Source organism: Nodosilinea sp. FACHB-131 (genome assembly GCF_014695395.1).
GTDB lineage: Bacteria > Cyanobacteriota > Cyanobacteriia > Phormidesmidales > Phormidesmidaceae > Nodosilinea.
Window position 1 is genome coordinate 279,677 of the sequence record NZ_JACJOF010000007.1, and the last position, 55,029, is coordinate 334,705.

Annotated in this window: 58 protein-coding genes (2 of these 58 only partly in view); 29 read left to right on the forward strand and 29 right to left on the reverse strand. The window is 57.2% G+C overall.

Features of this window, described 5'->3' with window-relative positions; translation table 11 throughout:
- The 4 genes from H6F75_RS04405 to aroF form a co-directional block, all read right to left on the reverse strand.
- Positions 1–361, reverse strand: the 5' end (the start) of a protein-coding gene (locus H6F75_RS04405; RefSeq protein WP_190749567.1) for an NAD(P)/FAD-dependent oxidoreductase. Its footprint begins 887 nt before the window's first position; 361 of the gene's 1,248 nt are visible here — the first part of the coding sequence; the start codon lies at positions 359–361; its stop codon lies off the left edge, out of view.
- A gap of 17 nt (positions 362–378) precedes the next feature.
- A complete protein-coding gene (locus tag H6F75_RS04410; protein WP_190749569.1) occupies positions 379–1,038 on the reverse strand; it encodes a MotA/TolQ/ExbB proton channel family protein in 660 nt (219 codons plus the stop codon).
- Positions 1,039–1,153: 115 nt separating this feature from the next.
- Positions 1,154–1,891 carry a DUF2993 domain-containing protein gene (locus H6F75_RS04415; RefSeq protein WP_242019663.1) on the reverse strand — a complete coding sequence of 246 codons (738 nt, stop codon included), beginning with the start codon at positions 1,889–1,891 and terminating at the stop codon, positions 1,154–1,156.
- 162 nt (positions 1,892–2,053) lie between these two features.
- Positions 2,054–2,947, reverse strand: coding sequence for a 3-deoxy-7-phosphoheptulonate synthase (aroF, locus tag H6F75_RS04420; protein ID WP_190749571.1), 894 nt, complete (start codon positions 2,945–2,947; stop codon positions 2,054–2,056).
- A 562-nt stretch (positions 2,948–3,509) separates the two neighbouring features.
- Here aroF and H6F75_RS04425 point away from each other — a divergent pair.
- Entirely contained in the window at positions 3,510–3,668 is a 159-nt protein-coding gene (locus tag H6F75_RS04425) for a family 2 glycosyl transferase (RefSeq protein ID WP_190749573.1), read from the forward strand.
- A gap of 47 nt (positions 3,669–3,715) precedes the next feature.
- Here H6F75_RS04425 and frr read toward each other — a convergent pair whose 3' ends face one another.
- The gene (gene frr, locus H6F75_RS04430; protein WP_190749575.1) at positions 3,716–4,276 is read right to left on the reverse strand and encodes a ribosome recycling factor; all 561 of its coding nucleotides are present in this window, start codon (positions 4,274–4,276) and stop codon (positions 3,716–3,718) included.
- Positions 4,266–4,994, reverse strand: a complete 729-nt coding sequence (gene pyrH / locus H6F75_RS04435; protein ID WP_073608808.1) for a UMP kinase — start codon at positions 4,992–4,994, stop codon at positions 4,266–4,268. The genes frr and pyrH overlap by 11 nt, the downstream gene beginning before the upstream one ends.
- 58 nt (positions 4,995–5,052) lie before the next feature.
- On the opposite strand from pyrH, the gene H6F75_RS04440 reads away from it, so the two are divergent.
- Entirely contained in the window at positions 5,053–5,727 is a 675-nt protein-coding gene (locus tag H6F75_RS04440) for a diacylglycerol/polyprenol kinase family protein (protein WP_190749577.1), read from the forward strand.
- Positions 5,728–5,894: 167 nt separating this feature from the next.
- Positions 5,895–6,380, forward strand: a complete 486-nt coding sequence (locus tag H6F75_RS04445) for a hypothetical protein (protein WP_347710605.1) — start codon at positions 5,895–5,897, stop codon at positions 6,378–6,380.
- Positions 6,381–6,531: 151 nt separating this feature from the next.
- On the opposite strand, the gene pip is transcribed toward H6F75_RS04445, so the two are convergent.
- Positions 6,532–7,479, reverse strand: a complete 948-nt coding sequence (pip, locus tag H6F75_RS04450; RefSeq protein WP_190749579.1) for a prolyl aminopeptidase — start codon at positions 7,477–7,479, stop codon at positions 6,532–6,534.
- Between the two features lie 572 nt (positions 7,480–8,051).
- Here pip and H6F75_RS04455 point away from each other — a divergent pair.
- From H6F75_RS04455 to H6F75_RS04470, 4 genes are all read left to right on the forward strand, one after another.
- Entirely contained in the window at positions 8,052–8,969 is a 918-nt protein-coding gene (locus H6F75_RS04455; RefSeq protein WP_206754669.1) for a hypothetical protein, read from the forward strand.
- Positions 8,970–9,052: 83 nt separating this feature from the next.
- Positions 9,053–10,609: an NAD(P)H-hydrate dehydratase gene (locus tag H6F75_RS04460; RefSeq protein WP_190749583.1), complete on the forward strand. Its 1,557-nt coding sequence runs from the start codon at positions 9,053–9,055 to the stop codon at positions 10,607–10,609.
- A gap of 5 nt (positions 10,610–10,614) precedes the next feature.
- A complete protein-coding gene (locus H6F75_RS04465; RefSeq protein ID WP_347710606.1) occupies positions 10,615–11,247 on the forward strand; it encodes a rhomboid family intramembrane serine protease in 633 nt (210 codons plus the stop codon).
- A 59-nt stretch (positions 11,248–11,306) separates the two neighbouring features.
- Positions 11,307–11,510 carry a hypothetical protein gene (locus H6F75_RS04470; RefSeq protein ID WP_190749585.1) on the forward strand — a complete coding sequence of 68 codons (204 nt, stop codon included), beginning with the start codon at positions 11,307–11,309 and terminating at the stop codon, positions 11,508–11,510.
- A gap of 55 nt (positions 11,511–11,565) precedes the next feature.
- Here H6F75_RS04470 and trpD read toward each other — a convergent pair whose 3' ends face one another.
- Entirely contained in the window at positions 11,566–12,624 is a 1,059-nt protein-coding gene (trpD, locus tag H6F75_RS04475) for an anthranilate phosphoribosyltransferase (RefSeq protein WP_190749730.1), read from the reverse strand.
- Positions 12,625–12,977: 353 nt separating this feature from the next.
- Here trpD and H6F75_RS04480 point away from each other — a divergent pair, with 353 nt between their 5' ends.
- Positions 12,978–13,385, forward strand: coding sequence for a nuclear transport factor 2 family protein (locus tag H6F75_RS04480; RefSeq protein WP_190749587.1), 408 nt, complete (start codon positions 12,978–12,980; stop codon positions 13,383–13,385).
- 9 nt (positions 13,386–13,394) lie between these two features.
- Here H6F75_RS04480 and H6F75_RS04485 read toward each other — a convergent pair whose 3' ends face one another.
- The 4 genes from H6F75_RS04485 to H6F75_RS04500 all read right to left on the reverse strand — a co-directional run bounded on the left by H6F75_RS04485 (position 13,395) and on the right by H6F75_RS04500 (position 16,404).
- Positions 13,395–13,841, reverse strand: coding sequence for a hypothetical protein (locus H6F75_RS04485; RefSeq protein WP_190749589.1), 447 nt, complete (start codon positions 13,839–13,841; stop codon positions 13,395–13,397).
- Between the two features lie 203 nt (positions 13,842–14,044).
- Positions 14,045–15,748, reverse strand: a complete 1,704-nt coding sequence (locus H6F75_RS04490) for a glycoside hydrolase family 3 N-terminal domain-containing protein (RefSeq protein WP_347710607.1) — start codon at positions 15,746–15,748, stop codon at positions 14,045–14,047.
- Positions 15,745–16,182 carry a 30S ribosome-binding factor RbfA gene (gene rbfA / locus H6F75_RS04495; protein WP_190749591.1) on the reverse strand — a complete coding sequence of 146 codons (438 nt, stop codon included), beginning with the start codon at positions 16,180–16,182 and terminating at the stop codon, positions 15,745–15,747. Before rbfA ends, H6F75_RS04490 begins: the two co-directional genes overlap by 4 nt.
- Positions 16,183–16,206: 24 nt before the next feature.
- Complete coding sequence (locus H6F75_RS04500) at positions 16,207–16,404, reverse strand: DUF751 family protein (RefSeq protein ID WP_190749593.1); 198 nt, start codon at positions 16,402–16,404, stop codon at positions 16,207–16,209.
- A gap of 188 nt (positions 16,405–16,592) precedes the next feature.
- Here H6F75_RS04500 and H6F75_RS04505 point away from each other — a divergent pair, with 188 nt between their 5' ends.
- Positions 16,593–17,432 carry a Dam family site-specific DNA-(adenine-N6)-methyltransferase gene (locus H6F75_RS04505; protein ID WP_190749595.1) on the forward strand — a complete coding sequence of 280 codons (840 nt, stop codon included), beginning with the start codon at positions 16,593–16,595 and terminating at the stop codon, positions 17,430–17,432.
- A gap of 80 nt (positions 17,433–17,512) precedes the next feature.
- Entirely contained in the window at positions 17,513–18,244 is a 732-nt protein-coding gene (locus tag H6F75_RS04510; protein ID WP_190749597.1) for an EcsC family protein, read from the forward strand.
- A gap of 102 nt (positions 18,245–18,346) precedes the next feature.
- On the opposite strand, the gene H6F75_RS04515 is transcribed toward H6F75_RS04510, so the two are convergent.
- Positions 18,347–18,823, reverse strand: coding sequence for a CRR6 family NdhI maturation factor (locus tag H6F75_RS04515; protein WP_190749599.1), 477 nt, complete (start codon positions 18,821–18,823; stop codon positions 18,347–18,349).
- A gap of 501 nt (positions 18,824–19,324) precedes the next feature.
- Here H6F75_RS04515 and H6F75_RS04520 point away from each other — a divergent pair.
- Positions 19,325–19,954: a sigma-70 family RNA polymerase sigma factor gene (locus H6F75_RS04520; protein ID WP_190749601.1), complete on the forward strand. Its 630-nt coding sequence runs from the start codon at positions 19,325–19,327 to the stop codon at positions 19,952–19,954.
- 245 nt (positions 19,955–20,199) lie between these two features.
- Positions 20,200–21,132, forward strand: a complete 933-nt coding sequence (locus H6F75_RS04525) for an MBL fold metallo-hydrolase (RefSeq protein WP_190749603.1) — start codon at positions 20,200–20,202, stop codon at positions 21,130–21,132.
- Here H6F75_RS04525 and H6F75_RS04530 read toward each other — a convergent pair.
- The 5 genes from H6F75_RS04530 to H6F75_RS04550 all read right to left on the reverse strand — a co-directional run bounded on the left by H6F75_RS04530 (position 21,129) and on the right by H6F75_RS04550 (position 24,797).
- On the reverse strand, positions 21,129–21,809 hold the full coding sequence (locus H6F75_RS04530; protein ID WP_190749605.1) for an SH3 domain-containing protein: 681 nt from the start codon (positions 21,807–21,809) through the stop codon (positions 21,129–21,131). The genes H6F75_RS04525 and H6F75_RS04530 overlap by 4 nt on opposite strands.
- A gap of 111 nt (positions 21,810–21,920) precedes the next feature.
- Positions 21,921–23,030 carry an ABC transporter ATP-binding protein gene (locus H6F75_RS04535; RefSeq protein WP_190749607.1) on the reverse strand — a complete coding sequence of 370 codons (1,110 nt, stop codon included), beginning with the start codon at positions 23,028–23,030 and terminating at the stop codon, positions 21,921–21,923.
- Between the two features lie 170 nt (positions 23,031–23,200).
- A complete protein-coding gene (locus H6F75_RS04540; protein WP_190749609.1) occupies positions 23,201–23,773 on the reverse strand; it encodes a hypothetical protein in 573 nt (190 codons plus the stop codon).
- A 77-nt stretch (positions 23,774–23,850) separates the two neighbouring features.
- Positions 23,851–24,288 (reverse strand): DUF4079 domain-containing protein, encoded by a 438-nt coding sequence (locus H6F75_RS04545; RefSeq protein WP_190749611.1) that lies wholly within the window; start codon positions 24,286–24,288, stop codon positions 23,851–23,853.
- Positions 24,289–24,431: 143 nt separating this feature from the next.
- Positions 24,432–24,797 carry a DUF1830 domain-containing protein gene (locus H6F75_RS04550; protein WP_190749614.1) on the reverse strand — a complete coding sequence of 122 codons (366 nt, stop codon included), beginning with the start codon at positions 24,795–24,797 and terminating at the stop codon, positions 24,432–24,434.
- A gap of 429 nt (positions 24,798–25,226) precedes the next feature.
- Between H6F75_RS04550 and H6F75_RS04555 the strand changes: the two genes are divergently transcribed.
- The 5 genes from H6F75_RS04555 to H6F75_RS04575 all read left to right on the forward strand — a co-directional run bounded on the left by H6F75_RS04555 (position 25,227) and on the right by H6F75_RS04575 (position 30,217).
- Positions 25,227–26,822: a photosystem II high light acclimation radical SAM protein gene (locus H6F75_RS04555; protein WP_190749616.1), complete on the forward strand. Its 1,596-nt coding sequence runs from the start codon at positions 25,227–25,229 to the stop codon at positions 26,820–26,822.
- Between the two features lie 39 nt (positions 26,823–26,861).
- On the forward strand, positions 26,862–28,253 hold the full coding sequence (locus tag H6F75_RS04560; protein ID WP_190749618.1) for a DICT sensory domain-containing protein: 1,392 nt from the start codon (positions 26,862–26,864) through the stop codon (positions 28,251–28,253).
- Between the two features lie 23 nt (positions 28,254–28,276).
- On the forward strand, positions 28,277–28,909 hold the full coding sequence (locus tag H6F75_RS04565) for a pentapeptide repeat-containing protein (protein WP_190749734.1): 633 nt from the start codon (positions 28,277–28,279) through the stop codon (positions 28,907–28,909).
- 210 nt (positions 28,910–29,119) lie between these two features.
- Positions 29,120–29,782 carry an arsenical resistance protein ArsH gene (gene arsH, locus H6F75_RS04570; RefSeq protein ID WP_190749620.1) on the forward strand — a complete coding sequence of 221 codons (663 nt, stop codon included), beginning with the start codon at positions 29,120–29,122 and terminating at the stop codon, positions 29,780–29,782.
- Positions 29,783–29,806: 24 nt separating this feature from the next.
- Positions 29,807–30,217 carry a hypothetical protein gene (locus tag H6F75_RS04575; RefSeq protein ID WP_190749622.1) on the forward strand — a complete coding sequence of 137 codons (411 nt, stop codon included), beginning with the start codon at positions 29,807–29,809 and terminating at the stop codon, positions 30,215–30,217.
- Between the two features lie 6 nt (positions 30,218–30,223).
- Here the strand turns inward: H6F75_RS04575 and H6F75_RS04580 are convergent, their stop codons facing one another.
- Positions 30,224–30,889, reverse strand: a complete 666-nt coding sequence (locus H6F75_RS04580) for a Pr6Pr family membrane protein (protein ID WP_190749624.1) — start codon at positions 30,887–30,889, stop codon at positions 30,224–30,226.
- Between the two features lie 347 nt (positions 30,890–31,236).
- On the opposite strand from H6F75_RS04580, the gene H6F75_RS04585 reads away from it, so the two are divergent.
- The 3 genes from H6F75_RS04585 to H6F75_RS04595 are packed head-to-tail and all read left to right on the forward strand — an operon-like array spanning position 31,237 to position 34,441.
- Positions 31,237–32,955 (forward strand): DUF3352 domain-containing protein, encoded by a 1,719-nt coding sequence (locus H6F75_RS04585; protein WP_190749626.1) that lies wholly within the window; start codon positions 31,237–31,239, stop codon positions 32,953–32,955.
- 10 nt (positions 32,956–32,965) lie between these two features.
- The gene (locus tag H6F75_RS04590) at positions 32,966–34,054 is read left to right on the forward strand and encodes a glycerate kinase (RefSeq protein WP_190749628.1); all 1,089 of its coding nucleotides are present in this window, start codon (positions 32,966–32,968) and stop codon (positions 34,052–34,054) included.
- Positions 34,055–34,114: 60 nt separating this feature from the next.
- Positions 34,115–34,441, forward strand: coding sequence for an STAS domain-containing protein (locus H6F75_RS04595; protein WP_190749630.1), 327 nt, complete (start codon positions 34,115–34,117; stop codon positions 34,439–34,441).
- 119 nt (positions 34,442–34,560) lie between these two features.
- On the opposite strand, the gene H6F75_RS04600 is transcribed toward H6F75_RS04595, so the two are convergent.
- On the reverse strand, positions 34,561–35,694 hold the full coding sequence (locus tag H6F75_RS04600; RefSeq protein ID WP_190749632.1) for a SpoIIE family protein phosphatase: 1,134 nt from the start codon (positions 35,692–35,694) through the stop codon (positions 34,561–34,563).
- A gap of 414 nt (positions 35,695–36,108) precedes the next feature.
- Here H6F75_RS04600 and H6F75_RS04605 point away from each other — a divergent pair, with 414 nt between their 5' ends.
- Both H6F75_RS04605 and H6F75_RS04610 read left to right on the forward strand, forming a co-directional pair.
- Entirely contained in the window at positions 36,109–36,558 is a 450-nt protein-coding gene (locus H6F75_RS04605; RefSeq protein WP_190749735.1) for a cupin domain-containing protein, read from the forward strand.
- 120 nt (positions 36,559–36,678) lie between these two features.
- A complete protein-coding gene (locus H6F75_RS04610; RefSeq protein ID WP_347710608.1) occupies positions 36,679–38,331 on the forward strand; it encodes a CocE/NonD family hydrolase in 1,653 nt (550 codons plus the stop codon).
- 486 nt (positions 38,332–38,817) lie between these two features.
- Here H6F75_RS04610 and H6F75_RS04615 read toward each other — a convergent pair whose 3' ends face one another.
- Positions 38,818–40,041, reverse strand: a complete 1,224-nt coding sequence (locus H6F75_RS04615) for a YbaY family lipoprotein (RefSeq protein ID WP_190749634.1) — start codon at positions 40,039–40,041, stop codon at positions 38,818–38,820.
- A gap of 403 nt (positions 40,042–40,444) precedes the next feature.
- On the opposite strand from H6F75_RS04615, the gene H6F75_RS04620 reads away from it, so the two are divergent.
- Positions 40,445–41,593, forward strand: a complete 1,149-nt coding sequence (locus tag H6F75_RS04620) for a DUF1517 domain-containing protein (protein WP_190749636.1) — start codon at positions 40,445–40,447, stop codon at positions 41,591–41,593.
- Between the two features lie 28 nt (positions 41,594–41,621).
- On the opposite strand, the gene H6F75_RS04625 is transcribed toward H6F75_RS04620, so the two are convergent.
- From H6F75_RS04625 to H6F75_RS04640, 4 genes are read right to left on the reverse strand one after another with little or no spacing between them, the layout of a single operon-like run.
- Complete coding sequence (locus H6F75_RS04625) at positions 41,622–42,110, reverse strand: DUF3368 domain-containing protein (protein WP_190749638.1); 489 nt, start codon at positions 42,108–42,110, stop codon at positions 41,622–41,624.
- The gene (locus tag H6F75_RS04630; RefSeq protein WP_190749640.1) at positions 42,107–42,358 is read right to left on the reverse strand and encodes a UPF0175 family protein; all 252 of its coding nucleotides are present in this window, start codon (positions 42,356–42,358) and stop codon (positions 42,107–42,109) included. The genes H6F75_RS04625 and H6F75_RS04630 overlap by 4 nt, the downstream gene beginning before the upstream one ends.
- Before the next feature lie 29 nt (positions 42,359–42,387).
- A complete protein-coding gene (locus H6F75_RS04635; RefSeq protein WP_190749642.1) occupies positions 42,388–45,900 on the reverse strand; it encodes a HEAT repeat domain-containing protein in 3,513 nt (1,170 codons plus the stop codon).
- Positions 45,875–46,132: a hypothetical protein gene (locus tag H6F75_RS04640; RefSeq protein WP_190749644.1), complete on the reverse strand. Its 258-nt coding sequence runs from the start codon at positions 46,130–46,132 to the stop codon at positions 45,875–45,877. Before H6F75_RS04640 ends, H6F75_RS04635 begins: the two co-directional genes overlap by 26 nt.
- 278 nt (positions 46,133–46,410) lie before the next feature.
- Here H6F75_RS04640 and H6F75_RS04645 point away from each other — a divergent pair, with 278 nt between their 5' ends.
- On the forward strand, positions 46,411–46,887 hold the full coding sequence (locus tag H6F75_RS04645; protein WP_190749646.1) for an Hsp20/alpha crystallin family protein: 477 nt from the start codon (positions 46,411–46,413) through the stop codon (positions 46,885–46,887).
- 177 nt (positions 46,888–47,064) lie between these two features.
- On the opposite strand, the gene H6F75_RS04650 is transcribed toward H6F75_RS04645, so the two are convergent.
- The 4 genes from H6F75_RS04650 to H6F75_RS04665 form a co-directional block, all read right to left on the reverse strand.
- On the reverse strand, positions 47,065–47,286 hold the full coding sequence (locus H6F75_RS04650; protein ID WP_190749648.1) for a DUF2283 domain-containing protein: 222 nt from the start codon (positions 47,284–47,286) through the stop codon (positions 47,065–47,067).
- Positions 47,287–47,363: 77 nt separating this feature from the next.
- Complete coding sequence (locus H6F75_RS04655; protein ID WP_199303753.1) at positions 47,364–49,595, reverse strand: glycosyltransferase; 2,232 nt, start codon at positions 49,593–49,595, stop codon at positions 47,364–47,366.
- A gap of 323 nt (positions 49,596–49,918) precedes the next feature.
- A complete protein-coding gene (locus H6F75_RS04660; protein WP_190749652.1) occupies positions 49,919–51,640 on the reverse strand; it encodes a hypothetical protein in 1,722 nt (573 codons plus the stop codon).
- A 30-nt stretch (positions 51,641–51,670) separates the two neighbouring features.
- Complete coding sequence (locus H6F75_RS04665; protein WP_190749654.1) at positions 51,671–52,030, reverse strand: rhodanese-like domain-containing protein; 360 nt, start codon at positions 52,028–52,030, stop codon at positions 51,671–51,673.
- Between the two features lie 185 nt (positions 52,031–52,215).
- Here H6F75_RS04665 and H6F75_RS04670 point away from each other — a divergent pair, with 185 nt between their 5' ends.
- From H6F75_RS04670 to H6F75_RS04690, 5 genes are all read left to right on the forward strand, one after another.
- Positions 52,216–52,917, forward strand: coding sequence for an aspartate/glutamate racemase family protein (locus tag H6F75_RS04670; RefSeq protein ID WP_190749739.1), 702 nt, complete (start codon positions 52,216–52,218; stop codon positions 52,915–52,917).
- A 318-nt stretch (positions 52,918–53,235) separates the two neighbouring features.
- On the forward strand, positions 53,236–53,481 hold the full coding sequence (psaC, locus tag H6F75_RS04675) for a photosystem I iron-sulfur center protein PsaC (protein ID WP_006515950.1): 246 nt from the start codon (positions 53,236–53,238) through the stop codon (positions 53,479–53,481).
- A 209-nt stretch (positions 53,482–53,690) separates the two neighbouring features.
- Positions 53,691–54,158, forward strand: a complete 468-nt coding sequence (locus tag H6F75_RS04680) for a MarR family transcriptional regulator (RefSeq protein ID WP_190749656.1) — start codon at positions 53,691–53,693, stop codon at positions 54,156–54,158.
- 139 nt (positions 54,159–54,297) lie between these two features.
- Complete coding sequence (locus H6F75_RS04685; protein WP_190749659.1) at positions 54,298–54,813, forward strand: hypothetical protein; 516 nt, start codon at positions 54,298–54,300, stop codon at positions 54,811–54,813.
- Between the two features lie 94 nt (positions 54,814–54,907).
- Positions 54,908–55,029, forward strand: partial view of a M23 family metallopeptidase gene (locus tag H6F75_RS04690; protein ID WP_190749661.1) — the 5' portion only. Its footprint extends 1,084 nt past the window's final position; the window shows 122 of its 1,206 coding nt (coding positions 1–122); the start codon lies at positions 54,908–54,910; its stop codon lies beyond the right edge, outside the window.

Here is a 55,029-nt window from a genome sequence, read left to right on the forward strand (position 1 = left end):
CGATGGTGCCCGAGTCGTCGGTGGTCGGAAACATGCGGCCATCGGTCTCGGTTTTGAGCCGCACTCCCCGCTGCTCAAACCAGGCCACCGTGTCCTGGGGCTGAAAGCGGCTAAAGGGACCGCGCAGGGCATTGCTGCCGCGTGGATAGTGGTTGACTAGCACCGCCGGCTCAAAGCAGGCGTGGGTAACGTTGCAGCGCCCGCCGCCAGAGATTCTGACCTTGGCCAGGGGTTCGCGCCCCGCCTCAAAGATGTGAATCGACTGGTCAGGGTTGGCTTCGGCGCAGGCGATCGCCCCAAACAACCCCGCTGCCCCCGCTCCCACCACAATCACTGAAGCCCGCTGGGGCGAGCCTGTCATTCCAGAGCCACCACCCCTCACGGCAGGCTCCCCGGTAGGTAGACATTGGAGCTAATCAACCCCTGGCGTTGGGCACGGCGATAGAGAATCTCCAGCTTGCCTCCGGCCTCTAAAATGAACGATCGCTGACGACGATACAAACCTTGAAACAGGTTTGCTAGTAGTAGCGCTACTAGGGCAACTACTAGACCCGAGGCGGTAGAAACCAGAGCTTCGCTGACCCCAGCGGTGACGCCTGTGGCAGCAGGGCCACTGGTTTCACCCAAGCGGAGGTTCGAAAACGTTTGCATTAGTCCCAGCACGGTACCTAGCAGTCCCAATAGCGGAGCAACCCCCGCCACCGTTTCAAACAGAGTCTGAAACCGCTTGAGCACTGGCAACTCAGCCTGGGCAGCGCTCTCTAGGGCGAGGCGAAATTCTTCGGGGGTGGCGTCGCCCAGGGTGAGGGCGGATAAAAAGATGCGGGCAATGGGTAGCTGCTGGTGCTGCTTGAGCTTGGCGATCGCCCGCTGGGGGTTTTGGCTAAAGGTGCTGAGGGCCTGAGGCACCAGACCTCGCTGCTGACGGCCAATTTGTAGCCAAAACCAGCCTCGCTCCACGGCAAGGGTGAGGGTCAGCAACGAACACAGCAGCAGCGGCCACATGACCACGCCCCCCGCCGTAAACCAGTTACCCATAGCGCCGATGTCCTAACCCAAGAACCCAACTATGATACTGGCCAACCGGGGTTTCAGGTTCAAGGTGCAGGGTATAGGGTCACCCCTCGAACCGTAAACCTAAAACCCTGAACCTTTACATCGTGCCGGGGAAATGCTCAATCTGGGCGTAGCCGCTAAATACTAGCTGTTTGCCCTGAGTTTCCAAGCGGTTGACCCGCAGCAGCACTCCGTCGAGGTTAAAACGCTCTAGATCGACCATGCGGTTAAGCACTTCCGCAAAGCCTTTGGTTAGGGTCTCTGAGATGGATGTCAGCGCTTCGGGAACGCCCTCGGGCAAAAATTCTGCGTTAGCGAAAATAATTCGCCGCCGCTTTTCGACCGTGACCTGGGCCGACATTTGAATGGGCACATCCTTGTGGTTAGGCAAGTCGGTCTTGGCCGTAATTTTGACGGCCTGGTCAGGCAGCAGCGTGATGTTGATATCTCGAAAGGTGACGGGGTCGCCTCCCGAGAGGGAGGTAACCGCTTCATCGGTGACCCCTTCGAGGTGCTGACGCACCAACTCGGCCTCAAAGGAGCGGTTGATGGCGTCTTCGTTTAAAGTCACTTGGGCTACCGCCTGGGTGGGCTGGCGCAGGCGAATTTTGCCGCTGATGGCTGAACCGACGTCGATAGACACCGTGTCGGTCTCAAACATCATCTCGGCCGCCTCAAATTCTTTGCGAATGACAAGGCCGCGCCCTTCCATCCGAAAGCTGTCGATGGTGCCCTGGAGAAGCTTGCTAGAGGGAGAGCAGCGCACCGACACTTCCACAGCATCGCTGCGGCTAAACAGGTGACGCAGCGACTGGGTAGCCACAGAGTTAATCATCCTTTCGCCAAAGTCATTGGATCCTTTGGACTGAAACCCGGTAAAGCCACCAAACATAGAGGTTATTACCAACCTAATTCCCCTTATGTTGTAACAAAATATGAAGCCCATTGACAGAGGACTTTGCTAATGGCACCCATTGTGAATGCTGATGAGCCCGCTTTAAGCGGCTAGCACTGGGCTTTCTAGAGTCCAGTCGGGCTCCTTCAAGGTGGTGCCAATGACCCCTGGTTTAGCCAAGCGTCTCCCCAGAGCTGCCGCAATGGGGTCAAGGCTGCGGGCCAGTGAAACCATCTCCTCTAGGGTAAGGGCTTGGCGTGCGTCTGACACCGACTCGTCGGGTAAAGGGTGACACTCGACGATCAGCCCGTCAGCTCCAGCGGCGATCGCCGCCCGCGCCAGAGCGGGTACTAGCTCCCGCTTGCCGGCAGCATGGCTGGGATCCACCATCACCGGCAGGTGGGTGAGTTGCTTTAATGCTACCACCGCCCCCAGGTCCAGCACGTTGCGGGTGTAGGTATCAAAGCTGCGAATGCCCCGTTCGCAGAGAATCACGTTGGGGTTGCCGTGGCTGAGAATGTATTCTGCCGCCATCACAAATTCTTCGATCGTGGCGGCTAGCCCCCGCTTGAGCAGCACCGGCTTGTCGATGCGGCCGAGAGCCTTGAGCAGGTCAAAGTTTTGCATGTTGCGGCTGCCCACCTGCAACACATCCACCTGGGCCACCATGGATGGAATTTGCTCCATCGCCATCACCTCGGAGATCACCGGCATCTGAAACCGCTGCCGGATGTCGTCCAGAATGCGCAGACCGGCTTCTCCCATGCCCTGGAAGGCGTAGGGCGACGTGCGCGGCTTGAAGACCCCGCCCCGCAGCGCTTGAACGGAGGTTGGGGCCAGATGACGGGCCACCTGCTCCATCTGCTCGGCGCTTTCGACGGCGCAGGGGCCGCCCACAATCAGCAGGGTGTCGCCGCCGATGGCGACGGTATCGGTGAGAGCCACCACCGAGCGGTGCTCAAGGCTCGATTTGCGGGTCAAAGTAGCGTCTTTCATGGTGAAAAAAGGGGATAAAGAACGGGGCGATCGCAACAGAAAACAAAAAACCCGAAGCTGGGGGCTCCGGGTCAGGTAAGGGGCATAGGAGGACCTATCACCACAAGCTTGACCCGGTGGTGTAAAAAAATCCGTAGTGCCAATTGGTGGTGAAAGTTTGCATAGCTGCTAAAGCGACAAGGGCTAACGAATCAAACAAAAAACAAAACCGCAGAGGGTAAGCTCCGCGGTTCACAAGGTTAGCAACACAAACGGTGCTCACGACCTGTGAACCGACGGCTGCCACCAAAAATAAAATGCTCTTACGGATGCGGTCATGGTTGCGGGCGAACTGAAACGTATCTGCAATCTAACAGGGCTGTCAGGGAGCGTCAACCGGGGGCGAGGAAATTCAGATGTACCAAGCCCAAAATGCACCGAGGGTTTAAGTTCGTGGATTTCCCGGAGTACATCCTGAAGCGATAAATCTAGGATAAAGTCACTTGGCCTGTACAAAGTCATCGTAAAGCCAGGCCCGCTATCGCCACCACCGCTGCCTTAGACTGCCATTGGGGAAATCACCATGATTTGGGAACTTTGCGTTCGCTACGCTAACGGCCGAGAAACTGTTTTGGACGTGTTTCAAAGCCTAGAAATTGCCCAAAACCGAGTTGATAAGCTCTACGCCGAGGGCTACCCAATGCACTTTGCCTACTTTGTTAGACCGAAATGCGCGACGTAGAAATGCTTCGTAGAGACGCGATCGGTCACGTCTCTACTCTTGAAATCTCACACGGTCATAATGTCTTTCTCTTTGGCGGCTAGGGCTTCGTCGAGCTGAGCGATATATTTATCGGTAAGCTTTTGAATCTCGTCCTGGGCATCGCGCGACTCGTCTTCGGAGATGTCGCTGGCCTTTTCTAGCTTTTTGACCGCGTCGATGCCGTTGCGGCGCTGGTTGCGAATGGAGACGCGCCCTTCTTCAGCCACTTTGCCCGCTGTCTTGACAAACTCCTTGCGGCGCTCGCTGGTCAACGGCGGAATGTTGAGGCGAATCACCCGGCCGTCGTTGTTGGGGGTGAGGCCCACGTCAGACATCGAAATCGCTTTTTCGATGGTGGTCAGGCTGCTGGCGTCGTAGGGCTGAATCATCAGCGTGGTGGAGTCGGGGATGGAGATGTTGGCCATCTGCTTGAGGGGAGTCTGGGCACCGTAGTAGTCGATCTCGATGCGATCGAGCAGCGAGGCGTTGGCGCGCCCCGTGCGAATAGTGTTGAAATTGTTCTGGGTCGCCCTGATAGACTTCTGCATCTGGTCTTCGGTCTCGAGCAAAATATCGTCAACTGACATCACAAGACTCTCCTACAATCGTGCCGATAGATTCGCCCATTAGCGCCCGCTTGATGTTTCCAGGCACCGACAGGTCAAATACCATGATAGGGATGTTGTTGTCCTTACAGAGGGCGATCGCGGTGCTGTCCATCACTTTTAGATCGTTCTGCAGCACATACCCGTAGGTGAGGGTGCGAAAGCGCTTGGCGTTAGGATTAATTTTAGGATCAGAATCGTAGACGCCGTCAACCTTGGTTGCTTTGAACACCACTTCGGCGTTGATCTCCGCCGCCCGCAGTGCGGCAGTAGTGTCGGTAGTAAAGAAGGGATTGCCGGAGCCTGCCCCAAAAATAACCACCCGGTTTTTCTCCAGGTGGCGAATGGCGCGACGGCGAATGTAGGGCTCGGCGACCTCCTGCATGGCGATCGCCGTCTGGACTCGGGTTGGCACCCCCATGCGCTCTAGCGAGTCTTGCAGGGTCATGGCGTTCATCACCGTGGCGATCATGCCGATATAGTCGGCGGTTGCCCGATCCATCCCGGCGGCCGAGCCTTTAATACCGCGAAAGATGTTGCCAGCACCCACTACCACAGCGATCTCAATTTCTTCTTTAATCACCTCGGCGATCTCAGCCGCGATGGTTTCTACTACGTTAGGATCGATGCCGTAGTCCATGTCGCCCATAAGGGCTTCGCCGCTAAGTTTTAGCAGCACTCGCTTATAAGGTTTATCCATAGGAAGTTGGTGTAGTAAGGTCTAGAAGTCCCACACCACTATACTTGCTTCCCCTGCCATGATGGCTACTGCGCTTGTGCAAATTGGACTGGTAGCCGCCTGGCTAGCAGTAGTTGGGGGAGTGGCCGAAGGGGTGCGTCGCACCGGTCACTTTGCCACCGAAATTACTCGAAAAATCGTCCATATTGGGGCAGGTCACGTGATTTTGCTGGCCTGGTGGCTGCATACTCCTGCTTGGATGGGTATAGCGGCCTCAGTTGTGTTTAGCGGCGTAGCACTGCTGTCGTACCGGCTGCCGATTTTGCCGGGAGTTGACGGTGTAGGACGCAACAGTTTGGGTACTTTTTTTTACGCTGTCAGCATTGGCGTACTGACAGCGGTTTTCTGGCCTTTGGGTCTACCCCAGTACGCTGCCCTCGGCATTCTGGTGATGACCTGGGGCGATGGCTTGGCCGCTCTAGTGGGGCAAAACTTTGGCCGTCATCCCTACAGGGTTTTGGGTAGCCAGAAGAGCTGGGAGGGCAGTTTGACTATGGCCCTGGCTAGCTTTTTGGTGGTTTTGCTGGTGCTGGGGCTGACGGTGGGGTTTACCGGAGCCGTCTGGGGAACAGCTGGGGTGGTGGCGATCGCTGCCACCCTGCTAGAAACGCTCTCGCTCTATGGCCTCGATAACCTCACGGTGCCGCTGGGAAGTGCGGCCCTGGCCTATGGATTGATGGGTTGGATGGGGTAGGAGAAGTGGGCGGATAAGCTGGTGGTGAAAAGGCCGGCAAGCAGGCAAAGGATAAACTTCGTCAGCAGTATGCCTCTACAACAGGTGTGCTAATCGCGGGTTTTTTGTACTATCAAATAGTACAAGTTGGGCTATCGCCCCGGCCCGCCCAGGAGTGGATAAACCTTGTGAATGCCGCCTCTTCCTCTCCCCTAGACCTCACCGATCGCGTGTTGGCCATGGCCAAAACTGGGGTCTACCGCCAGTCGGTGTTTGAGGCTCTAGGGCCAATCGCCACCCGGCGGCAAATTCGCGATGCGATCGCTCAGGCCAAGCAGTTTGGTCTCTACACCGTCTCCGCCCTGCGGGATGACGAGCTAGGTACCTACTACCAGGTCGAAGCGGCCAACTACGAATCATTCCAGGCCGCCTCGAAGACCCTAGCGGCCCGAGCGCCCTCAGACGATTTAGCCAGCCAAGTCGTAGCTACCCACGATGCCCTACGGGCCATGCTGACCACCGTAGCGAGCAGCACTCTGGGTTTAGCGGTTCTGGGTGGATGGTGCTTGCTCGACGGACAAACCCAACTGGGACGGGGGCTGTGGCTAGGGGCCATAGTCGCCGGCGGGCTGTGGAGCGTGCAGCGGTGGATTGCTCGGCGGGTGTTGGGGTAGTGGGGTAGAGGGTAGGCGGGTGGATGGGTAGGCGGTTGGATGGGTAAAGTTCAAAATTCAAAGTGCAAAATTTTGAATTCTCAATTTTGAATTTTGCATTTATCTACTCAGCATCTACATTTTCTTATCTCCCCATCACCCCCATCTCCCCTCACCGTCTTGCAAACTCATCCGTCGCTTCAATCAGCGCATTGGCAATGCCTGGCTCCATGGCTGAGTGGCCAGCCTCTTGCACCATGACAAACCGAGCTTCGGGCCAGGCCCGGTGCAGTTCCCAGGCGGTGGTGGCGGGGCACACCACATCGTAGCGACCCTGCACAATGACGCCGGGAATGTGGCGAATGCGGTGTACCTGGCTGAGGATGTGGTCGTCGGTTTCGAAAAAGCCGCGATTGATGAAGTAGTGACACTCGATGCGGGCGAAGGCGACGGCAAATTCGTCTTCGCTGAAGTGGTGCAGCAGGCCGGGGTCTTGCACGAGTTTGCTGGTGCTGGCTTCCCACACGGCCCAGGCGCGGGCGGCGGTCAGTTGTGCTTCAAGGTTGTCGCTAGTGAGGCGGCGGTAGTAGGCCTTAACTAGATCATCGCGCTCGGCCTCGGGGATGGGGGCGAGATACTGCTCCCAGGCATCGGGATAGAGGAAGCTGGCTCCTTCCTGGTAAAACCAGCTGATCTCGCGCTGGCGCAGGGTAAAAATGCCGCGCAAAATGAGCCCCTGGCAGCGATCGGGGTGGGTCTGGGCGTAGGCCAGGGCTAGGGTGCTGCCCCAGCTGCCGCCGAACACGGTCCACTGGTCAATACCAAGATGAACGCGAATTTTCTCGATGTCGCTAACCAAAGCCCAGGTGGTGTTGTCTTCTAGATCAGCGTGGGGCAAACTTTTGCCACAGCCCCGCTGGTCAAACAGCACAACGCGCCAGCGATCGGGATCAAAAAACTGCCGGTAGGTAGGGTTGCTGCCACCCCCAGGCCCGCCGTGCAAAAATATCACCGGTTTGCCCTTAGGGTTGCCGACTTGCTCTACGTAAAGCCGATGCCGTTCTGATACCGCTAGGTATTCGGCATGGTAGGGCTCAATGGGGGAATAGAGTTGGCGCATGGCAATGGTGTGAATGCGTTCCGCAGACGGAATGAGCCCACACTATAGCCCAGCGATCCTAGCTCTGGTTAAAGCGGTTTGAAGACTTACTTCCTTCTCGATCGCAGATACACGGCTAAGGACAGAGGCCTGAGTCTGACCGGGGACAGTGGTCAGATCAGAATTTTTGCTATGGCCATCCCCAGGAATTATCGACGACTCCTGGGGTGGGTCTTTACCACGTGCCATTCCCCCGTGTGTGGATCGCGCTGGGTTGTAAACGGATTGCTTTTGAGGGGTTTGCCGCAGGGCTTAGCCATAGCGCTTACTGTTGCAGGTTGCATCTATGGTAAGAAATATCACAACTTCCACGGGTGACTCACAGGCCTCTGCTCCGGTGACGTTGCAGCCTGTAACCGGTGACCTGCATCACAGAAGTGGTGGACAGTCTGCGCTAGCTAAAAGATTGGGATAGAACGATGCGGTTTTTAAAATCTGCGCTAACATCCTCAAGGCATATAGAGGACGGGCAAAAAGTCGTTGATGCTTGACCGTCTACCGGTTCACCATACGAGTAATGGGCAGGAGTCGTGATGGCAATGCAGAACAGTTGGTTGGGTTTATGGAGTAGCTGCGGGCGCGGGCTGCCTCTAAAAGTGGCAGCGGCGATCGCGATCGCTGCCGCTGCGGTAATCAGTACAGCGTCCCAGGGCATGGCCCAGGGCTATGAAGTCGTGCCGCCGCTACCCGCTGGGGCAGTGCCCGTGCCTGGGGCGGCTATGCCCCAGCAGGTGCCCCCTAGCAGTGGCCAGCAGTATTTAATCTACGTTGGCGACACCAGCGACGCCACGCTAAGCCAGGTGCGTCTGGTGGAGCCAACGGCCTTTCGCACCTCGTTTCAGGGGCGATCGGTGATTCAGGCGGGGCGGTTTAACATGACCGGCAATGCCCAGCAGCGCATTACCGACTTGGGAGCTTTAGGGGTCAGGGCTGAGATGGCTCAGGTGGCGGCGGCTGTACCCTACTATTCTCAAACGGCTTCGCTACCCAACAACGTTTATGCGTCCAACGGTGATTTGCCGCCCCTGCCCGACGCGGCATTTTCCCAGGCTGCGGTGACGGCTGTGCCTGTGCCAGCCCTACCGCCGGGTGTTGCTGCGGTGCCCCCGACTGCGGGGAATGTGGAGTTTGGCCAAGAGCTCAACTATGGTGTGCCGGCCGCACCTCCCGCTGGGGAAATCATGGCGCCACCGACATCGGCTCCGCCGATGACTGAATCGGCTAGCGCTCCTTACTACGTGGTGATTCCCACCGACGCTTCAAGCTTAGGCGCTGTGAGCAGTCAGGTGATTCAGCTTGGCACTCCGCCCGATCGCGTACAGCAGCGCACAGAACCTCGGGGTCCCCACGTCGCTGTTGGCCCCTTTGCCGATCGCGGGTTGGCGAACCGGTGGAATAATTTCTATCGCGAATCTGGCCTTGGCAACAGCCGGGTTTTCTTTGAGCGATAGATACCGCTGGGCACTAAAACAATAGGATCAATGGGCGATGGATTGTATTGAGAGTCCATCGCCTATTGTTTGTTTGTAAGCCCATGAGCTGTGAATTTCGCGATCGCATCGTCACCGCTGAGCAAATGCGGGCCATTGAAGGCCGCCTGTTTGACGCCGGCATGCCGGTGGCCGCGCTGATGGAAAAGGTGGCGGGCCGCATTGTTGCTTGGGTGGTGGCTCAGTTTCCGCTCCAGCGCTATGCCCAAATTGCTGTGGTGGCGGGGCCAGGGCACAACGGCGGCGACGCGCTGGTGGTGGCGCGCGAACTGGCTGCTCAGGGCTATCGGGTGCAGGTGTGCAGTCCGGCCGAGCGCCTAAAGCCGCTGACTGCTGACCACCTGCGGTTTATAGAGTATTTGGGCATTCCAGTTGTGAAGGCGATCGCAGAGCTGGCCCCCTGCGATCTGCTGATCGATGGACTGTTTGGTTTTGGCTTAGAGCGCCCGGTCGACGGGGCCATGGCTGACGCGGTGGCGGCAATCAACGCGGCCAATTGCCCAGTGGTCAGTATTGACCTGCCCTCGGGATTGAACACCGATACGGGTAAGGCGCTGGGGATAGCCGTGCAGGCTACTTACACCCTCTGCCTGGGCCTGTGGAAGCGGGCGTTTTGCCAGGAGGGAGCGCTCGCCTACCTGGGGCAACCCCATCTCATTGACTTTGATATTCCCCCAGCGGCGATCGCAGCCGTACTCGCAGCGCTGCCTGACGTGCGACGGGTAACTCTGCCCGCAATTCGACAGCGATTACCGCTACCGCGCCAGCCCAACACCCACAAGTACCGGGTAGGGCATTTGCTGCTGGTAGCGGGGTCGCGGTCCTACGCCGGGGCGGCGTTGCTGACGGCTTTGGGAGCCAGAGCTAGTGGGGTAGGCATGCTCACCCTAGCAGTGCCGGAGTCGCTGCGATTGATGGTGGTGGCTCAAATTCCTGAAGCGCTGGTGGTGGGCTGTCCAGAAACGGCGACGGGGGCGATCGCCCGACTGCCGGATACTCTAGACCTGAGCCGCTACAGCGCGATCGCTTGCGGACCAGGGCTGAGCCGCCAGGCTACCGAGCCAGTGCAGGCGGTTTTGCAGAGTTCGACGCCCCTATTGCTCGATGCCGACGGCCTCAATCTCCTGGCGGATCTAAGCGCTATAGACGCTCTGGTAAAACGGCAGTCACCCACAGTGCTGACGCCCCACTGGGGCGAGTTTAAGCGGCTGTTCCCTGAACTGCTGAAGAATTCTGAGGACGGCGGCGCGGCGGCGCAGCAGGCCGCTGCCCAGAGTGGAGCGGTGGTGCTGCTAAAGGGTGCCTGTACGGCGATCGCCCACCCCGACGGCACCCTTTGGTACGTGCCCGAAAGCACCCCAGCCCTGGCGCGTGGGGGCAGCGGCGATGTGTTGACCGGCTTAATTGGTGGTCTGCTGGCCCAGGCTATGGCCGCAGATGCCGATAGTTCCTTAAATGCCGCCTTGGATGCAGCGCTGGTAGGAGCCTGGTGGCACGGCCAGGGGGCTCGCGCTGCCGCCCGCGAGCGCACCGAGCTGGGGGTCGATGGCACCCAGTTAGTCCAATACTTGAACCCGGTGCTGGCCCAGGTGCTAGCCTGAAGGGCGTGAGTTTAGTTGCGGCTGCGATCGCCTTGTTTTCCTTCGACTCAATCGTCTTGCCCGATGGCTTTCGCCAGGGAATCTCTTTGCTGGCCTACCTGTTGGTGCTGATGTGGGCACTGGCCGTAGTGGATTTTGTCACCGGGCGGCGGGTATTGAACAAACTCAGCATTGCACCCCGCAGTCTAGACGGGCTGCCGGGTATTGCGGTCGCTCCGCTACTCCACGGCGACTTTGGCCACCTGGCCGCTAACTCTGGCCCGCTGGTCATTTTAGGCACTGTGATCTTGCTCCAGGGGCTAGAGGTGCTGGGGCTAGTCACAGTGTTTTGCTGGGTGTTTAGCGGCGTGGGCATTTGGCTGTTGGGTCGCCCCGGCACCCGACACTTGGGGGCCAGCGGCGTGGTGTTTGGCTACCTTGGCTATCTGCTGCTGCGGGGCTATTTTGAGCGCAGCCCAGGGGCGATCGCCGCGGCTGTGGTCGTCGGCTTGCTCTATGGCAGCGCCCTGTGGGGCCTGCTGCCGCTTCAGCGCGGCAAGTCGTGGGTGGGCCACGGCATGGGCTTTTTAGCGGGTGCGATCGTCGCCCGCAAACTCGACATCATGTTGGAATGGGTACGGTACAACTCGGGCTTTTAGCTTCTGCCCTAAAAGCTGGCTCCGCCCTCTTCGTTCTTCCCTTTTCTCTCTTTCGCCCCATGGCCGACTCCCCCTCCCACTTCACCCCCGACGAGCTAGAGCGCTGGCGCTTTGGCCTGGCCCAGGCGAATTTGAACAACATTCTCTGCCACTGCCGTGACTGCGACGAGACCTGGATGGCCTCCGACGACGAAAACATTGCCTGCGCTTGCGGCAGCCGCCGGGTCGAGCACATCCCCTGCTGGCAATTTCCTGACGGCTAATGTTTCTGTTGAGTGAGAGGAGTCGAAGCCAACAGAAATCTGGAGCACAGCAGCCTTAAGCCAAGAACGTTACCAGGGCTTGCAGCTTATCCCAGGCGGTCCCGCTGGCAAGAATGTCTTTCGCCAGAGCAATGCCCTCGGTAACAGAAACTTCTAAAGATTCGCCTTTCACCTTTTCGCCCACTTTGAGCGCCAGGGCCGCATTCAGAGCCACCACATCCTGCTGAGCCTGGGTGCCTTTACCTTGAAGCACGGCGGTCAGAATGGCGGTATTCTCTTCAACCTCGCCGCCGCGCAGGGCGCTAAGGGGGGCAGCAGCTAAGCCCAGAGCCTGGGGATCGATCACGGCGCTTGTGACCTGGCCGTTCTCAACCACCGAAATATCGGTTTTGTCGCCTAGCCCGGCTTCATCCAGTCGTTCGCGGCCGTGGAGCACGATCGCTTGAGGAATGCCCAGTTGGTTGAGGGCCTCGGCCATGGCGGGCACTACAGCCACGTCGTAAACGCCAATTACCTGACCAGTGGGCTGCAACGGGTTTACCAACGGCCCCAGTAGGTTAAACACCGTGCGCACTTTGAGGGCGCTGCGCAGAGGAGCCACCGCTTTCATCGCCGGGTGCCAGCCTCGGGCGAATAGAAAGGTGACGCCCACCTCATCCAATGCCGCTTTGACCCGCTCGGGGTCGGCCCCCAGATTGACGCCGAGGGCTTCGAGCACATCGGCAGACCCCACCTTGCTGGAGGCGGAGCGGTTGCCGTGCTTGGCCACCCGAATGCCCGCCGCCGCCGCAACGAACGCTACGCAGGTGGAAATATTAAAGGTGTGAGCCCCGTCGCCCCCGGTGCCGCAGGTATCAATGCAGGGAGTGAGATGGTGAATTTTGCCTTCGCCGCCAAGGGATTGCCCCTGGAGCACCCGCGCCATGCCCGCCAGCTCATCGGCGGAGACGCCCTTGGCCTGGAGCACCGCCAGCAGCCCGCCCGACACCACCTCAGGAATGTCTTCGCTGAGCCAGCCGCGCATCAGGGTTTCGGCCTGCTCCTGGCTGAGCGATTCCCCTAGAATGAGGCGCTGCAAGAAAGCTGACCAGTCTTGAACAGTGGCAGCGGTCATGGCTTGGGTCACGGCTTGGCTCTAGGGGTAAAGGACAGATCGGCGAATTAGCTCCCCTATTTTCTCCTAGAACGTCCGTTTACGAGCGATCGCTCCTGCTGAAACGCCGTGGCAAAAGAACGAAAACAGAAGCGCGAAAAGTGAAAAAGTGCCCGATAGGTCTAGATCCTGGCATTCTGGGCTGTCCTAACTCAGACTTTATATGCCATAGCCAATTCCTTTGCCCAGAACAGCGATCGAGCGATCGCAGAGCATCCTTAATGAACTCAATTTTTATTTGCTCTGTCAACGGATAGACGCTCTAACCCGGTTCAGCCCTCTATCGTAAAACCATCTATCGCTGGAGGACGACCATGGCCACTCGCACTGCTGAAGCACCCCTAAACTTGGTGACGGTTTCCTCTGCCGTCGACGGTTACTTTGCGGGCTTCAACGCAGAAGACTACCGCGCGGTAGCAGCTCTGTTTGCAGCCGATGGCGTTCTGCGAGCTCCCTTTGAGGAACCGATTGTAGGGGCCGAAGCAATTTACACCTATCTGGAAGCTGAGGCTGTATCTATGCGCGCCACACCGGTCGAGGTTGAGACCGAGGTGGACGCCGATGGCACCCAGCGCGTAGTGGTCAGGGGTCGAGTTAAGACGCTGCTGTTCACTGTGGGCGTGCGCTGGACCTTTGTGCTGACGGCGGTAGATACCATTCAGTCAGCTGAAATTAAGCTGATGGCGTCGCTGCAAGAGCTAATGCAGCTCGATCGCGGCTAGGACAATATCCTAGGCGGCTCTAGGCACCGATGGCTGCCCCCAGGCGGCAGTGAGCAGCGATCGCCCCAGGTTCAAATGCTGGGGCGCACATTGCCAGTCGGGGTGGGCCGTCAACAGCAGCGATTCTAACGATTCGGTGTCGAATAGGTGCCACACCTCGGCCCCGGTTGAGCAGTCGGAGATCGCGTAGCAATTTTGGGCGACGCAGTGAATTGTGAGGCGATCGCTCATGCCAGCCGGCAGGTTCAACTCTTGGCCAATAGCCAGGCTTCTAAAGCTGTGAATTGCCTGTTGAAAGGCCTCTTCGCTCTGGGCAGCTAATCCCGACATTACCCGCAGCGATCGCGAGTCGCCGTTAACGCAGATCCAGTAGCGGCGCAGTGGGTCAATGCCTCTAAGCCAGGGCGATTCGTCATCAAGGCAATAGCGAGGTGCTCGGGATAGCTCAGAGAACATACTTTACCAAAAGGTGGCAAGCGATACACTTAGCATCGTGTAACTACCCAAGTTTGCTCAACGTGGAGCAACAAAAGTATAAAAATCTGATATAAGCCTTTACGTTTGCTTATGCTTAGCGGCTGTTGAAACTAGCTACTCCGGAGCTGCCGCTGCGACAAAAACTTGGAGTTCCCCAGGTGGAAGCCACCAACTCAATTGACCTAATCGGTGAACTCTTGGTTGACAGGAGTTGCCGATAGCTCTGGCAACAGAGCCGGCAGAATCAGGCTCTGGGCCAAGGGCATTTGCCCATAGGTAAACCCATGGGGCACTTGCTCGAAGTAGGGTCGCAGCTGTTCCAATGCGTAGGGGCTGCCATAGATCACCACCCCGCGCAGCAGTTGGGCCGATCGCAGGGTCTCCAGCCAGGTGGTCGCCAACTGTAGGAGTTGTGCGGAGCCGCGAAAGGGGTTACCCCGCACAAAAATCTGCACCAGGCTGGGCCGCAGCTCATGCTCAGCTAAGATTTCCTCGCGCTGCTGCCAATGCTGGCAACCCTGGGTATCGACCAGCTTGAGGTGGTAGTGGTGGCGCTGGGGCCAAGTGAGGGCCGCCGCCGTGCGCTCTAGAAAGCGACAGCCAACCACATCATCGACAATCACGATGTTGTGGCCGGGGGTGGCAGCGGTGGCGGGAGCGATTTGGCCTCGCACCGTCATCGATGCGGTAAATATGTCGGCGGCGAGCTGACGGGTTGCGGGTTGGGCCACTGCGGCCAAATTCACCGGGGGTGGCGGCAGGTGCTCCCAGGCGTGACCGGCCCCGTCGGGCAGCAGAGCCGGGGCCGCCTTTTGCTTGGCCCGCCAGAGGCGCTCCACGCTGGCCGTGATCCGCGCTGGGTCGATGCGCCCACAGTTCACGGCTTCTACTACCGCAGCGATCGTTCCTTCCGGATCGCCGGGCATGAGCAGCACGTCGGCACCGGCTTCCACCGCCAGCACCGCCGCTTCGTAGGGGCCGTAGGTGTTAGCGATCGCTCCCATAATCAAGGCATCGGTCACAATCAGCCCGTCGAAACCCATCTCCTGACGCAGCAGCCCGGTGAGGGTGGCGGGCGAGAGAGTGGCGGGCAGGCGGGCATCTAAGGCAGGAATCTGGAGGTGCGCCGTCATAACGCTGTCTACCCCGGCGGCGATCGCAGCTCGAAACGGGGTCAGCTCTAGCTCGTGGAGGCGATCGAGGCCGTGGGGCAGCACCGGCAGATCGAGGTGAGAATCGGTGGCGGTGTCACCATGACCTGGGAAATGCTTGGCGGCGGTGAGCACCGGCTGGGTCTGTGCCCCGCGAATAAAGGCCTGCGTCAGGGCGCTGACTCGCTCTAGCCCGTCGCTAAAGGCCCGCACGTTAATCACCGGGTTGGCGGGATTGTTGTTGACATCCACTACCGGGGCCAGCACCCAGTTGAGGCCAATCGCTAGCGCTTCGGCGGCGGTGGCGGCCCCAAAGGCCTCGGCGTAGGCCAGGGCGGCGGTGGGGTCGCGATCAGCCACGGCCGACAGCGCCATCGGCGGCGGAAACCAGGTGGCACCGCTAAATCGCTGACCGACCCCCTCTTCCACATCAGCGGCAATCAGCAGCGGAATCCGGGCCTGGGTCTGAATCGCCTGGGTCTTGAGCCCCACTTCGGCGGCGCTACCCCCCAGCAAAATGACTCCGCCCACGCCCAGTTCTTCGACGTAGTGGGTGAGGGTGGCGCTGTCGGCTTCCCAATCGGGATAGCGAATTTCGTGGTCAAACAGGTGACCCGAGGCGCGCACCACCACCATTTGGGACACTTGTTTTGCCAGGGATAAACTTTCAGGGGCGGGCAGCCGGGCCGAGGTGTTTACCCCAGAGGGCCAGTCGTTGACTGTCGCCCGGTTCACTCTTCCTCATCTCCGGAGATGGGTTCGTCGGGGGTGTCCGCGTCGTTCTCAAAAAACTCGTCGGTCAGGCCCTTTGCGGCGCGCTCTTGGCTGAGCTGGTTGATCAAGTTCAACACATTGGTGCCGCGTTCCATACCCACATCTTCTTTGAAAATGATTTCGGGGGTGCGTCGCAGTCGCAACCGCTGGCCCAGCTCGCTGCGCACAAAGCCGGTGGCGGCGTGGAGGCCCTCCATGGTTTCGGCTTTGGCCTCGGGGGTGCCATAGATGCTGACAAACACCTTGGCGTGTTGCAGGTCGCCCGACACATCGACATCGGTAACGCTGACCATGCCAGCCCCCACACGGTCATCTTTGATGTCGAGCATCATCATTTGGCTAATCTCTCGTTTGATGAGAGAAGCCACCCGCTCAACGCGACGATTATTAGGCATTGGTCTGTACTCCTGGTAATGGCATTAACCTAGGCCCAGCATTGCCCGCAGGGTAAAGGTGAGAAACAAAAAGCCAGCCACCATGGCGCCAATTAGCGCGATCGCCGTGGTGGGTTGCCTTAACAGCGGCACTAGGGGCTGGGCGGCGTTGAAAAATACGCCCAGGGTGAAGGAAATAAAGTAGCGCGGATAGCGAGAGATGTTGTCAAAAAAATCTTTCATGGCGGCAGACCGGGGGTTCTAGGGGCCAATGCGCGCAAAGCCCAGCGCACTGACTCTGAATTTAACTCGTTCTACATCCTAACCCACGACAAAAGGCCTTAACCCACGACAAAAGGGTGCTGCTCCGGCTGAGCTTTGCTATAGTTGGGGCATTCTTTAAACAAGTACATTTGATCTCAGGCAGTTCTGTGACAGTTGCCCTCTCTGCACCCCCGACGCTACAAGCGCGCCCTTTTCTCAAATGGGCGGGCGGCAAAAGTCGTTTGCTCAGTCAGTACGAGCCGTTTTTGCCCACAGCGATCGACACCTACTACGAGCCGTTTTTGGGCGGTGGGGCAATGTTCTTTCACCTGGTGGGACGGGCACGGCGGTCGGTGCTGGGAGATATCAATCCCGAGTTGGTCAACGTTTACTGCTGCGTGCGCGACCGGGTCGAACTGCTGATTCGTCATCTGTGGGATCATCAGCGCCGCCACAACCCGGACTACTACTATCAGGTGCGCCAGCGGCAAAATTTGCGATCGCCCGTGGAGCGCGCTGCCCGCCTGATCTACCTTAACAAAACCTGCTACAACGGCCTCTACCGCGAAAATTCCCAGGGCCATTTCAACGTGCCGGTGGGAAATTACAAAAACCCCACCATCTGCGATCCATCGCTGCTGCGGGCGGCCTCGGCGGCGCTGCAAACCGCTGAGATTCATACTTTTTCGTTTGAAATGCTGCTAGAGCGATCGCTCTCTCCCGGCGACTTTGTCTATTTCGACCCGCCTTACCATCCCCTTAGCTCCACAAGCAGCTTTACGGGCTATAGCCGCTACGGCTTCACCGGGGCCGATCAAGAGCGCTTGGCGGCGGTGTTTCGCACTTTAGTTAGCCAGGGGCAGCGGGTCATGCTCTCAAACTCTGACTGTGAGTTTATCCGTGAGCTCTACCAGGGGTTTACGATGCACCCGATTTTAGCGGCACGAGCAATTAACTCCCGCGCTGGGCGCCGGGGCAAAATCGGCGAGCTTTTGATCACCCGCTGACCTTACCTGGGGATGGATGCCAGGTCGCTGAGAATTGGTTATGAGTGGGATAGAACCCCATGCGATGCAGAGGCTAACCCATGACCACAACCCCGCCCCCCAGTCCTGAGCCTAGCGATCAAGCCCGCGACACCTTCCAGGCGGTTACCCAGGTCATGCAGGCGGTTGTGACGGTGCTTGACAATGTCACCGCTAATACCGGCAATGCAGTGGTGGAAAGGTTTCAGCCCTTTTTTGAGCCGGTAACCGCTACGGTTGGCAGCGTGGTTGGCCCTATTGCCGATTGGCCGTTTATTCACTTTGCCACTGCTCTACCGGGCATGCGGTGGCTGTTGGCGGCCCTAGGTCAGGTGAATGTAGAAGCAGTGCGATCGCAGGTGGCCGAGCTCCGTCAGCAATATCCCCAAGAGAGCAAGCGCGCCCTGGCCCAGCGGGTCATGGCCGAAACCGCTCTTAAGGCAGCGGGCATTGGTCTGGCTACCAACTTTGCCCCCCCGGTGGCCCTGGCGCTGACCCTGGTAGATATTGGTGCGATCGCCGCCCTCCAAGCCAACATGATCTACCGCATCGCCACCATCTATGGCTACTCGCCCACTGACCACGATCGTCGCGGCGAGGTGCTGGCTATTTGGCTACTGTCCTCCACCACCGCTGGCATGGTCAAATCGGGGTTGAGTATAGCCGAGCTCATCCCTGGCCTCGGTGCGGTATTGGGCATTGCCTCCGATGCGTCGCTGATCTACAGCGTCGGCTACTTTGCCTGCCGTTACTACGAAACTAAGCGATCGGCTCCTACAGAGATCTTGGTGTAAGTGAAGGTTTAAGGTGCAGGCAGGGTTCAAGGTACAGGGTGCAAGGTGTAGGGCTGTACCTTGTGCCTTGCACCTTGCACCCAAAACCTTTCCCCTTTTCCCTCAAACCAGCAGCTCAAACAACCCGTCATCAATTTCATAGCCCAGCATTTGGGTCATAAACTTCAGCCGGGTGTATTGGGTAATGCCCTGCCCCTTGAGCCAGGCAGCGATGACAAAAATCTTCGCCATCATAAAAATTTCTAGCCCCTCTGGGTTGTAGCGAATGCCCTCGGTAGGGCTGAATTGGTGGGGCACCAGCATCGCGGCGTAACGTCCTAGCTCGCCTGCCTCCCAGTCTAAAACCAGGGGCAACCAGGGGTAATAGGTATCTAAGCGAATAAACCACAGCCTAACCTCCGGCAGCTCTGACAGCTCGCGGGGGTCAGTGGGGTCACGGCTGATATCAACAACGAACCGCAGCCCAAGCTCGCCGTTGAGCACCTTACCTTCCGCCAGCAGCGGCTCGATTACCTCTTGGGCCGGGGTTAGGTCGAGAGTTTGCAGGTGAGATTCGTGCAGGGTAATGGTGTGGGCCATGGGGCAGCCAAATCGCAATAACAGAAGTACTGCCCATTGTCGCAGAGGGTGGCTCGCTCTGCCCTGAGTTGGCCCCATCGTACAGGACTACATCTAAGCGGACACTTTGGAGGAACGGCTGCGGGATTAACCCCTTTGGCGATGTCCCGTTGCCGATCGCATCTTAGCTATTGTCAAGACCTGTTGTTTTAGCCGCCAGACAGCGCCGTTGTGAGTTGTCTGGCATCTGTGTCATCAGAACCTGACAATGGGCAGTAGCCCGGTAAATTTACTATTCGCAGTCAAGACTTGTTTTCGGTTTTACACCACTAGAAAAACGGGCTTGGAGGGCTTGGACAGACAGATTTGAACGGCCGATTGGATAGGTTGGCGGTCGGTTTTGTAACTAGAGTCACACAGTTGTCTCCAGAGAACTCCGACTTTCTGTCCGGAAACTTCACGCTTCATGAAAACTTGATGCCGCTACATTAGAACTTAATCGCTGGTCATCTACCCAGAGTCATGCCGTCTCACCCCCCGTCAGAAACGCAGCAGTTTAACCATGATGTGCAGCTTCTGCTCAAACCCAATAACCCCCACGCTCGATCGCTCTTAGCCTTTATCAAGCGCACCATTCAGCAGTTTGGGCTGCAAGCTCACATTACCGAAATCGACATTTTTGTCGAAGCGTATCTGCGCGGCGTTCGCTACACTCAGCAAAACCAGGAGCACATTCGCCAGCCCAAGGCGTGGATGCGTCGCACGGCCTACAACATCATTCGCGAGTGCAAGCGCGATCGTCAGCGCTATCTAGCGGTGGCGTTTGACGAACTGATGGAGCAAGAGGCCGCTGACGGCAGCGCAGCGGCTGTTGATGACGAGGCGATTGCTAACGCCATTGCCTCGGTGCTGCAAGCCCTAGCCGCTTTGTCGCCGGGCGATCGCAACCTGATTCAGTGGAAAGTGGTTGAAGGCCTAACCTGGCCCCAGGTGCAGACAAAGCTGGTGGCAGCTGGCGAAGAGTGGGTATCCCTAGCGTCGTTGCGTAAGCGCGGGCAGCGCGCCCTAGAACGGCTGCGCACCGCATACCACATTTGTGACGGTGACCCTGGTGCCTCTGATTTACCCGCTCCCCCCGATTTGATGCCGTAGTGCCCAACGGACGGGTAGGGCCTCGCTAACCGGGATGAGGATCGGTAAAATGGCTGAAACTTCACCTCAGGGTAGGCCGTCAAAGAAATTTTTGGGGAAATACTAGATTCGGTCTGGAGAGTAGACTAATTGAAGCTCTCACAATGGATCCTTTACAGGCGTGACAATAAACCACCCTCCAAGTTTGGTTGTTGGGGTGCACAGCAATGAATCGCCGTCTAAACTTGGTGAAACGTTGAATTTGCATGGCCAACATCGCTAGCCCTTCCGATGCCCTATTTACTGCTCAGCCTGGGGACCTGGCCCAGTCTGGAACCGCTTTCCCAGCGCAAGCCTTTAGGCTGACCTTTTGGGGAGTGCGCGGCAATATTCCTGCACCGGGGGCGGACACGGTGCGCTACGGCGGCAACACGGCTTGCGTTGAAGTGCAGGTGGGTGGTCAGCAGCTGATTTTTGACGGTGGCACCGGCCTGCGGGTGCTGGGTCGCCACCTCATGGCTCAAGAGCAGCCCGTGGCCGCCCACCTCTTCTTTACCCATACCCAATGGGATCGCATTCAGGGCTTTCCTTTCTTTGCTCCGGCTTTTGCCCCGGCGACTCGGCTTGATATCTACGGCGCTCAGGCCCTTAACGGGGCCTCCATCAAGCAGCGCCTCACGGAACAAATGCTGCGGCCCAACTTCTTCAAACCGTTGCAAACCATGGCCGCCGCAATGACCTTTCACAACATTGCAGCGGGAGACGCGATCGCCCTGGGCGATGTCTTGGTAGAACCCTGGAGCCTGAACCGCCACACCAGCGCTTTGGGCTACCGAGTCAGCTGGGGCGATCGCGTGCTGGTCTATGCCACCGACACCGACCCAACCCAAACCGGCGTTGATCCCAATCTCCTGATGTTGGCCAGCGGGGCCGACGTCTTAATTTTTGATGGCACCTATGCCGATGCGGCCTACTCAGACCCCAACGGTGCTGGCTTAGTTCCCTGGCACCTGGGGATTGAGGTGGCTCAGGCGAGCCAGGTTAAGCGCCTGGTGCTGTTTCACCACAACCCGTGCCACAGCGACGATCAGCTCGACCAGATAGAGCGTCAGGTGCAGGCCAGTTTTGCCCAAGCCAGTTTAGCCCGCGAGGGCATGACCCTAGAGCTCGTTTCTGAATCGGTGGAGTCACCGTCTTAGGTCGGCTGAAGCAGGTCGCCTCGCACCCAGCCAGTGGTGCCTTCGTAGTTGACTTGATACCAGATAAAGCCGTCTTCTGGGTTTCCCCCCCGATCGAGGACATCGACTACGGCGCGACGGGGAGCTGTGCTCAGGATAGTGCTGCCCAGACGCGGGGCCGATCGCAGCCGAGCGGCTTCAGCAGATAGGACGAGCGCTGAGGTGCCGGGGGCAAAGTTGTTGCCGCGAAAGTTAGTGGCACCGGGGGGTACCCCGACCACCGGGTTAAAGCCTGGCTCTTTGAGCACAACGCTACCGTTGGCGGCCAGAATCTCTAGCTCGGTTTCGCCCACCACATTGATGCGGGCAAACCGCTGGGCCTCGCCTCCGGCTCTGTAGACCGTCTGGTCACGAGTGCTGGCCACGAGCTGAGTGGGGGCAGCCCGCAGTTCTACCGCATCGGTAGCCTTGTTATAGAGATTCATCAATAGGCTCGTGCCGCTACGATAGACGCGCACCACCTTGGATTCAGTCTCAAACAGCAGCACCGTTTCGATGGTGCCTGCCTGGGCCAGCCGGGTTTCCGGTAGGGGTGATAGGGCTGCGGGCTGGGCTGAAGCAGCGGCCAGGGCAGGGGTAGCGGTCAGCAGCGCCAGCGGGGCTAGCGATAGGCAAGCGCGTTGAAAAACCCAATTCATGGAATCACCTGAAACGATAAAACAGGGGGCTAGAGCAGCACAAAACCGCTCGCAGAATCTAAGCGTAACCATACTGCAAAACGCTGATGCTAGGCGGTATAGGGGCGATCGCTACCGAGGAGAGGCAGTCGAAAGCGAGCTGTGTGATCGGGTAGGCGACCCACCAGCTTGGGGAGTATATAGGCGCAACCGCTGGGACGGCACCGTGATTTGAACTCGGCTGCCCACATTGATCGCGCTCGTCATGGGCAGCCGAGCGTAGAGTAGCTGCCCCGAGGGGGTTTGCAGACAATACTTATACTCTCGGCCTAAAAACTGGCGATCGCGCACCACCACCACACCTTGGGCATCCTCCACCAAAGCCATATCTTCCTGGCGCACCATCAGGTCAGCCTGGGTGGCCTCAACGCCGGTGACTCCAAAGCAGCCCACCTCGGTCTGCCAGCCCTGGGGGCTGGGTTGGGCGGGCAAAAAGTTGGCCTGGGTGACAAATTCGGCGACAAAACGCGAGGCGGGCTGGCCATAAACGGCCTCTGGCGTATCGATTTGCTCTAGCTGACCCTGGTGCATGACGGCAACGCGATCGGCCAGGGCGAGGGCTTCTTCCTGGTCGTGGGTGACGAAGACGCAGGACGCCCCCACCTGGCGCAAAATGTCGCGCACCTCCTGGCGCAGGTATAGACGCACCTGCACATCCAGGTTGCTGAAGGGTTCATCCAGCAAAATGATCGCGGGGCGCGGGGCCAGGGCACGGGCTAGGGCCACCCGCTGCTGCTGGCCGCCCGACAGCTCGTGGGGAAAGCGGTGGGTTAGGGTTTCTAACCCGACTAGGGCGATCGCCTCGGCGGTGCGCTGTTGAAGATCGGTGCTGGGCCGGCCTTTGCGATCGCGCCGCTGGAGACCAAAGGCGACATTCTGCTCCACCGTTAGGTGGGGAAACAGGGCGTAGTCCTGAAACACGATGCCGACATCGCGGCGCTCGGGCGGTAGCCAGGTTGTGCCGCCCACGGGCTGACTGCCCAGGTAGAGGGTGCCCCCGTCTGGTTTTTCAAATCCTGCAACCAGCCGCAGCAAAGTAGTTTTGCCGCAGCCCGATGGCCCCAACAGCCCCAGGATCTCTCCCTGCCCTAGGCTGAGGCTGACCTGGTCTACTGCCGGGGCTAACTGGGGGCTGTAGCGTTTCGTAATGGCATCAAGGCGAAGAATAGGCGGTGGGGTCATAGCCTGGGTTGATAGCGCAGCGATCGCAGGGCTGCTTGCAGCGCGGGAATTGAAAATACTCTGGGTTTAATATACCGCCCGATGGGCGATCGCCCGGTCTACTGCAGCTCGGTACACAGGCTGCTGCACTTAGTAGCGCTATCTCACACCAGCTCAGCACTAGCGATCGCTTAACCCATTTGCAGCGCAGTGGCAATGGTCCAACCATCGACCAGCAGCAGCAGGAGGGTAAACCCCAGCAGAATGAAGTACATCCAGGGCTGGGCCAGGGGCTTAATATCCTGGGTATCGAGATCGGTGTAGGTCTCAACCAGGCCCAATAACCGGGCAAAACCCGCCACCCGCATAGGCAGTAGGTAAGCCTGCTGGTCAGCCCCAATAAAATAGTACACAATGCCCCCCTGCCCAGTTGAGCGAGGCTTTAAAGCTTGGGCCTCACGCCAGGGCAGTTGCCACCCGCCGCGAAACAGCCAGCGAATCCACATCGGGTAGGCCACGCGAATGCTGTCACTATCCACCTCGACCCGCTGACCCAGCGCGCCGTAAATTCCCAAACCGCCCAGCCCAATACCAACTGCTAATACCATAGGTGACACCGCCGCGTCGGTAGCCTCAGCCAAAAACGGCAGCGGTCCCATCAGCGCCAGGTAGAGCAGCAGTAGCGTGAGGCGAATTAGCGGCGAAATGTGAAAGACCTGGGGGGCTGTGGAGGCTACGGTAGCTGAAGGTGAAGACTGAACCATACCAATCCAAAACCTGCTCTAGGGATCCAAATCCTTGCGGCCAGCGCTGAACTGGCTAGACACTCGGGTTTCCCCCTTTAAGGTAGATACTTTTGCACCACCTGCCAACCGGATAGCCCAGCCGCCGCCAACGCTACCCCGAGGGCACTATTGAGGGTGACATGGAGCGATCGCGCCCAGGGCCGCTCTACGGAAATACGACTAGCGCTCCAGGCCGAAGCTAGCACCAGCCCTACCACCGTCAACCCAAACAGCAGGTGGACCGAGTGGCCTAACCGGCCATATTCTCCTAGGGTGCCAATCACCCCGATGGCGAGCAGCACCAAGACTAAGCTGACTGCCCCTGTACCCAAAACAATGTGTAGCGGTCGCAGCCAGGACGAGCGCTCTTGTTCGTTAGATCGGGTGTAAAACAACACCCCACCCGTAACGGCCAGCAAGAAATAAGCCGTCAGCGTCAGCCCCATTGACCAGGCGGCAATCCGCCACAGCCATAAAAACGAAGGTAAATTCATGGCTTTTCCCCAAATGTCACCATCAGCTGTGCCCTGGTGGCATAAGGAAGATCGAACCTCTACCCTCAGCCCGCTATGAAGCTACTGCTAAAACGCGATCGCTATAGTCAGGGCTCAGCGCACCACGCCTTTAGTCTACCGAACTAGCTGGCGGGTGAAATGGCTACTGCGGTTGCAGGTTCATCTAGAGGGGCTGCTAATCGACTCGCCTCAAGCTCATCACCTGAGGCGGTCTCAAAACCCGCGGGTTCTGGAGCATCGATCTGCAACCGCTCGCAAGGGATGCTGTCGGACAAAATGGCGCTGGCCATCATGCCCGTATGAATCTCTAGGAGAGCCTTGGGAACAGTTTCAAAAAGCAGCCGTTGCCCCGGAAACACAACCCGCTCGAAGTACCAATCGGGCACGTTGGTTATGCGAGCAACCTGAATTTTACTGGTGGCATTGACATAGCAGCAGAGCACCTGGCTCTGGCTATCGGAGGGGAGGGGATCAAGGATTTGTGCCATTGATGCTTTACGGCAATATTGCAAGAATCACCCGCAAAGCCTAACACCTTGCGATCCCCGGCTGTTGTAAAGGCGACTACCAACGCCCTCAGCACCTTAACTATTCAAAATAATTGAACACAGTGCTTTATATTTCGCAACTGCTGAGCTTCAGCCTAGGGCTACTGTTCGCCGCTAGTCCTTAACCCACACGCCAAAGCATTTTGGAGATCTGCCCCATAAAGCGTTGCGGAGAATCTTAACAGTGTTTTTATACCACGATTCTGTGACCTCAGATCGGCCTGATTTCGCCTGCTGGAGCCGCTGCCGCCGCTACCGGTCGAATCGCCCCGGCAAGTTCTCGGTTGGCTGAGGAGGAGATTTGTCAGCTTTCCCTATCCTGAGAAGAAGACGGTGTTATCGTGAAGATATATGTCAAGCCTGAGAAGCATGCCCTTTACTACCGCCAGCCAGGCCCGTGTGCTCTACGTGCGGCTGCCCTGTAACCCCATCTTCCCCATTGGGGTGGTTTACCTGGCCGACCATGTGCACAAACTATTTCCCCATTTAGAACAGCGCATCTTTGATCTAGGTGCTGTGCCGCCCCTCGACTACGGCGCTGCCCTCGATCGCTGCATTGACGACTTTAAGCCCACCCTGCTGGTGTTCTCCTGGCGAGATATTCAGATCTTTGCCCCAGTTGGCGGTCGCGGCGGCAATCCGCTGCAAAACGCCTTTGAATTTTTCTACGCCCGTAACCTCTTTTTAAAGGCGCGAGGGGCTTTGGGTGGCCTGCGCATGGCCACCACCTACTTAGCAGAGCTGTGGCGTAACCAGGGCTTGATCAAGCGCGGCTTCAAACGCGCCCAGCGCTATTCTCAGCAGGTCACCACGGTTGTGGGTGGCGGTGCGGTGAGCGTGTTCTACGAGCAGCTCCACAACCGACTGCCCAAGGGTACGATCATCTCCGTGGGCGAGGGAGAAATGCTGCTCGAGCGGATTCTGCGGGGCGAAGATTTTACCGATCAGCGCTGCTACATTGCCGGGGAGACGACGCCGCGCGATCGCCTGATTCACGAAGAGCCCGCCCCGCTCGAAAAAACCGCCTGCAACTACGACTATATCGAGGCGATCTGGCCCGAGTTCGACTACTACCTGCAAGACCAGGATTTCTACATTGGCGTGCAGACCAAGCGAGGCTGTCCCCACAACTGCTGCTACTGCGTCTACACCGTGGTTGAGGGCAAACAGGTGCGCATCAACCCTGCCGAAGAGGTGGTAGCCGAAATGCAGCAGCTCTACCAGCGGGGGGTGCGCAATTTCTGGTTTACCGATGCCCAGTTCATCCCCGCTCGCCGGTTTATGAAGGATGCCGAAGAGCTGCTGGAGAAGATTCTCGAGGCGGGCATGACCGACATTCACTGGGCCGCCTACATTCGCGCCGACAACCTGACGCCTAAGCTCTGCCAGCTGATGGCCGACACCGGCATGAACTACTTTGAAATTGGCATCACCAGCGGCTCGCAAGAACTGGTGCGTAAGATGCGCATGGGCTATAACCTGCGCACGGTGCTGCAGAACTGCAAAGACCTCAAGGCGGCGGGGTTTAACGACCTGGTGTCGGTTAACTACTCCTTTAACGTCATTGACGAACGGCCTGAGACCATTCGCCAAACCCTGGCTTACCACCGCGCCCTAGAAGCAGTGTTTGGCCGCGACAAGGTGGAGCCGGCAATTTTCTTCATTGGCCTTCAGCCCCACACTCACTTGGAGGAGTACGCCTTTGAAAAAGATATTCTCCAGCGCGGCTACAACCCCCTCGATATTCACTTGCCCTGGGTGTCAAAGAAGCTGTTGTGGAATCCGGAACCGCTGGGGTCGTTTTTTGGGGAAGTGTGTTTGACGGCCTGGCAGCGTAACCCTGACGACTTTGGTCGCGAGGTGATGGACATCCTGGAAGAGCGCTTGGGGCTGGCTCCTTTAGAGGAAGCGTTGAGCGCGCCGATTGAGGCTGACCGCCGCCCCTTGGCTGCGTTATCATCCTGAATACAAGGGTTATAGGCAACAGAACTATAGGGGATTGCGATGCTGGAGGGGTCATTATTAAAGCAGTTGGTGGATGGTCGCACTGAGCCAGAGACGACACCACTCAACTACGGCGTGTACTACAAAAATACCCTGGTTGCTCTCTGCCACGCCCTTGAAGACTGCATTTTGACCTCTGGCTCGGCCCCCCTAGTGGTTACAGCTTTTCAGCGGGGCAAGTGGTATTTAGAAGAGGCCGATCGCTACAGCGCGATCGCAGACGCTGCTCAGCAAATTGTGATCCTGGCCTCGCCGGAGGCTGGCTTTCACGACCACCCCACCAGTCAGCGCGAGAATGTGGCCCTCGTCGACCTCGCTGACGACGACCCGGTGGCCGAAGAGTGGCACCTGATGATCCTTTCTCCCGACTACACCGCCATGGTGCTGTGCCAGGAGCTTTCCGAGGCTGACTACGGTAAGACTGGCATACCTGAGCACGATCTGGAGCGCAAGTTTTACGGGTTTTGGACTTTTGACTCAGCCTTGGTAAGTGAAACGGTGGAGCTGGCGATCGCTCACATTGGTCGCTATAACCCAGCTCTTCAGGCACAGCTAGCCGACTACCTAGCCACGCTCAAGCAGCAAAACCCCGCCCTCCGCCACGACGAGCCTGCGGTTGTCAGCCATACCGTGACCCAGGTAGTGCACTACCTGCAAAATAGCCGCAACGACCTCCAGGGCAACCTCGTTTTTAACGTAGTTGACGACCTTGACCAAAACCTGCTCTCCAATGAGCTCCAGGCGTTTTTGCGCATGGCTCAGCTGGTAGATCTCAGCGACCCCGTCAACCCTATGGCCGCCAGCGAAGTGGTGGCGCTTCTAGAAATGATGGGGCAGCTGCTCGACCTGCCCGCTTGGCAGCTTCAGCGGCTGCGCCTGGCAGGCATGCTGCACCGCATTGCCCCAGCCCCCGATCTTGCCGCTCTTGCCGACGACGGGCCCAGCTGCCCGCTGATTCCTGAGGTGCAGGCTTTGCGACTGATGCCCCGCATGCGAGCTGTGGCTGCCATCATTGCCCACCAGGGCGAATTCTGGGACGGCAGCGGCTACCCGGCTGGCCTGGTTGGCGATGCGGTGCCCCTAGAGTCGCGCATGCTGGCGCTGGTGGCAGAATTTCAGCGGCGAGCGGCCCAGGCCCGCCACGGCCAGGACCCCGCTGAGACCGACATGTCTCTGCTGAGTGACGTGCTCATCACCTGCCAGGCCGAAGCTGGTCAGCGATGGGATCCCAAACTTGTAGAGATTTTGGGGCTAATGGTGATGGGGCTCCAGCAGGGTATGAGCCTGCCCACAATACCGACTAAAATTACTTTGGGGTCGGGGTTGTTGAACCCTGACGTGGCTGACCAAGCCTCGGTCTTTCCCTCCTCCTCTGAACTGCTCCCTCGATAGTGACTTCTGTGCCCAGCGACTCTATAGATATTGCCGCCCTGCGATCGGGCAAGCTCCGTCACCTGGCTGGGGCTAACCTGGAAGATGAAGACCTCTCTGGCACTGACCTGGGGGGGCTCTACCTGGCTGGGGCTATCCTGGTGGGTGCCAACTTAAGCCGCACCTCCCTGGTCAAAGCTCACTTAGAAGGGGCTAACCTGATGGGGGCTAGCCTGGTAGGGGCCGACCTGCGAGCAAATTTGTGGGGCGCGAACCTGATGCAGTGCGATATGACTGGCGCTGATCTGCGGGGAGCCAACCTGCGGGGCGCAAACCTGATGGGAGCGCGCTTGGGTGGTGTCAGCCTAGCCGGAGCATTCTTAAGTGGCTGCAACCTGATGGGGGTAAACCTGCAAGGGGTCGACCTCCGGGGAGCTGACCTGCGGGGCGCAAACCTCAGCGATACCAACTTGAAGGGGGCCGACCTCTCCCAGACCGACTTGCAGGGGGCGCGGCTTGACAATGCAAATCTAGAAGAGGCTGACCTGCGTCAGGCCAATTTGTCGGGAGCTTCCCTTGGCGGCGCCAATCTGCTCTGCGCTGACCTCTCTAGTACCCAGCTCAATGGTGTCAGCTTGACCGGGGCCTGCCTGATTGGCACTCATTTAGACAAGTAGGCGCTTGCTCTTCTAAATATTCCAGCTGGCGAGTCGGCGATCGCAGCAGTCCGTATCAGCTGGTGCTGCTGAACTAAGAAATGCAGGCTAACTCAACAGCGGTTGGCTGTGCTGGGTTCTATGGATGTTTACCCAGCCTGCTAATCTAAACTGCGTGAACTGTCAGGGCGGCAAGAAACCAAGCTGAAACTCTCAATGGAGAGGCATCCCATGAGCTTTAACCACAAACCGAGGATTCTATTTCTCTACGGTTCGCTGCGCGATCGCTCCTACAGTCGGCTGCTAGCCGAAGAAGCCGCCAGAATTATTGAAGGCTTTGGGGCCGAGGTGCGCTTCTTTCATCCCCACGATCTGCCGATTCATGGCAGCGTACCTGAGGATCACTCCAAGGTGCAGGAGCTGCGCGATTTGGTGCTGTGGTCGGAGGGGCAGGTATGGTCAAGCCCTGAGCTGCACGGCAATATCAGCGGTCTGATGAAGCACCAGATCGACTGGGTACCCTTGAGCCTGGGAGCGGTGCGACCCACTCAGGGCAAAACCCTGGCGGTCATGCAGGTGAGCGGCGGTTCGCAATCTTTCAACGCGGTCAACACGCTGCGGGTGCTAGGCCGGTGGATGCGGATGTTTACGATTCCGAACCAGTCATCGGTGCCTAAGGCCTATCAAGAATTTAACGACGATGGCACGATGAAAGACTCGGTCTACCGCGATCGCGTTATCGACGTGATGGAAGAACTCTACAAATTCACCCTGCTGCTGCGCGATCAAGTGGACTATCTCACCGATCGCCATAGCGAGCGCAAGGCCGAGACTGAAAAGCAGGCTCAAGCCATCGTCAGCCAATCCATCGGCACCGCCCCTAGCAAAGCCTGAGCACCCTCAACCGGAGTTGGCTCCATGTCCCTATTTCTCCGCCTGCGCTCCAACGTTGCCCTATCCCTAGGGGCAGCGGTTCTTGCTCTGGTCTTCGCCTGTCAACCTGTGCCCTCCGCAGACCACAGCAGCGCAATCCATAAAATTGCCTTTGATCTGAGCAGTTTGGATGAAAACGGGCTTCACGGGCCAACCGACGGCAAGCGATCGCTCGACTACGAATTTTGCATTCCTGCGGGCGGTGCCTACGCCCAGGCGGTGAGCGCCATCGACCCTTCGGCGCAGTTTTTCCCGCAAAGTCGAGGGCGCATTGGCTGCGGCGAGGATGAAGTGCTAACCATTGGCAACACCTACCAGACCAACCATCAAGACGTTTTGATAGAGCTAGCCAACCTCGACTACATCGATCGCATTCAGCAAGTGGACTGGGAGTAGCGGATGTTAGCCGAGGCTAGGGGCATGATGGCGGCGCTGGTCTAGTCGCCCAAGTAGAATGAGCGCCAGGCAGAGCAGGGCAAAGATCGCCAACAGAACCACAGAATTGATCAGCACGCGCGGGTAGCCCAGGGCAGTGACATCGATAAACGGATAGGGGTAGCGGCCCCGAATGGCCCCTAGCACCAGAGCGTAGAGCGCATAGCCTAGGGGGTAAGCCATCCAGCGTGAGATAGCGGTAGGCCGCAGCACCTGTTTGGGCACGGCCCACCACCAGTAGACAAAGAATAGCGGCGGCATAGCGTAGTGCAGCAGCACGTCGGCCACCAGCTGCAGCCCCTGGGGCTCCCAGATGTGGCGCAGAATGAGAAAGTAAACGCTGCCCACCACCGCAATGCTAGCGGTGATGGCGGTGACGACACTGGGGCGGCGAAAAACCGCTAGCCACGATGGAGCAGCCCGATTGGGTAAGGCTCCGGCGGTAAGGGCGATCGCCGCCAGCAAATTTGTCAAAATGGTGAAATAGCTAAAGTAGGCCACCACGCCGCTCAACACCCCATTGCCGTTGGCTATGCCCACCTGCACCGACAGATAGAACTGTGCCGTTAAGGCAAACCAGCCCACTAGGGCCGACAGAGCAGCAAACCGTCGCAGGCTAGAAGAACGCAGCATAGCTCAGCCAGAAAACTATACGTCAAGGGCCACAGCGCCATTAGTGCCTCAATACCACTGAGTTTGGCCAATTTTAAGGCTATTGGACTAGGATCGTTTTGGTTGTAGAGCGGCGGCGATCGCCCTGCTGAGTCAATGGTGAACTGTTGCTGTAAATGGCCAAGATCAACCAAATTGGCGCGAATTTCTCCCTGACTCTCAAAAACCTGAAAATTTACATTGTTTAATTTCTAAACAGCCCGGTGGCATCAGGGGCATTACGGGGCTCGAAGGGCCATACACTAAGGAGAATTAGTTGGCGTGAGTAGTCGCGCTGCGGGTGTTTTTGGGTTTCAGGCGTGAGGTCAATGAAGTTTCGCTCGTTTATTCGACCCCTTGCCATTGCCGCTGGGCTGTTGCTGGTGCTGGGTTTGGGCCTGCTGGGGCGTTTGACACTCAATACTCCCCTATACCTGATTGAGCGCGGCGGGCAAGCTCAGCCGTTGGCGCTTCAGTTTGTGCCCAAGCAGTCGCCTGTCGTTGCCTCGGTGCTAGTGCGCCCTGATCGCCTCGCTAGCCTGTGGGAATACCTGACTGCTCCCCGCCTGCGCCAGGAGACCCGCCACGATCAGGAACTGATTGAGCAAGCGCTACTGGCCAACACTGGTCTTAACTACAGCCGCGATATCCAGCCGTGGCTAGGGGAAGAGGTGACCGCTGCCATGGTGACCCCCGATCTCGATCAAGACTCTACCAATGGCACCAATCCTGGCTATCTGGTTGCCCTGGCCTGCAACGACAGTTTGGCGGCCCAGGCGGCGCTAGAACTCTATTGGCAGAACCGCGCGATCGCCGGTGACGCCCTTACCTTTGAAGATTTTTCGGGCAATCGGTTGATCTACGCCCAGCGCAGCGCCCCGCGATCGGCCCAGGCAGAAACGGCCTCGCTGGCCACAGCCCTGGTTGCCAACCGCTACGTGCTGGCCGCCAACCACCCCGATGTGCTGCGCCAAGCCCTCACCGCTGCCCAGTCTACCGACCTAAATCTTCAGAGCGATCGCCGCTACAAGGCCGCCCTGGGGGAGCTGCCCAGTCAGCGGGTGGGGTTGCTGGCGCTAAACCTGCCCATGGTCAGCCAGTGGCTCAACCCCGATCGGAATTTTGCTGAGGCACTAGTCGAGCTGGGTGATTTTGGGACCGCTGATGACCAAGTGAGTTGGGCGCTGATGTCGTGGCAGCTCTCCCGCGAGGGGCTAGTGGGCCACACAGCGCTGCTGGCTGCCCAGGGGCATCGTCTCCATCCCCAGCGGGCCAGGGCAACCGATTGGGACAACATTGTGCCCTACCTGCCGGGGGATCTAGCGGTGACCGCGATCGGCTCTGATCTGATAACCCTGGGGCAGCGTATCAATCCTCTGCTGGCCCTAGCCTCTTCCACCGGCGAGGGAAGATTTCCGTTGGCGAAGCTGATTGACGGTGCGCTGGGCCAGGGCGCGACGGCTCTTCTAGAAACGGGAGTAGACCAGGTCTACGGTGTGGGACTGGGGACGGCTGAAACCGGAGTGCCTGACTGGCTAGTGGTGGCGCCCCGGAACGAGACACTGGTCGCAGCGCTTGATGCCATGACGGCTTTGGCCCAGGGACAGGGCTTAGGGGTGGGGTCGCTAGATCTGCGCGGCACTCCGGCGATCGCCTGGACTCGCCTGGCCTTGCCCAAGCGAGGGTCACAGCCCTTGCAGGTGGTGGCCGAGGTGGCAGGTTTGCATGCCCAGGTCGATCAGTACGAGGCACTGGCCGCCTCCCCCACCACGCTGGATGCCGTCATTCACCCCGCTGCTGTACCTCGGCAACGCCCGGCCTGGTGGTCGCAGGTGGCCCAGGTGCCTGGGCCTAGCACCGGCTATGTTCACGTCGACTGGCCGCAGATTCAGGCTGACTTAGCCGCCCGACTGCCCCGGTGGCGGCTGTGGAGCACTGCGACCCAGCCTGCCCTCAAGCATCTACGGCAGATTACGCTAGTCAGTGGCGATCGCAGCGATGCGATACAACTCGGCAGTATTCTGGTGCAGCTCAGCAACCAATCGTGACGATGCAGTGATGGCAGACCCGATAAGCTCAACGGATTTCGCGATCGCGCCCCTGCTGTCCGCCTACCTGGCGGGCAGTGCCCTCGACGACGCCCAGCGTCAACAGCTGCTGGCGTGGGAACTAGCTGACCCCAGCCAGGCCGCGGCCTGGGGCATTACCCCCGAAAATGGCGCGGCTCAGCTAGAGGAGCGCCTGAGCTGGCTGCAAACCCTGCAGGCCCATCACGATACACTGCCCCTGCCCCCTGCGCCGATGGAGCGCTACCTAGGACTGTACTGGCGGCTGTGGTTACCCCTGGCCCTCACCCTCAAACGGGCCCGCGATGCCCAGGCTGGCCCGCTGATTCAGGGAGTGCTCGGCGGCCAGGGAACGGGAAAAACTACCCTGACCCTGATTCTGCAGCACATTCTACAGGTGATGGGCTACCGGGCAGTGGGTCTCTCCATTGACGATATTTACAAGACCTACCGCGATCGCCAGGCACTAATTCAGGTTGACCCGAGATTGCGGTGGCGCGGGCCGCCGGGCACCCACGACATCGACCTGGGCCTAGCCACCCTGACCCAGATTCGCGCAGCGGGGGCGGGGGAGGCCGTGGCCCTGCCCCGGTTCGATAAATCACTGCACGGTGGCGAGGGCGATCGCACCGACCCGGAGTGGGTGCAGGATATAGACATTTTGCTGTTTGAGGGCTGGTTTTTGGGGGCGCGCCCCATCGACCCGGCGCAGTTTGACCAAGCCCCAGAGCCGATTGTCACTGAAGCCGATCGCCAGTTTGCCCGCGACATGAACGCTAAATTGGCTACCTACCTGCCCCTATGGGGCTGTCTCGATCGCCTGATGGTGCTGTGCCCAGCCGACTACCGCCTGAGCAAACAGTGGCGCAAAGACGCCGAACACCAGATGAAGGCCCAGGGCAAAACCGGCATGAGCGATGCCACTATTGATGCGTTTGTGGAGTATTTTTGGTGTGCCCTGCACCCGGAGCTATTTATTGCGGCCCTCAAGCGCGATGGTGAACACGTTAACCTAGTGGTAGAAATCGACCGCGATCGCACCCCCAGGGCCATATACTCTCCAGCATTGGCTATTATTTAGCTAATGGGCTAAGTTGCTGTCTACCAAACAGTTGTTAATTTTGGATAATGATTTTTTATTATGAATTCTAACGTTCAAGTTATTGAGCCTACCGGTATTTTAGATAGCACCAAGGCCGAAGAATTTCGCGAGTCTGTGGAGGCACTACTCGATGGAGGGATTGAAGTTATTTTAGTTGACTTAAAAGAGATCACCTTTATTGATAGCTCGGGGCTGGGCACGCTGGTTGTACTGCTTAAGAAGGCGCGAGCGCTAAACCGCAGCTTTTGCATTTGCTCTATGAACGACCAGGTCCGTATGCTGTTTGAACTTACTAGCATGGACCGAGTATTTGAAATTTATGAAAACCGCCAGGCATTTGAAGACGCCAAGCTCAAAGTGTCCTAGGTTTAGATACTAATAAGGGGTGCAAGGTGTCAGGTTTCAGGTATAAGAGTTAGCCCCAAACTTATACCTAAAACCTGACACCCTTGGGAAAGTCACTTTATTATTTATGCGGCTGAAGACTAATCTAAGTTGACCATCATCAAAGACATATCGTCGCTGGCGACCTCCCCTGCTTGGCACTTAATTACGGTATCGAGGATGTGGTCGATGCTGCGCTCGCGCTTGGCCACGGCCAGCAAATCCACAAAATTATCTAAACCGAGGTACTGCTGATTGTCTTGCAGCACCTCGTAAAGACCATCGCTGAATAAATAAAGGCTGCTGTTGGGGGGTAGCTGGCAGCGCTGCCACTGGTACTTGGCCTCAGGCAACATGCCCACGGGCATGCCGGGGGTGCGCAGACGGGTGGTTGTCACCTTTTGGTCGGCGTCGATCGACACCAGCACCGCCGGGGGGTGGCCAGCGCTGGCGTAGAGCAGCTGGCGGTTGGCGCAGTTGAGCACGCCATACCAGATGGTGAAATATTTTTGGTTCTGATCGCTCATCTGGAAGGTTTCGTTGAGCGCCCGCAGCACCTTTTCGGGGCGGTAGAAGCTGACGTCGGGCAGCGACTGAGCGCGCAGCACGTTTAGCACCGAGGTGGAGAGCAGCGCTGACCCTAGCCCATGGCCCGAGACATCGAGCAAATACATCACCAGATAGTCGGGGTCAAGCCAGTAGTAGTCATAGCAGTCGCCGCCGAGCTGCTGAGAGGGCAAAAACCGCGATTGGATGGGCACTCTGCCGACTTGGTCGCTGGGCAGGAGCGATCGCACATAGCCCTCCGCTTCCGCCATCTCAGCTTCCATCCGCTGCTTTTGCTGGCGCAGATCCTGGGTGAGCTGGTAGATGCGCAGCCCTGCCCGCACCCGGGCGTTGAGCTCGTTGATATCTACTGGTTTTGAGAGCAGGTCGTCAGCTCCCATCTCCAGCCCCTTGACTCGGTCAGCAGTGCTGTAGCGGGCCGTCAGCAGCAGCAGTGACGTAATCGAGAGCACCGGGTGATGCTTAAGCGCCTGACAGATGGCCAACCCGTCAATGGTGCCTGGAATATTCCAGTCGCAGATGATCACCCCCGGCAGCAGCTTCTCGGCTAGGGTGAGACCTTCTGCCCCGCTGCGGGCCGTGGTTACACTGTAACCCTGCTGCTTGAGAGCGCTGACCAAAAATTGCTCTGTGGCGGCATCGTGCTCAATGATGAGGATGTCGATCATGCTGCGTTTGAGACCAAGGGAGTAACCGTAGACCTGGGGAACGAGTAGCGTTGATAGCGGTAGTAGAGCAACCCAGGCGTTTCTAGATTTCCCCGCTGGTCTGGCACCACAGCCAGATGGGGATACTGAGGTTTAGCGTAACCCTAAACTGCCTCAGCCAGGAACTTCATAAAGATCCTACGCAATCTCTTTAGAGTCCAAAGGCTACAGAGCTGATTCGCCAACCGTTGGAGCTCTTTGTGGCCGCTTAAATTTGTAGTTTTAGCTTCGGCGGGAACCTCTGGGTAGGCAACTTTTTATGAACGGTACGGTGAGCTACTGTGATCTGCGCGGGAGTCTGTTTAGCATAGTCATGCCGTTCCGTTAGGCCAACCGGTTATGGATACTATGGTTATGGATCCCTTGACCTGCTCGTTGCCTACCAGCTGCGTCGTTCCGGTGTATAAGTCGCCGAAGGATTACCAGGCTTTTCGCATTAGCCCCGGCGACAGCAACCGCCTTGCCCTGGTGTTTGATCCCACCATTGCCAACATGTCGCTGACCTACTGCGTCGAGATTTTTGACGTTGGCGGCAAAACGCCTCCCAACCGCCACCAGGTTGCCGTTGAAATGTTCTTTGTGCTCAAGGGCGAAGGCCGCGCCACCTGCGACGGCAAAACCGTTGCCATTCAAGCGGGAGACAGCATTTTGGTGCCACCTAGCGGGGTGCATGTGGTCGAAAATACTGGCCCTACCCGGCTCTACACTCTATGCATCATGGTGCCCAATGAAGACTTTGCTGAGCTGATTCGCAGTGGCACTCCCGTTGAGCTAGACAATGAAGATTTGGCTGTCTTAGGCCGTCACGATTCCCCCAACCCCTAAAGGTCGCTACAGGTTCCTCCTTTATATCCCTCTGGTAGGCTAGGCCCACCCCTACCGCTCCGTAACCCCTTGCTCACTCCTGGCCTCTACGCTGTTGCTCCCCCGCAAACCCTAACGCTGGTGCTGCCCCCGCCGGCCTCCCCCTCGGCCGGAGAGGCGATTCACCTCGATGCCGATGTGTACTACCCCACTGGTGAGGGGTCATTTCCGGTGCTGCTGATGCGACAGCCCTACGGTCGAGCGATCGCATCCACCGTAGTCTATGCCCACCCCAGCTGGTACGCTAGCCACGGCTACATTGTGGTGATTCAAGATGTGCGAGGGCGGGGTACCTCCGGTGGGGAGTTTGACCTATTTCGCCACGAGGCCGACGACGGCTACGCCACGGTGCAGTGGGCGGCGAACCTTCCCCAGAGCAATGGGAAGGTCGGCATGTACGGGTTTTCCTATCAGGGAATGACCCAGCTGTATGCGGCGGCGAAGCAGCCGTCTGCGTTGCGAGCGATCGCCCCAGCCATGGTCGGCTACGACCTCTACGCCGACTGGGCTTATGAAAATGGAGCTTTACCCCTACAGATTGGCCTGGGCTGGGCGCTCCAGCTCGCCGCCGAAACCGCTCGTCTAAACCAGGATGCCGTAGCGTATCAGGCGCTTCGCCAGGCTGCCCATGCCCTGCCCCTGGGCGATGCTGATCCTGCCCGACCCCGGGTGCTACAGACCTATGCTCCCGGTTCTTTCTTTCACCAGTGGCTCGATCGCCCCCAGCCCGATCGCTACTGGCAGGCGCTCAGGCCAGACCTAGCAGAGGTAAATCTGCCCATGCTGCACATTGGCGGCTGGTATGACCCTTACCTACGGGGCAACCTGCGCCTATATCAGCAAATGGTGTCCCAGGGCAGCACCCCCCAAGAACTGTGGATCGGCCCCTGGGGACACCTGCCCTGGAGCCGCCGGGTAGGGGCAGTGGATTTTGGCCCTGAGGCCGACAGCCCAATCGATCGCCTGCAAATTCGCTGGTTCGACCAGTTTTTGAAGGATTCTTTCTCTGAAACAGGTGCTAAATCTCCTATCCAGCTGTTTGTGATGGGGGTGAACCAGTGGCAGGGGCGCGATCGCTGGCCGACGCATCCCTGCCAATCCTTCTACCTCAGCAGTAGCGGCCTAGCGGGGATGCGCAGCGACGACGGTGTGCTCAGCCCGCCCTTGTTTCAGCTTCAGAAACAACCGGCATCCCCAACTGAAGACGTAATCGTACATGACCCTTGGCGACCAGTGCCCTCCCTAGGTGGCCACTGCGGCCTGCCGTCTGGCCCCTTTGATCGGGGGGCGATCGACAGCCGCTCCGACGTACTGACCTACACGACTGCTCCCTTGACTGAAGGGCTGACGTTAGTGGGAACGGCGATCGCCGTCCTCTACTGCCAGGCCGATGCTCCCAGCTTTGACCTCAGCGTGGTGCTCTCGGAGGTACATAGCGATGGTCGGGTGATCAACCTCACCCAGGGGCAGTGCCGAGTTGACAATGCAGAAGCAGCTAATCCTGGCCCCCAAAAGGTGACGCTGCCCCTACAGCCTACGGCCTGTACCCTGGCCCCCGGTCACCGCCTGCGGCTGAGCGTGGCGGCGTCTTGTTTTCCGGCCTACGCAGTGAATAGCGGTACCGGGGCAAGGCCTGGAAACTGCGCTCAGATAGACCATCAGATCGTCACCGTTACCCTTGCCCATGGGCCGGTTTACCCTTCCTGCGTGAAGTTACCTCTAGAGGCAGAGTGAAGGGCGCTCGCGATCGTAAAGAATAAAAAAAATCGGCTCCCTAGGGAAGCCGACGTGGGTGATACTAAATATCTACGTTGTTCTCTCAATCTGGAAGAAACCACCAAAACCCAGCACTTTTTGCAGTGCCTAAGGTTAGATAATTTTTCCACTGGAGGGCTCTCATCTCCTCCGTCTCTCATTGTAACAACAATTACAGATTTTCATTAACACAATCTCTGCTGATTGTGTTTTGATTTGATAACCTGAGCTAATGAGCAAATGTACTCAGTATTTCCTCGGAGAGCTCGTTTAGCGGCTTAGGGTCTAATACTGAATCCGGTGCCTTTAACTTGGTAAAAGGTTGCTTAGCAGAGGCTGTGGTGTAGCTTGGCTAGAATCCTTGCGCTGCTTGTTCTAAAAGCATTAGAGGAAATAAACAGATTGGGTCGCGGGTGGTTCTCCCGGTCAGGTTTATCGCCGATAGAACCACTCGCTGCCCCGGGCTTACCGCGAAATCTGTTCAACCCGAACTTCTACGTTAGTGGGGTTGCCCTGGGTGATCACCGCAAAGCGGCTGGTGGTGGTAAACCGCAGATCCCCATCGACGACAATGCGGGCCTGTACTGCGTAGCTCAAGCGTGGGTCAATCTGGTCGGGGTTGTAGACCAGCTCAAAGGAAATTGGTACCTGGCGTTGGCCTGTGGCCGCTCCTTGAGCATCGCCAAACACCGTTCTCTGAGAAGCCAACACCACCGCAGGCGCGTCGGCCCGACTGACATCCACTAGGCTGACTTCCAAAATAGCGTTGGGGGGCATGGCAATGCGGGGCAGATAGCTGACGGTGCCGGTGACGCTGGCGGAGTTGGTTTGCACGGCGTTGTTGACCTCAATTGTTTGGGTGCCGTCAGCGGCAATGTTCACCGCCACCGAGGGAGTGCCGCCGTGGGTAAAGGTGAGGCCCCCAGCCGAAGCGTTGGCGGTGGCCGGGGCGGCATTCAGCTCTTGCCGCCCGGTGGATTTGTTAAATAGGTTGATGCGGGGCTGGCCCTGCTGGGTAAACACCCTCACCGCATAGATTGGCGTCTGCGAAAACATGATGGTGCCGTCTGGCACGATGGAATCCACCGGACCCGGTAGCTGAGCCAGCTCGCTGAGGCTGTCGCTGTCGACCACGAAGCTGCGTTTTTTGACCTCGGTTTGGGTGAGCTGGGCCACGTTGATCCGCTGGTTGTCGATGGTGGTGGGGCCGTTGAGCATGATTCGCTCACCCAGGGCGACGGGGCGCAATGCCTGGGCTGCGCCATCAATATCCATTACTGCCGCTACGTAGGTGATCAGGTTGGTGCCACCCCCCTGGTTGACGCCAAAGAAGATAGCAGCATCGGTTTTGCCGTCGCCGTCGATGTCGCCAAAGGCCAGCCAATTTGGTTCCTTGGCCATGCTGACTATGAGTTCGCCGGGTCGGTTATACTCGCCATTCTCAAGGGTGACGGTTTCAAAGGTGGGTTCCGGGCCAAAACCTAGAGGCACAATGTAGGTGCCGTTGATCAGGGTGCCCCAGCGATCGCACCAAACCTGTTTCTCGGGGGTAAACACCTCACGGGTCATGCAGTTGTGCCACTCGGGCTGGGTTTGCGCCACGGCTTGGCCTCCTATCATCGCCCCACTGCCCAGGGTGGCGGCTGCTAAGCCAGCGCTTAGAAGAGCAGAAAATACTCGCTTGTTCATGATTAATCTCACACCTAACGTTCAGCAGGGAGAACCACAGTCTTCTGCTTAGGCATGGCTCAAAACGCTGACTGTATCTCTTCTGAGTCCTTAGGCAATCTATCAATGAACTATAAGGAAGCGATGTGGAGTTACGGTTTTGGCAACGTAACCTGCCTAGGCTTCCGCGGACTAATGACGATGCTTACTCAAGCGGTGGATGCGCTAATGGCCGGATTTGCATCAGTGCTGCCTACCCCTTCACTTCATCTCAGGTGCGATCATGCTGCTTGTGCCTTCAACGGTGCTGCTGCCGACGAGTTTAGGATTATTAACCCCCAAGCTATGGAGTTTCTTGGATACTCAAGGAGAGGTTCCAAGCGATCTACAAACTCTACATCGATGAACTATTGGAGAACCCGTGATGCAGGTGAGCTCTAGCTTTAAGCGGCTTTGGTGGATGATTGCTGCCACCACCGTCATGATTGCGATGGTGGTCTATTTGGGGGTAGTGCCGGTGGTTAAAAACCATCACCTTTCCCTAGGGGCGATCGAAGAGCGGCTTAGCCAGGGCTTTGTGCCGTCGGGAACGATTAGAGAACAGGCTGTCAGCGGCGGCATGAGCCGGGGTGGCTCCTTTAGCCGCCCCTCTGCGCCCGCACCCTCAGCTCCACGCAGTTTGCCTAGCTATGGCGGCGGTGGCTATGGCGGCGGTTACGGTGGTGGGTATGGTGGAGGCTATGGCGGTGGGTATGGTGGAGGCTATGGCGGTGGCTATGGTGGTGGCTACGGCTATCGCTCGGCTCCGGGGCCCGTGATTGTGCCTTACCCCACCTACGCTCCGGCTCCGGTGTATGTGGGCACGGGTGGTGGCGGTGGCGGCGGTGGATTTTTGATTGTGATTGTAGTGGTGGGGTTTATTGTGCTGCCCATCGCGTTTAACTATTTGCAGGGCGGCAGTCGTAGGTTTGACGGTTCAGCGGCGGCGGGTAGCCAGAGCGAGCTGCTCAACGACATTGTCACCGTGACGCGCCTACAGATAGTGCTGCTAGCGGGGGCAAGAGATCTTCAGCGCGACCTCGATCGCATTGCTGTCAACGCTGACCTCACCACCCCGGCGGGGCTCGCATCTCAACTGCGCGAAACAGTGCTGGCGCTGCTGCGCCACCCCGACTATTGGACCCATGTGCGGGCCGACTCGCAGACGGTGTCCGGGCGAGAGCGGGCATCAGAACTGTTTGAGCGGCTGTCGATTCAAGAGCGTAGCAAGTTCACTGTCGAAACTTTGGTAAATGTGGGCGGCGAGGTGCAGCGGCGATCCATGCCCAGTGGACCCAGCGAAGATGTGGCCTCTCACATTGTGGTGACGCTGCTGCTGGGCACGGCGGACGATCGCCCCTTGTTTAGCACCGTTAATTCTGTTGCTGATTTAAGAGCAGTATTGCAGCGCTTAGGCTCTATTTCTCCCGCTTATCTACTGGTCTACGAGCTGCTGTGGACGCCTCAGGACCCCAGCGATAGCCTCAGTGCTGATGAACTGATCGCCTACTATCCCGACCTAGTGACGCTGTAAAAATGATTTGAAAGGTTGCTCAGTGAGTTTAGGGTTCTTGAGACAGAGCTAGAACACGGTGATATAGCTGAGGGCTAATGCGAAAGCCAGCTTGGTTGATCAATGCGTCCATGATGGGTTGAACCTTGGGGATGAGGGTTCTTTGCTTAGCGATGACCAAAATGCCTAGAATGCCAATGATGGAAAGCCCCAGCCGCAGTGCCTCTTGTCGTCCTAGTCGTTCATCAATAAGGAGATCGTTGGCCTGTAGCTCAAGTGCTAAGGCGATCGCATTGGCTTCTCCAGCATCTAAACCCCGATCCCGTTGAAGCTGGTTCGCGAGTTGAGTGTTGACCAAAAGTTGAGGGTGAATCCAATCTAGCTGAAGTGTTGCTGATATTTTGAGGTTGCTGGCTGCGGCTAGCTCATCAGCCACAACGGTTGGAATGATAACGGTTTGGTAAATGGCTTTTAGCAGCCAGAGATGATCGATAATAGCCAGGTTAGAAAGGGCAGATGTGTCGCTAACGACAATCATAGCCAGCCCCGATCGCGCAGGTGCTGCATGTCTTGCTCAAAATCTTCGACATCGTAGTGGACGCAGATATTGCGATCGGCTAGGAGTTTTTGAAAACTGATTAGCTCCATGCCTGCAATTTTGCTGGCACGACTGAGAGAAATGCGCTCTTGCTGGAAGAGGGCAACGGCAATTTCTCGAAACCAGTCGCTTTGGTTAAACGTTTCGGTTTGGTTGAGATTGTCAGGTAAGTTAAGGGTGATCTGCATGGTTTTGAGCCCGTTTAGTTAAATGATGGTTACTCCACATCTTCGCTGACGCCTTCAAGAAATGCGATCGCGCCTTTGCCCCAGGGGTTAGATTCGACAAAGTGTTCACCGACTTTGATGGCTGCTTTTTTGCCGCCATTCCACAGACGTTGAAGGTTGAGGAAGTTTTGCCAGCGGGTATCGATGCGGCGGGCTTCGATGTTGATGGTTTGGATGATGGCAGTTTCGTCGGTAACGTGAGTATTTTGTTGCTGGAGTTCGTCGATGAATTGTTTGTAGCCCGTTAGAAGGATCTCAAAGTTTTGCTCTGAAGCGTGGATGTGCTGAGTGACGTCTTGTTGACTGCCTTCGGCTGCGTAATTAACCCCGATCGTTGCATTTTGCTGATTGAAAATGGGTGCTTTTTCGCTCATGATTGTTAGTTTCTCTACCGTTTTGATTGTTATTGTGTTTGAGATTGTTTTGTCGCTTTGGCTGGAGGTGCCGTCGCCCTGCTGGCCTGCTAAACGAGCTTGCCAGATTTCGTAATTGTAGAATTTACACCGATCTTGAATATAAAGAATTGCCGTAAGTAATTCCTTCAAGAAATCCTTATCAGCTACCGTTTGCAAAGCTTTTTTCAGTGAAGAAAGCAAATCTCCATCAGCAGTTTTACCTAAAGCATTGACTCTCTTCAACTCTAGCCAGGATGAAGATAATTGATGAGAATCAAACTTCACTTCTAGTAAAAATGATGCAGCGAGAGAGTCTTTCGTATCACCTAATGCTTCCAATATATCTCCAGTAAATTTTCCGTCGCCTTGGAGCAGGATTCTTCCAAGCGCTTCAATCGCCAGGGATCCACCAATGCTGCCAAGGGCTTTGATTGCATGCTTGATGAAAGTATCATCATCCTGATGACATGTCATTGCTTGAACAATCTTTTGCGAAGAATCAGGATGACCTATTTCTCCCAGCACTTTTGCTGCTTTACGGCGTATTTCTTTCTCGTCATTCAATGCTTCGTATAACACTGTCAGGAAAACAGCTTCTGCCCGCTTTTCGATTTTTCTAATGGAAGTGAGTCGAATAAGAAAATCCGAGCTATTTGCAGTATCAATCAGAACTGCATCAATCTCTTTTTCATCTATTAAATTATAATATTTTTCAATTCTTTCAAGAGCATGGAGTTGCAAGCCTGAAGAAGGATCTTTCACTTGCTCTAAAAATATGTTGATCGCTTGGCTTTTACAGGGGGTTTCAAGATAGTATTGCAATTCCCTGAATGCGGCTTGCTGCACAAGACGATCTGAATCGTTTATCAGGTTAACAAGCAGCTCAAAAACTATCTCTTGACAGTTAGGCTCACGGTAATTTCTCAGTTCTACTACCGCAAATTGACGAAGATATGGACTCTCGTGTTTTGCAGCATAGACTAGATGCGTGAGATCAATATCGGTGCTTGAGTGGCTTAAACTGCTTGATTCATAGAGATCTTCAGCGTCATTGTCACTGTCATCATCATCAAAAACGCTGCGAAATAGAGAAGGTTTTTCTTCATCGCCGTAGATATCCCAAAGAGCAGTTTGCTGCCTGATATCAAAATATGGCTCCTCGTTTGGCGATTTTTCTCTCCACTCTTTAAGTTTGAGTCCAGCAAGTTCAGTGCCAATTTTTCCAAGGGTCATAGCTAACTCACCACGAACCATTGGGTTTTCATCGTCTATCATATGAGAAATCGCATTTATTGCTGAGCTATCTTTTATCTCTGCAAAAGCAGACATAGCTTTTTGACGTATTTCAGGGTTCTCATGAAGTAGGGAGGACTTTAGAGCGCTAACAACATGCTTAGATCTCGTACTGCCTAGGAGTAAGACTTTCAGTAATTCAGATGCATCTACAGCTTCCACTAATTGTGTGGCGTATTGTTGAGATATCTCGACTGTTTCTCCAGACAGTCTTGCGCCTAACATTAAATCTACCGAAAGAGCTAGCCTTACTACTCGTAGTGCTTGGGTCTCGTTATCTACTAGCGACAGCATCAGGGCGATCGCTTCTGTCCACTTCAACAGGTTGAGGTAGTCACGCTTGATTTGCTCATCGCTTAGCTTTGGCAGCAATCGCCGTAAATATTCTGCCGCGTAATATTCTTGAATCAGTTGGTGGCGAAACTCAATGTGCTCTTCAAAGTTGGGTTGAATAACGGGCTGGATTAGATGATATTTCAGCAAGTCTTTGAGCCAGCACTCGGCAAACTCTCTGGGATTTGACCTGCCCGCTTGTTGTAAATATGCCGTTAAACAGTCTTCTGCTTCCTCTCTAGGAATAGACAGCTCAAGATCGATTAAGGTTTTTCCTTGCATCATGACAAACGCCAGATGGCGCAATAGCTTATGCCACTGATCTCTAGAATCTGCTGGGGCATCTGCCTGGAGTTCCTGATCATGCAGTTGGACAAACTCCCTAAATGCCAGTCCTAGATTGTCAGGAACCTTGCCATTTTGAGCGAATACCTGACAGAGCATCCACAATAACAGCGGCGTTTCGGCAAACTTACGGAGTCTGTTACCTTGAATCTGCTGAAATAGGTGATCGCCTTCATATCCCAAATAGCCCTGCACAAACTCCTGCATTTGCGGCTCTGTCAGGGGCAACATTTTCAGAGTTTTTGCAATGCCCAGGGTGCCGCCCGCGCTCAGCTCCCGCGTAGAGATAATCATCGGGGTGGTGGAGTGATACCTATCCCGAAAATTGGCAATTTCTGTCCTGAATCGTTCAGGCAACTCGTTCAGGCCATCCAACAGTAACAGGAACCTTCCTTGGCCCAATAGTTTCTGAATTTGGGCAATCTCTACTGCTACCTTATGACCAACTAGGAAATCTCGAATCAGTCCCTCTATTGTTCCGGTACATCGGCGTAATTTCACCAGCACTGGTATTCGAGCGGTTGAATCGTGTAACGCTTTCTCTGCCTCTTCCCAGAGCAATCGTTCCAACGAGGTTGATTTCCCCGATCCGGGTTTGCCGATTAGCACTACATGCTCAGCCGCATAGTTTCGCAGCCCTGCCAACACATCCCATTGCTCCATCCGCTCCTGGGGTTTCGGTGTCCTATCGTGTTGGTTGCCCTGCTCCTTCTGGTCGGGCTTCCCCGTCTCTGCCCGCAACTTCAACCGTAATGAAAACCGATGTTGTGAAACGGTCATGGCATCCTGCACTGGCACTCGCTGCCGATCTTCCACCGTTGTTGGAGTGTAAACCTCTTGCCACTCGATATAATCCTCATTCTCCAGGAGAGATTGCAGATAAGGCTGAAAATTAGGGAGATCCTGGTCTTGGGTAGGTAGCATCTGCTGTGAGAGCTGATTTAGGTAGGCCAAAATTCCCTCTACTCCCCGACCGCTGGAGCCTTCAGCCCAGTCCAGCAACGCCTTCACCCGGTTCATCTGCGGCGCAGTGTCGCCAGGAATGAGGCCGCCAGGTGGTTTAAGCGCAAACAACAGCCGCTCGAAGATGGCGGGCGGCAAGTTGCTGAGGTCATCGAAAAGCTGAGCGCGATCCATACCGGGGTGGGCTGAGGGAGACATCCTTACCGCTATGGTACTCCCAGAGAATTTTGGGCGTCAGATCTCGCTGCGATCGCATATCACCGCCCTGCAATCGTATGTCATCGAGTTGTAATGGCATATCACCAGGCTGCAATGGCATGTCCAGGGGCTGCAATCGCGATCGCGTCCGTCGCTTTAACAATCGCAGTCGCGGCAATGGCGATCGCATACCTACACAAGGCATCATGCAACCCTCCTATCCTCTAGCTGGTTGGTGAACCATTAATAGTCTGCTTGCTGCCCCAAAAACTGGGTTTCTTGACCTATAGCTTGAGAGTGCGATCGCTCTACGGTTAACCCCACAACTGGTTCGGTGGGGAAGTTCGCCATCTCAGTAGGGTTCCTACGACTGGAGGTAGAAGCGGCTCTGTCGCACCATAGTAGCTGTAGAGAGTGAAAGCGCAAATGCTTGACCTGACTCACCTTAGACGTTTGCAAAGGCAAGTACCAGGAGGTTTAGAACCCATGATTATTCGTCGCTACTTAGACCCCATTACCGAAATCAACGCCATTCGTCGCCAGATCAACGACGCCTTTGGCGATCTCACCAATGAAGCGCTGACTAAGACCGATTGGGCTCCCGCCATTCGCCTGGTTGACCACGGCAATGAGTTTGTGTTGACTGCTCACCTAGTGGGCGTCAGCGCTGCTGACCTCGACGTGCAGGTAACCGCTGACAGCGTATCCGTCGCCGGCGTTCGCAAGGCTCCCGAAGCCCCTGCTGAAGAAGGCACCCAGGTGCTCTACGACGACACCCGCTACGGCAGCTTCCAGCGCATGGTCAACCTGCCCGACGCGGTGCAAAACGACCAGGTTGCGGCCGACTTCACCCACGGCGTGCTGACCCTGACCCTGCCCAAGGTGGTTGAAGCCCGCAATAAGGTAGTCAAGATCAGCCTGGGTGGTACTGAAGCCCCTGCCATTGAAGCGGGTGAAGCCTAACTCAGAGCAAGAGATGTCTCTGCGCTAGCGGTTGACGATTGAGAGTAAGTCATGAGGACTGGGGAGGCATTGCCTCCCCTTTTTTTTGCTTCGCCGGCTCCAGCGCCCCGCCACTGAATTCGCCGCGATTCTTGAGTTCAATCACATCGCGTTAGCCTAGGGCACTCTGCTGCCCTGCTAGGGCTGCGGCTTTTCGAGGTCGGCGTCGCCTATGGTAAACGTGACCGAGAGCGGGCTGTCAACCCGGCGGGAGGCCTCGCGCAGCTCGAGCCCTACAATCATGCCGTCGTCGTCGTAATCGAGAATGAGGTTAGGCGAAATGCGGGCGGTTTCGCCAACTTCGCGCTGGTTAAAGGCGATTTGCAGGATGTCGCGATCGGGGTCGTAGGTGATCTGCATAGGCTAGGGCGCGAGGCGACAAAGGCGCAGTGGGTAGTGTGATAGCCGCCATCATAGAGTGTTTCTAGGCGGATGGTTTACCCTTTGACGACTGGCAGCGCTTTGGAACTGCGGTCATTTGCCCATCGTGGCCAAAACAGCACCCGCAGCAGCAGCCCGATCGATTGCAACTCACCGGGGCTGTTCCACCGCTTCCACTGGCCAGGGCGACAAAACAGGGTAGTGACCAGGGTGCGGTAGGTGGCAGGAGCCATAGGGCCAAACTGCACTCGTAGGTGAGGAAATTCGTCTTGGTAATCAATGGCGGTGACAATGCCCTCCAGGGCGATCGCCTCCTCAGCGATTTCTAAATCTACCGCCATTCCCACACTGAGAGGATGCTCCAAAGAGGTTTGCTGGGTGAGGGCCACCTCGACCCCGGTCTCTGACATCAGCGTCGTAATGCCCCACCAGGTTCGAGGGGCAGGGCTACTGATAGGCATGGAGGCAGAGCGATCGTCCGCTGCCTGAAACAGCCGGGGCGTCAGCTTCACCACTCGGCGCAGCTTCAGCCACACATGGGGGTCGGGGCGGGGAACATCTAGCAAGATCAGCAGGGCGATCGCGATCATCGCCAGGTTGTAGGCGCTCCACAGCCAGCCCAGAGCCAGTCCCTTGGCTTGTAAATCGTAGGTGTCGCTGCCCCATCCGGCCGTCAGACACAGACCCAGGTTGCGCCACAGGCTGACGGCAGTAAGCCCAAACAAAATCACCAGGGGCAGACTCAGCCGCCAATTAAACTGAAACTTCTGATTAGACGTGCCTTTTGGCGTGACGTCAAAGCCCTTTGAAAAGGGTTTGACCAGGGCTTGCACCACCGTCGCGGCCAGGGGAAACACCAGCACTATTGAATAAACATCAGACATGAGGGCTGAGCGGGAGTGGTGGTTGAGCCAGGCAAACACCGTGAGCTGCACCAGGTAGTAGGGCAAAAAGAAATACAGCACCTCTGAGGTATTGGCCTGAATCGGCACCACATTGAGAAACGAGTAGGCCAGGGGCATCAGCAACAACACCAGGCGAGGAATGCTGCCCATCTGGTTCATCAGCCCTTCTAAATGGCCCAGGCGCTGGAGCGGGGTGAGCCCTCGAATCGTCAGGGGGTTAGACTCGATAAAAAATGCCTGGAGGGTGCCCCTGGCCCACCGCAGCCGCTGGGTAATATGGGCTGAAATGTTCTCCGCCGCCAGGCCGGCGCTGAGCTGTTCGTCTAAATAGATGACCTCGTTGCCTTGGGCCGCTATGCGGATGGCGGTAAAGTAGTCTTCGCTGAGCGATTCGGTGACAAATCCACCGCTGTCTTCCAAGGCGCTGCGGCGCACCACAAATGAGGTGCCAGCACAGACCACGCTGCCCGACCCATCTCGCATCGGCTGAATCTGGCGATAAAAGACCTCTTCGTCTGGGGTCAATACCCCTTCTAGACCGAGGTTGCGGGCAATGGGGTCGGGGTTGTAGAAACTTTGGGGCGTCTGCACCAGCCCCACCTTGAGATTTTGAAAGAAGCCCACGGTGCGGCAGAGAAAATTGCGAGTGGGGACGAAATCGGCATCAAAGGAGGCAATCAGTTCTCCCTGGGTGAGTTCGAGGGCGTGGTTGAGGTTGCCAGCTTTGGCGTGGTAGTTGTTGGGGCGAGTTAGGTACTGGCAGCCCAGCTCTGCCGCCAGAGCTTTAATCTCAGAACGGCGAGTGTCATCGAGCAGGTACACGGTCTTGCGCGGGTAATCCATCGCCTGGCACCCGATGACGGTGCGGCGCAGGATGAAAGCTGGTTCATCGTAGGTGGGGATAAACACATCCACCCACGGCTGGTAGTGCCCGTGGCGCACATCGTGCTCCAGTACATCGGCTTGGGAGCGGCGATCGCGCACCCGCAGCAGCAGCAGCAGTTGAATAATGCTGATCGTGAGGCCAAACAGCTCCATCCCCAGCAGCAGCAGGCTGAAGGTGCCCTCTAGGGGTGAGGCCAAATTTAGGGTTGAGAGGCAGCGCCAGACGAGATAGCGGGTCACTAAAACCAGCAAAATGCTGATCACAATGCACCGCGACCAGGGCCGGGGCCGGGGTGAGATGCGGGTAATGGCAAAGGCCAGCAGCAGCAACACCACCGTGGGGGCCACCAGATACTGGGCCGCCACCATCGGTACTTCAAGCCACATGGGGGGCTGACTCTGCAATACCTGGAGTTGGGCAAAAATCTTGGTAATTCTTGCCTCACCCGCAAACCAAGCCACCACAATGGCTGCCGATAGCCCCACGATGGCCGCCATTACAAAGGTTGCCCAGCGTATCGACGGGCGCGATGTAGCCTTGTCGAGCGGTTTAGAAACAGATCTCGATAGAGACGGCATGGGTGAATAACGGTAAAGAGCAGATGCGGCGGGCCCAGCCTCAGGTCAGCCAACTGGGCACTATCCAGTGGATTTTGGCCGATGTATCTGAGAGTGGCCTGAGTAGAGCAAGCACTCAGTAACAGCCAGCCAGAAACCGGGTCTAATCCACTGCTGTCGAAGACAAAGCCCTAGTAGCCGAGCCACAACCCTGCCTACTGTACGCGTTAGCACGCTATTGGGATGATGCCTAGCCGACAGAGTTAGCGATCGCTTTCAGTTTTTTCCGATGCGACCGCCTGACGCAGCTCCTCGTGGCCAAAGCTGTAGCCGCCTCCGACGCGCCGCAGCAGCCCAGCGGTCACCATGGTCTCAAGCCAGGGGCGCGCTGCCTGGGGCAGACCTTGCTTGCCGCCCAACAGCAGCCGCACCAGGCCATGCTGCAAGCTAAAAGACAACCACAGAGCGAGAATCACCAGGCACCCCACGATCAGCCTCAGGCGGCTGAGGGGTAGCAGCATGAGGGGCGGCTGGCCGCTCACCACCGCCGGTAGTACCAGCAGCAGCCCCAAAATCGCGCCCAGCACCGCTACCAGCACCACCGTATTCCGCAGGGCCAGGGTCAGGTCTTGATTGGGAGTCTGTCGAATTTGAGCCGCTCCGGGCACCCCGCTTTGGAGCAGCCCCACGAGTCCTAAGCTCCAGCCCAGCACGGCACCTACGGCCCCGGCTCCGCCAAACTCGACGACCCCACGGCCGAAGGGGCTCAGCACCAGGGCGACCCCGCCGCCTAACACGAGACCCAGCACCAGGGCTAGTCCGCCGCAGGTAAGCGCTAGGGAAATCAGTCGGCCTAGGGGAGCGATCGCCACCCCCAGCCGAATATAAGGAAAACTCTCCAAGTCAATTTGCGAGGCCATCAACCCCAGGGCTACTCCCAGCAGCAGATTACCCCCTACCAGCCCCATGATCAAGGCGATCGCCAGCCCCAGCAGTAGCCGATAGAGCAACTGGAGCGGCTCGGGCAGCCAGCTCCGATCTAGGTCATCTAAATAAAAAGTGCGAGGACGCTGGTCGAGCTGCTCGGCCAGCCAGCCCAAAGCGGCTCGGTGCTGAGCTGAATTGCCCTTTGCCTTGGCCAACCCCTCATCTAGGTACCGCTGTACCAGGTCGGCCCGACTGCGCAGGGGGGGCACCGCTAGGTTGGGCATCGCCACCAGCAGGTTTAGCACCAGGGGCAGTCTGGCCAACTGCTGAAGCAGCTTGCTGCCCTTGATTGTCGGCCATAGCTCAGGTCGGTTCTGCGCCAGCACGTAGTCTTTGACCTGCTGGGCGGCCAGGGGAATGATATTGATGCCGCCGTTGAACTGGTCAAAGGTTAATCCCGACGACTCCAGCACCTGGCGGCGGCAGCAGAGCAGGGCGGTTTGGTTGGGGTTGCTGCGCAGCAGGGTTTCGATCGCAGCGGCGCACTTGCGCTTTTGGGCAGTGGGCAGATGGTCAAACCCGTCGATTAATAACGTCAGCTGAGCATTGTCGATCCAGTAGCTGGCGTCAGATTTTGCCACCCGGTACTCGCGCCACAGAGTGGCTATCAGCCACTCGCGCATCGTTTCGCCAGTCCAGGCTGAGACATCGACCAGCACCGGCACCGGGCCGCCGCGCTTCACCAGTAGTTCACCCACCGCCAGCAGCGTGTGGGTTTTGCCGACGCCGGCTTCCCCCAAAATCAGCAGGCGACCGTCAACGCCGTCGCGCTGAAATCGGTCGGCGATCGCCTCTACCGAAGTCAGCACCTCGTTGTCTTGGCTGCCAAACTTCAACCCCCACACCCGGTAGTTCATGGGAATGTCGCGGCGCGGCGAGACCAGCGGCAGCCCCGACCGCCGGGCTGCAATCTGGCGATCGGCCCCTTGGGCCAGGGTCTTGAGGCTGACCACCGTTGGGGGGCCAGGGAGCAGCGATCGCAGAAAAGTCGTCACCATGGGGGCAAGGGGAAGAACCCAAATAGCAGGCTAGTAGCGGGGCACGGTGCGATCGACTAGTAGGGCATAGGCATCGATGCCGCCGGTCACATTCTTCAGCTCGGTGAAGCCCTGCTGGGCCAGCCAGCCGCACATCTGCGCCGAGCGCATGCCGTGGTGGCAGAGCACAATGGTTTCGCGATCGCGCTCAAAGCGGCTGTGAATGGTTTCCGACCACTCGGCAAACTCGCTCAGGGGCAGGTTGGCAAAGCCGGGCAGGCTGGCCAACTCCAGTTCGCTGGGCTCGCGGACGTCGATCAGCTGCACCGCACCGTCGGCCTCGGCCAGACGCTGGGCTAGATCCTCAACGCTGAGAGATGCGTAGGGAGCAGCATCAGAAGAAACGGTCATAGGTCAACTCTAAAGGGGCAATGGTCAGAACGGCGGGCTGAGGCAATCCGTTTAACTCTGCCAGGCTTTTGCAGGTTTACGCAACCTTAACCCATCACTCCGGAAAGGTGCCTAGAAAGGTGCCCGAAAGATGATATAAACCCTGGGCACGACCTCTCCCCGGTGACTCTATGCCAACTCCTCCGATGAAAACCATTGGCCTGATCGGCGGCATGAGTTGGGAGTCATCTCTAGAGTACTACCGCATTCTCAACCAGGCTACGCGGGCGCGATGCGGGGGGCTACACTCCGCCAAAATAATCATGTTCTCGGTTGATTTTGCCGATCTAGCCGCCCTTCAGCACCAGGGTGACTGGGCAGAAATCTCCAACATCTTGGTGGAAGCCGCCCAAAAGCTGCAAATGGCCGGAGCCAGTATGGTGCTGATCGGTGCCAACACCATGCACCGGGTGTGCGACGCGATCGAGGCCCGCATTTCCATTCCCCTGCTGCACATCGCCGATGTTACCGCCGCCTGTGTTAAAGCCCAGGGCCTGAAACGCATTGGCCTGCTCGGCACCCAGTTTACGATGGAGCAAGACTTTTATCGCGATCGCCTCTCCAGCCACCATTTAGACGTGCTGGTGCCCGATGCCGCCGGGCGCGAGGCCGTTCACCAGATTATCTACAATGAGCTGTGCCAAGGACAGTTCACTCCCACATCCCGCGAGACCGTTTTGACGCTCTGCGAGCAACTGGTTCACGCCGGGGCCGAAGGGGTGATCCTGGGCTGTACGGAGCTAGAGCTGTTGATAGGCCATGCTACGGCGACGGTGCCCCTCTTTCCCACCACCCGCATCCACGCCGAGGCTGCTGTAGCGCTTGCTTTAGGAGCCGTGGAAATCTAACCGCAATTTACAGCGCTGCCTTTGTGCTTGGGACCCTAGTCAGTTTGGCAACACCTACACCAGGCGCAAACCACAAACCTAGAAAACTTAAGCTCATGGCTCTAGGGATCCTGATAGCCCAACATCTATGGGCCGCAGCCCGTAACGATATTACGATCCGTTAAGGTTTGCAGGGGGTGGCGATAAGAGCTGAAATCTCTCGCTATAGACTGGTCAAAGATTAGGAAACCCTTACTGCATAGACCGTTTTGACCAACCTTTGAGGGCCTCCTTAAAGCTGTCAAACCCAGTCGTGACCCACATTGGAGTTTTGTTTCAATGTCCCATTCTGTCAAAATTTACGATACCTGTATTGGCTGCACCCAGTGTGTGCGCGCCTGCCCCACTGACGTTCTAGAAATGGTGCCCTGGGATGGCTGTAAGGCCGGGCAAATTGCCTCCTCTCCCCGCACCGAAGACTGTGTGGGCTGCAAGCGTTGTGAAACCGCCTGCCCCACCGACTTTCTGAGCATTCGAGTCTATCTGGGTGCTGAAACCACCCGCAGCATGGGTCTGGCCTACTAGGCACCCTGCTATCTAGCCATAGTTATCGTCATTAAGCTCCAGCCCCTGGGATTAACTCCCCCAGGGGTTTTCTATGGTGGTTGGCAGTGATGCTGGCTCAGCCCGTACCTATCTGCATCTCTCCTGAAGCAACCTACAAGCCCCAGAACTTCTACCCTACCTCTCCCCATTCCTTGAACTGTTGAACTCTGCCCAGTACCCCTGCCGAGATGCCTAGCCCCTCAACCGATTCAGACTTTCTTGAGCAGTGGCGCTTTGTTTTGGCCCCCTACAACCTGGGCTACAAAATCAAACTGGTCTCCCAGTTGATGTATCGCAACTTTCTAGAGCAGCTAGAACCCCATGGACTCACTCCATTTCACTACCTAGTGCTGTGCTGTTTGTGGGAAGAGGATGGACTTTCTACCTCGGGCATTGCCGACAAACTTAAGCAGCTGGGGGCCACCCTGACCGGCGTCGTCGATCGCATGGAAGATCGGAAACTGGTCTTCCGAGAGCGCGATGCTAGCGATCGCCGCATCATTCGCATTTGGCTTACGGATGAGGGTAGAGCGCTGCAAACGGTTCTCCTGCCCTTGGGCGCAAAAACCCTTCAGCAATCCACGGCCAATATCTCTGAAGCCGACCAGGCCACCGCTATGAAGGTCCTCGATCAAATTATCCATAATCTGCTTTAGGAAAAATAAGGCGGTCAGTATTGACTCTAGACGAATTTGCTTAATATATTGACTATTAATTCATTAAGTAAATCGGCTGATGAGAAGTCAAGTCAGTCAGCATTCTTGTCGTCAAAATTGGAGAAATGAGGGGAAATCGATGCCAAAACTCAGTATTCGGCAGAAAAATTGGCTGTTGTCTGCACACATCGGGTTTGCTGCCCTTTGGACCGGAACGGTGTTGAGCATGTTTCTGATCTCGGTAAAAAATAGGGCCTCAGCTAGCAGCGATGTGCTTTACGCGTTAAACTCCACCATCAATGCGCTAGACGACTATGTCGTGATTCCCTCGGCGATTGGCTCGGTGCTGACGGCGACAGCACTGTGCTGGGGCACCAACTATGGCTTTGCCAAGTTCTACTGGGTGATTACCAAATGGGTATTGACCACAGCACTAATCGCTTTTGGCACCTTTTGGCTGTTTCCCTGGGCCAATACAGCGGAGCAGCTCTCCGCCCAAACGGGGTTGCAAGCATTAGCCAATCCGGTCTACGCCTTTGATGCCAGAGGCGTGCTGATTGGCGGGCTAGTGCAAGTTCTTTTCCTAGGAGTAATTATTGGCATCTCGGTGCTAAAGCCTTGGGGGCGACGGCCTGTCGTCAAGCAACCTCAGTAGCGTCGGGCAGTGGTGTATTCCTCTCTAAGAATTCTTAACGGTGGCGGGGTGACCAAACCGTTTATGGTGCAAACCATAGCGATCGGAAACGGCCATGGATAAGGGAATAAACTGGCTTAAGGTGAGCCTGATAGCTCTGGTGAGTGCCATGGCTCTGGCTGGGCTGACGTATCTCTATCCTGCTGCCCAGGCTCAGCCTGCGCTAGCGCCGCCCCG

Excerpts from the sequence above, each read along its gene's own strand:
- H6F75_RS04410 (WP_190749569.1), bottom strand. The coding sequence starts at position 1,038 with ATGGGTAACTGGTTTACGGCGGGGGGCGTGGTCATGTGGCCGCTGCTG.
- H6F75_RS04415 (WP_242019663.1), bottom strand. The coding sequence starts at position 1,891 with ATGATTAACTCTGTGGCTACCCAGTCGCTGCGTCACCTGTTTAGCCGC.
- aroF (WP_190749571.1), bottom strand. The coding sequence starts at position 2,947 with ATGAAAGACGCTACTTTGACCCGCAAATCGAGCCTTGAGCACCGCTCG.
- H6F75_RS04425 (WP_190749573.1), top strand. The coding sequence starts at position 3,510 with ATGATTTGGGAACTTTGCGTTCGCTACGCTAACGGCCGAGAAACTGTT.
- frr (WP_190749575.1), bottom strand. The coding sequence starts at position 4,276 with ATGTCAGTTGACGATATTTTGCTCGAGACCGAAGACCAGATGCAGAAG.
- pyrH (WP_073608808.1), bottom strand. The coding sequence starts at position 4,994 with ATGGATAAACCTTATAAGCGAGTGCTGCTAAAACTTAGCGGCGAAGCC.
- H6F75_RS04440 (WP_190749577.1), top strand. The coding sequence starts at position 5,053 with ATGATGGCTACTGCGCTTGTGCAAATTGGACTGGTAGCCGCCTGGCTA.
- pip (WP_190749579.1), bottom strand. The coding sequence starts at position 7,479 with ATGCGCCAACTCTATTCCCCCATTGAGCCCTACCATGCCGAATACCTA.
- H6F75_RS04455 (WP_206754669.1), top strand. The coding sequence starts at position 8,052 with ATGGCAATGCAGAACAGTTGGTTGGGTTTATGGAGTAGCTGCGGGCGC.
- H6F75_RS04460 (WP_190749583.1), top strand. The coding sequence starts at position 9,053 with ATGAGCTGTGAATTTCGCGATCGCATCGTCACCGCTGAGCAAATGCGG.
- H6F75_RS04470 (WP_190749585.1), top strand. The coding sequence starts at position 11,307 with ATGGCCGACTCCCCCTCCCACTTCACCCCCGACGAGCTAGAGCGCTGG.
- trpD (WP_190749730.1), bottom strand. The coding sequence starts at position 12,624 with ATGACCGCTGCCACTGTTCAAGACTGGTCAGCTTTCTTGCAGCGCCTC.
- H6F75_RS04480 (WP_190749587.1), top strand. The coding sequence starts at position 12,978 with ATGGCCACTCGCACTGCTGAAGCACCCCTAAACTTGGTGACGGTTTCC.
- H6F75_RS04485 (WP_190749589.1), bottom strand. The coding sequence starts at position 13,841 with ATGTTCTCTGAGCTATCCCGAGCACCTCGCTATTGCCTTGATGACGAA.
- rbfA (WP_190749591.1), bottom strand. The coding sequence starts at position 16,182 with ATGCCTAATAATCGTCGCGTTGAGCGGGTGGCTTCTCTCATCAAACGA.
- H6F75_RS04500 (WP_190749593.1), bottom strand. The coding sequence starts at position 16,404 with ATGAAAGATTTTTTTGACAACATCTCTCGCTATCCGCGCTACTTTATT.
- H6F75_RS04510 (WP_190749597.1), top strand. The coding sequence starts at position 17,513 with ATGACCACAACCCCGCCCCCCAGTCCTGAGCCTAGCGATCAAGCCCGC.
- H6F75_RS04515 (WP_190749599.1), bottom strand. The coding sequence starts at position 18,823 with ATGGCCCACACCATTACCCTGCACGAATCTCACCTGCAAACTCTCGAC.
- H6F75_RS04520 (WP_190749601.1), top strand. The coding sequence starts at position 19,325 with ATGCCGTCTCACCCCCCGTCAGAAACGCAGCAGTTTAACCATGATGTG.
- H6F75_RS04525 (WP_190749603.1), top strand. The coding sequence starts at position 20,200 with ATGGCCAACATCGCTAGCCCTTCCGATGCCCTATTTACTGCTCAGCCT.
- H6F75_RS04530 (WP_190749605.1), bottom strand. The coding sequence starts at position 21,809 with ATGAATTGGGTTTTTCAACGCGCTTGCCTATCGCTAGCCCCGCTGGCG.
- H6F75_RS04535 (WP_190749607.1), bottom strand. The coding sequence starts at position 23,030 with ATGACCCCACCGCCTATTCTTCGCCTTGATGCCATTACGAAACGCTAC.
- H6F75_RS04540 (WP_190749609.1), bottom strand. The coding sequence starts at position 23,773 with ATGGTTCAGTCTTCACCTTCAGCTACCGTAGCCTCCACAGCCCCCCAG.
- H6F75_RS04545 (WP_190749611.1), bottom strand. The coding sequence starts at position 24,288 with ATGAATTTACCTTCGTTTTTATGGCTGTGGCGGATTGCCGCCTGGTCA.
- H6F75_RS04550 (WP_190749614.1), bottom strand. The coding sequence starts at position 24,797 with ATGGCACAAATCCTTGATCCCCTCCCCTCCGATAGCCAGAGCCAGGTG.
- H6F75_RS04555 (WP_190749616.1), top strand. The coding sequence starts at position 25,227 with ATGCCCTTTACTACCGCCAGCCAGGCCCGTGTGCTCTACGTGCGGCTG.
- H6F75_RS04560 (WP_190749618.1), top strand. The coding sequence starts at position 26,862 with ATGCTGGAGGGGTCATTATTAAAGCAGTTGGTGGATGGTCGCACTGAG.
- arsH (WP_190749620.1), top strand. The coding sequence starts at position 29,120 with ATGAGCTTTAACCACAAACCGAGGATTCTATTTCTCTACGGTTCGCTG.
- H6F75_RS04575 (WP_190749622.1), top strand. The coding sequence starts at position 29,807 with ATGTCCCTATTTCTCCGCCTGCGCTCCAACGTTGCCCTATCCCTAGGG.
- H6F75_RS04580 (WP_190749624.1), bottom strand. The coding sequence starts at position 30,889 with ATGCTGCGTTCTTCTAGCCTGCGACGGTTTGCTGCTCTGTCGGCCCTA.
- H6F75_RS04585 (WP_190749626.1), top strand. The coding sequence starts at position 31,237 with ATGAAGTTTCGCTCGTTTATTCGACCCCTTGCCATTGCCGCTGGGCTG.
- H6F75_RS04590 (WP_190749628.1), top strand. The coding sequence starts at position 32,966 with ATGGCAGACCCGATAAGCTCAACGGATTTCGCGATCGCGCCCCTGCTG.
- H6F75_RS04595 (WP_190749630.1), top strand. The coding sequence starts at position 34,115 with ATGAATTCTAACGTTCAAGTTATTGAGCCTACCGGTATTTTAGATAGC.
- H6F75_RS04600 (WP_190749632.1), bottom strand. The coding sequence starts at position 35,694 with ATGATCGACATCCTCATCATTGAGCACGATGCCGCCACAGAGCAATTT.
- H6F75_RS04615 (WP_190749634.1), bottom strand. The coding sequence starts at position 40,041 with ATGAACAAGCGAGTATTTTCTGCTCTTCTAAGCGCTGGCTTAGCAGCC.
- H6F75_RS04620 (WP_190749636.1), top strand. The coding sequence starts at position 40,445 with ATGCAGGTGAGCTCTAGCTTTAAGCGGCTTTGGTGGATGATTGCTGCC.
- H6F75_RS04625 (WP_190749638.1), bottom strand. The coding sequence starts at position 42,110 with ATGATTGTCGTTAGCGACACATCTGCCCTTTCTAACCTGGCTATTATC.
- H6F75_RS04630 (WP_190749640.1), bottom strand. The coding sequence starts at position 42,358 with ATGCAGATCACCCTTAACTTACCTGACAATCTCAACCAAACCGAAACG.
- H6F75_RS04635 (WP_190749642.1), bottom strand. The coding sequence starts at position 45,900 with ATGGATCGCGCTCAGCTTTTCGATGACCTCAGCAACTTGCCGCCCGCC.
- H6F75_RS04640 (WP_190749644.1), bottom strand. The coding sequence starts at position 46,132 with ATGATGCCTTGTGTAGGTATGCGATCGCCATTGCCGCGACTGCGATTG.
- H6F75_RS04645 (WP_190749646.1), top strand. The coding sequence starts at position 46,411 with ATGATTATTCGTCGCTACTTAGACCCCATTACCGAAATCAACGCCATT.
- H6F75_RS04650 (WP_190749648.1), bottom strand. The coding sequence starts at position 47,286 with ATGCAGATCACCTACGACCCCGATCGCGACATCCTGCAAATCGCCTTT.
- H6F75_RS04655 (WP_199303753.1), bottom strand. The coding sequence starts at position 49,595 with ATGGCGGCCATCGTGGGGCTATCGGCAGCCATTGTGGTGGCTTGGTTT.
- H6F75_RS04660 (WP_190749652.1), bottom strand. The coding sequence starts at position 51,640 with ATGGTGACGACTTTTCTGCGATCGCTGCTCCCTGGCCCCCCAACGGTG.
- H6F75_RS04665 (WP_190749654.1), bottom strand. The coding sequence starts at position 52,030 with ATGACCGTTTCTTCTGATGCTGCTCCCTACGCATCTCTCAGCGTTGAG.
- H6F75_RS04670 (WP_190749739.1), top strand. The coding sequence starts at position 52,216 with ATGAAAACCATTGGCCTGATCGGCGGCATGAGTTGGGAGTCATCTCTA.
- psaC (WP_006515950.1), top strand. The coding sequence starts at position 53,236 with ATGTCCCATTCTGTCAAAATTTACGATACCTGTATTGGCTGCACCCAG.
- H6F75_RS04680 (WP_190749656.1), top strand. The coding sequence starts at position 53,691 with ATGCCTAGCCCCTCAACCGATTCAGACTTTCTTGAGCAGTGGCGCTTT.
- H6F75_RS04685 (WP_190749659.1), top strand. The coding sequence starts at position 54,298 with ATGCCAAAACTCAGTATTCGGCAGAAAAATTGGCTGTTGTCTGCACAC.